40 protein-coding genes are annotated in these 47495 nt (G+C 67.7%); 22 read left to right on the forward strand and 18 right to left on the reverse strand.

All coding sequences use genetic code 11. The features are described 5' to 3' along the window. On the reverse strand, positions 1-758 hold a 758-nt coding region (locus tag D472_RS0109910), incomplete at its 3' end, for an acyl-CoA dehydrogenase family protein (RefSeq protein WP_017604326.1). Between the two features lie 297 nt (positions 759-1055). Between D472_RS0109910 and D472_RS0109915 the strand changes: the two genes are divergently transcribed. Both D472_RS0109915 and D472_RS0109920 read left to right on the forward strand, forming a co-directional pair. Beyond that, positions 1056-1703 (forward strand): TetR/AcrR family transcriptional regulator, encoded by a 648-nt coding sequence (locus D472_RS0109915; protein WP_017604327.1) that lies wholly within the window; start codon positions 1056-1058, stop codon positions 1701-1703. A 64-nt stretch (positions 1704-1767) separates the two neighbouring features. After that, positions 1768-2922 carry an alpha-hydroxy-acid oxidizing protein gene (locus D472_RS0109920; RefSeq protein ID WP_017604328.1) on the forward strand — a complete coding sequence of 385 codons (1155 nt, stop codon included), beginning with the start codon at positions 1768-1770 and terminating at the stop codon, positions 2920-2922. 70 nt (positions 2923-2992) lie between these two features. Here the strand turns inward: D472_RS0109920 and D472_RS0109925 are convergent, their stop codons facing one another. Beyond that, positions 2993-4432 carry a helix-turn-helix domain-containing protein gene (locus D472_RS0109925; RefSeq protein ID WP_026117542.1) on the reverse strand — a complete coding sequence of 480 codons (1440 nt, stop codon included), beginning with the start codon at positions 4430-4432 and terminating at the stop codon, positions 2993-2995. Positions 4433-4650: 218 nt separating this feature from the next. Here D472_RS0109925 and aceA point away from each other — a divergent pair, with 218 nt between their 5' ends. The 3 genes from aceA to D472_RS0109940 all read left to right on the forward strand — a co-directional run bounded on the left by aceA (position 4651) and on the right by D472_RS0109940 (position 7619). Continuing rightward, positions 4651-5949 carry an isocitrate lyase gene (aceA, locus tag D472_RS0109930; RefSeq protein ID WP_017604330.1) on the forward strand — a complete coding sequence of 433 codons (1299 nt, stop codon included), beginning with the start codon at positions 4651-4653 and terminating at the stop codon, positions 5947-5949. 462 nt (positions 5950-6411) lie between these two features. Beyond that, positions 6412-6615 (forward strand): hypothetical protein, encoded by a 204-nt coding sequence (locus tag D472_RS0109935; protein WP_017604331.1) that lies wholly within the window; start codon positions 6412-6414, stop codon positions 6613-6615. 161 nt (positions 6616-6776) lie between these two features. Continuing rightward, positions 6777-7619 carry a CPBP family intramembrane glutamic endopeptidase gene (locus D472_RS0109940; protein ID WP_017604332.1) on the forward strand — a complete coding sequence of 281 codons (843 nt, stop codon included), beginning with the start codon at positions 6777-6779 and terminating at the stop codon, positions 7617-7619. Between the two features lie 65 nt (positions 7620-7684). Here D472_RS0109940 and D472_RS0109945 read toward each other — a convergent pair whose 3' ends face one another. Continuing rightward, the gene (locus D472_RS0109945; RefSeq protein WP_026117543.1) at positions 7685-8950 is read right to left on the reverse strand and encodes a CynX/NimT family MFS transporter; all 1266 of its coding nucleotides are present in this window, start codon (positions 8948-8950) and stop codon (positions 7685-7687) included. Positions 8951-9118: 168 nt separating this feature from the next. Between D472_RS0109945 and D472_RS0109950 the strand changes: the two genes are divergently transcribed. Continuing rightward, positions 9119-9820, forward strand: coding sequence for a FadR/GntR family transcriptional regulator (locus D472_RS0109950; protein WP_017604334.1), 702 nt, complete (start codon positions 9119-9121; stop codon positions 9818-9820). A 118-nt stretch (positions 9821-9938) separates the two neighbouring features. Here the strand turns inward: D472_RS0109950 and D472_RS0109955 are convergent, their stop codons facing one another. The 3 genes from D472_RS0109955 to D472_RS0109965 form a co-directional block, all read right to left on the reverse strand. Next, positions 9939-10700, reverse strand: coding sequence for an RraA family protein (locus tag D472_RS0109955; protein ID WP_017604335.1), 762 nt, complete (start codon positions 10698-10700; stop codon positions 9939-9941). 218 nt (positions 10701-10918) lie between these two features. Beyond that, positions 10919-11824 (reverse strand): dihydropteroate synthase, encoded by a 906-nt coding sequence (gene folP / locus D472_RS0109960; RefSeq protein WP_193373447.1) that lies wholly within the window; start codon positions 11822-11824, stop codon positions 10919-10921. Between the two features lie 136 nt (positions 11825-11960). Next, positions 11961-12869, reverse strand: coding sequence for an Lrp/AsnC family transcriptional regulator (locus tag D472_RS0109965; protein WP_026117544.1), 909 nt, complete (start codon positions 12867-12869; stop codon positions 11961-11963). A 470-nt stretch (positions 12870-13339) separates the two neighbouring features. Between D472_RS0109965 and D472_RS0109970 the strand changes: the two genes are divergently transcribed. The 3 genes from D472_RS0109970 (at position 13340) to D472_RS0109980 (ending at position 16955) form a co-directional block, all read left to right on the forward strand. Continuing rightward, positions 13340-14884 carry an LCP family protein gene (locus tag D472_RS0109970; protein WP_026117545.1) on the forward strand — a complete coding sequence of 515 codons (1545 nt, stop codon included), beginning with the start codon at positions 13340-13342 and terminating at the stop codon, positions 14882-14884. Positions 14885-15204: 320 nt separating this feature from the next. Further along, on the forward strand, positions 15205-15936 hold the full coding sequence (locus D472_RS0109975; RefSeq protein ID WP_017604338.1) for a hypothetical protein: 732 nt from the start codon (positions 15205-15207) through the stop codon (positions 15934-15936). Positions 15937-16133: 197 nt separating this feature from the next. Beyond that, positions 16134-16955 (forward strand): hypothetical protein, encoded by an 822-nt coding sequence (locus tag D472_RS0109980; protein WP_017604339.1) that lies wholly within the window; start codon positions 16134-16136, stop codon positions 16953-16955. 167 nt (positions 16956-17122) lie between these two features. Here the strand turns inward: D472_RS0109980 and D472_RS0109985 are convergent, their stop codons facing one another. Beyond that, a complete protein-coding gene (locus D472_RS0109985; protein ID WP_017604340.1) occupies positions 17123-17332 on the reverse strand; it encodes a dodecin in 210 nt (69 codons plus the stop codon). A 562-nt stretch (positions 17333-17894) separates the two neighbouring features. Here D472_RS0109985 and D472_RS27530 point away from each other — a divergent pair. Beyond that, positions 17895-18092: a hypothetical protein gene (locus D472_RS27530; protein ID WP_086003778.1), complete on the forward strand. Its 198-nt coding sequence runs from the start codon at positions 17895-17897 to the stop codon at positions 18090-18092. A gap of 40 nt (positions 18093-18132) precedes the next feature. Here D472_RS27530 and mobA read toward each other — a convergent pair whose 3' ends face one another. The 3 genes from mobA to moaA form a co-directional block, all read right to left on the reverse strand. Further along, positions 18133-18729 (reverse strand): molybdenum cofactor guanylyltransferase, encoded by a 597-nt coding sequence (gene mobA, locus D472_RS0109995; RefSeq protein WP_017604342.1) that lies wholly within the window; start codon positions 18727-18729, stop codon positions 18133-18135. Between the two features lie 31 nt (positions 18730-18760). Further along, on the reverse strand, positions 18761-19948 hold the full coding sequence (locus tag D472_RS0110000) for an RtcB family protein (protein WP_017604343.1): 1188 nt from the start codon (positions 19946-19948) through the stop codon (positions 18761-18763). A gap of 132 nt (positions 19949-20080) precedes the next feature. After that, complete coding sequence (gene moaA, locus D472_RS0110005; RefSeq protein WP_017604344.1) at positions 20081-21088, reverse strand: GTP 3',8-cyclase MoaA; 1008 nt, start codon at positions 21086-21088, stop codon at positions 20081-20083. 360 nt (positions 21089-21448) lie between these two features. On the opposite strand from moaA, the gene D472_RS0110010 reads away from it, so the two are divergent. Next, entirely contained in the window at positions 21449-22270 is an 822-nt protein-coding gene (locus tag D472_RS0110010) for an alpha/beta hydrolase (protein ID WP_017604345.1), read from the forward strand. A 52-nt stretch (positions 22271-22322) separates the two neighbouring features. On the opposite strand, the gene yczR is transcribed toward D472_RS0110010, so the two are convergent. Beyond that, positions 22323-23783, reverse strand: a complete 1461-nt coding sequence (gene yczR, locus D472_RS0110015) for a MocR-like transcription factor YczR (protein WP_017604346.1) — start codon at positions 23781-23783, stop codon at positions 22323-22325. A gap of 138 nt (positions 23784-23921) precedes the next feature. Between yczR and yczE the strand changes: the two genes are divergently transcribed. The 6 genes from yczE (at position 23922) to D472_RS0110045 (ending at position 36326) form a co-directional block, all read left to right on the forward strand. Beyond that, positions 23922-24596, forward strand: a complete 675-nt coding sequence (gene yczE, locus D472_RS0110020) for a membrane protein YczE (protein ID WP_017604347.1) — start codon at positions 23922-23924, stop codon at positions 24594-24596. Between the two features lie 427 nt (positions 24597-25023). After that, on the forward strand, positions 25024-26814 hold the full coding sequence (locus D472_RS0110025; protein ID WP_026117547.1) for a glycoside hydrolase family 15 protein: 1791 nt from the start codon (positions 25024-25026) through the stop codon (positions 26812-26814). Between the two features lie 111 nt (positions 26815-26925). Beyond that, the gene (locus D472_RS0110030; RefSeq protein WP_026117548.1) at positions 26926-28542 is read left to right on the forward strand and encodes a serine/threonine-protein kinase; all 1617 of its coding nucleotides are present in this window, start codon (positions 26926-26928) and stop codon (positions 28540-28542) included. 243 nt (positions 28543-28785) lie between these two features. Beyond that, positions 28786-29460 carry a uracil-DNA glycosylase gene (locus D472_RS0110035; RefSeq protein WP_017604350.1) on the forward strand — a complete coding sequence of 225 codons (675 nt, stop codon included), beginning with the start codon at positions 28786-28788 and terminating at the stop codon, positions 29458-29460. A gap of 125 nt (positions 29461-29585) precedes the next feature. Next, the gene (locus D472_RS0110040) at positions 29586-32789 is read left to right on the forward strand and encodes an NACHT domain-containing protein (protein ID WP_017604351.1); all 3204 of its coding nucleotides are present in this window, start codon (positions 29586-29588) and stop codon (positions 32787-32789) included. A gap of 159 nt (positions 32790-32948) precedes the next feature. After that, positions 32949-36326 (forward strand): NACHT domain-containing protein, encoded by a 3378-nt coding sequence (locus tag D472_RS0110045; RefSeq protein ID WP_017604352.1) that lies wholly within the window; start codon positions 32949-32951, stop codon positions 36324-36326. 11 nt (positions 36327-36337) lie between these two features. Here the strand turns inward: D472_RS0110045 and D472_RS0110050 are convergent, their stop codons facing one another. Then, positions 36338-37135 (reverse strand): SIR2 family NAD-dependent protein deacylase, encoded by a 798-nt coding sequence (locus D472_RS0110050; RefSeq protein ID WP_017604353.1) that lies wholly within the window; start codon positions 37133-37135, stop codon positions 36338-36340. 164 nt (positions 37136-37299) lie between these two features. On the opposite strand from D472_RS0110050, the gene D472_RS0110055 reads away from it, so the two are divergent. Together D472_RS0110055 and D472_RS28615 are read left to right on the forward strand one after the other, a co-directional pair. Then, positions 37300-38181, forward strand: a complete 882-nt coding sequence (locus D472_RS0110055) for a sulfotransferase family protein (protein ID WP_017604354.1) — start codon at positions 37300-37302, stop codon at positions 38179-38181. Positions 38182-38236: 55 nt separating this feature from the next. Beyond that, on the forward strand, positions 38237-38392 hold the full coding sequence (locus D472_RS28615; protein ID WP_017604355.1) for a hypothetical protein: 156 nt from the start codon (positions 38237-38239) through the stop codon (positions 38390-38392). Between the two features lie 31 nt (positions 38393-38423). Here the strand turns inward: D472_RS28615 and D472_RS0110065 are convergent, their stop codons facing one another. After that, positions 38424-39251 carry an aldo/keto reductase gene (locus tag D472_RS0110065; RefSeq protein WP_017604356.1) on the reverse strand — a complete coding sequence of 276 codons (828 nt, stop codon included), beginning with the start codon at positions 39249-39251 and terminating at the stop codon, positions 38424-38426. A gap of 214 nt (positions 39252-39465) precedes the next feature. On the opposite strand from D472_RS0110065, the gene D472_RS0110070 reads away from it, so the two are divergent. Both D472_RS0110070 and D472_RS0110075 read left to right on the forward strand, forming a co-directional pair. Continuing rightward, positions 39466-40632, forward strand: a complete 1167-nt coding sequence (locus tag D472_RS0110070) for a PucR family transcriptional regulator (RefSeq protein ID WP_017604357.1) — start codon at positions 39466-39468, stop codon at positions 40630-40632. A 242-nt stretch (positions 40633-40874) separates the two neighbouring features. Beyond that, on the forward strand, positions 40875-42035 hold the full coding sequence (locus tag D472_RS0110075; protein ID WP_026117549.1) for an iron-containing alcohol dehydrogenase: 1161 nt from the start codon (positions 40875-40877) through the stop codon (positions 42033-42035). A 76-nt stretch (positions 42036-42111) separates the two neighbouring features. Here D472_RS0110075 and D472_RS0110080 read toward each other — a convergent pair whose 3' ends face one another. From D472_RS0110080 to D472_RS0110100, 5 genes are all read right to left on the reverse strand, one after another. Then, on the reverse strand, positions 42112-42984 hold the full coding sequence (locus D472_RS0110080; RefSeq protein WP_017604359.1) for an ABC transporter permease: 873 nt from the start codon (positions 42982-42984) through the stop codon (positions 42112-42114). After that, complete coding sequence (locus tag D472_RS0110085) at positions 42977-43747, reverse strand: ABC transporter ATP-binding protein (protein ID WP_017604360.1); 771 nt, start codon at positions 43745-43747, stop codon at positions 42977-42979. Before D472_RS0110085 ends, D472_RS0110080 begins: the two co-directional genes overlap by 8 nt. Positions 43748-43749: 2 nt before the next feature. Next, positions 43750-44811: an ABC transporter substrate-binding protein gene (locus tag D472_RS0110090; protein WP_017604361.1), complete on the reverse strand. Its 1062-nt coding sequence runs from the start codon at positions 44809-44811 to the stop codon at positions 43750-43752. Between the two features lie 216 nt (positions 44812-45027). Beyond that, positions 45028-45888, reverse strand: coding sequence for a MetQ/NlpA family ABC transporter substrate-binding protein (locus D472_RS0110095; protein ID WP_017604362.1), 861 nt, complete (start codon positions 45886-45888; stop codon positions 45028-45030). Positions 45889-46102: 214 nt separating this feature from the next. Beyond that, the gene (locus D472_RS0110100; RefSeq protein ID WP_017604363.1) at positions 46103-46510 is read right to left on the reverse strand and encodes a hypothetical protein; all 408 of its coding nucleotides are present in this window, start codon (positions 46508-46510) and stop codon (positions 46103-46105) included. A gap of 169 nt (positions 46511-46679) precedes the next feature. Here D472_RS0110100 and D472_RS0110105 point away from each other — a divergent pair. Then, a partial coding sequence (locus D472_RS0110105) for an FGGY family carbohydrate kinase (protein WP_017604364.1) occupies positions 46680-47495 on the forward strand: 816 nt, incomplete at its 3' end.

Here is a 47495-nt window from a genome sequence, read left to right on the forward strand (position 1 = left end):
TTGCCCTCCTTGGCGCGGGCGAGGCGTTCGTCGAGCCTGTCCTTGCCGCCCAGCAGGCAGGAGCCGGGCACGCGCACGTCGTCCAGGACGACCTCGGCGGTGTGCGAGGCGCGGATGCCGTGCTTTTGGAACTTTTGGCCCTGGGACAGGCCCGGGGTGTTCGGGGGGATGATGAAGGAGGCCTGCCCGCGCGAGCCGAGTTCGGGCTCGACCGAGGCCACGATGACGTGGACGTCGGCGATGCCGCCGTTGGTGGCCCAGGTCTTGACGCCGTTGAGGACCCACTCGTCCTTGGCCTGGTCGTAGACGGCGCGGGTCTTGATGGCCGAGACGTCGGAGCCGGCGTTGGGCTCAGAAGAACAGAAGGCACCGAGCTTGACGTCGTCGGGGGTACCGAACATCTGCGGGACCCACTCGAAGAGTTGCTCCTGGGTGCCGTTGGAGGCGACCGAGACCGCGGCCAGACCGGTGCCGGTGATGGAAAGGGCGATACCGGGGTCCCCCCAATAGAGCTCCTCGAAGGCGACGGGGATACCGAGACCGCTGGGTTCCAGCCACTGATTGGCGAAGAAGTCCAGGGAGTACAGGCCGATCTTGGCGGCCTCCTGGATGATCGGCCAGGGGGTCTCCTCGCGCTCGTCCCACTCGGCGCCGGCGGGACGGATGACGTCCTTGGCGAACCCGTGGGCCCAGTCCCGGACGTCACGGATCTCTTCGGGGAGCTCGAGGCTGAAGCCGGGTGCGGTGGCCTGACTCATCGGCGCACATCCTTCTTGGGCTCTACAAGGGAGGGGAGGGCTTGCGTGTTACCAACGGTAACAGCTTTCGGTGTGCGCGGACAAGGAGGACCGGGCGGGAAAGAAGGCATTTCCGTGAAGACGCGCTCGAGCGAACGACCCGTTCCACCGAGCACCCGAGCGGTCATCGTCCGCCCCACCCGGCCAAGGCCACCCTTGGCCTCCGGTCGGCCCTCGACGGGGGTTGGTCTCCACGGCCGACCTCGATCCACGGCGGGAAAGGGGAAGTACCATCATCGACGATCTAGCGTGGGGCCCATGAGTGAACCACGCGTCGAACTCGTGCGCCCTTGGCGGGGAATGCCTCCCCGTGAACGCCAGGAGGCTCGCCGCCGCCGACTTCTTCAGGCGGGCCTGGAGGTCTTCGGCACCGAGGGCTTTCGCGCGGCCACCGTCGGTCGCGTCTGCCGAGAAGCCGGTCTGACCAACCGCTACTTCTACGAACACTTCGCCGACCGAGAAGCCGCCCTGCGCGCGGTCTACGACGACCTCGTCGAGGACGCCTTCCACCGTCTCTCCACGGCGGTGAGCGATCCTCCCCCCGCCTCTTGTCTGGAGGATCGCGTGATGGCGGCACTCGACGCCTACCTGGACTTTTGCCTGAGCGACCCGCGCCGTCCTCGGGTGATCTCGGTGGAGAGCGTGGGCGTCAGCGCGGACATGGAAGAGCGTCGAAGGAGTGTGTGCCACCGGATCGCGGAGCTGTTCGCACGGGAGTACCGGCGCTCGGCTCGGGAGGGCACGGTGGTGGACCTGCCATTCGACAAGCAGGCCCTGGCCCTGGTGGGGGCCGCCAACGAGTTGGTCATCGACTGGGTGCTGAGCGACCGTTCCAGGACCCGGGAGGAACTTTCACGGGACATCGCCGGTGTGTTCATGCCGGTGATCGGATCACGTAGATCTTGACACACGTGTGTGTCAACTTGCAGGATGCCGGTCACACCCTTCCCCTCGCCCCGGAGGCGTCCCCATGAGTTACGGCGACTACCAGCTGGAGATCTACCTGAACGGCCTGACCGGTGTCGTTCCCTCCCACCCCATGACCTTCGCCGAACTGGAGCGCCGCGCGGAGCAGACCCTCCCCTCCTGGATCTGGTCGTACGTGGCCGGTGGCGCAGGCGACGAGCACACCCAGGACGCCAACGCCACGGCCTTCCAACGCTGGGGTCTGTACCCGCGCATGTTCGTGGGCGCGGCCGAACGCGACACCTCCGTGAACCTGTGCGGTATCGAGCTGCCCTCACCCTTGATGATGGCGCCGGTGGGCGTGGTGGGTCTGTGCTCGCAGGATCGCCACGGCGATCTGGCCACGGCGGAGGCCTCCGCCAAGACGGGTGTCCCGATGATCGTCTCCACCCTGTCCCAGGACCCCCTGGAGGACGTGGCCGCGCGCCTGGGCCAGACCCCCGGTTTCTTCCAGCTCTACACGCCCACCGACCGGGAACTAGCCGAGAGCCTGGTCAGGAGGGCCGAAGCCGCCGGCTTCAAGGGGATCGTGGTCACCCTGGACACCTGGATCACCGGCTGGCGCCCTCGCGACCTGACCACCTCGAACTTCCCGCAACTACGCGGCCACTGCCTGGCCAACTACACCTGTGACCCGGTCTTTCGGAAACGGGTCGGTGAGAACGCCGCCCCCGACGCGGTGGTCGCACACTGGGCGGGCATCTTCGGTAACCCACTGACCTGGAACGACCTGGCGTGGTTGCGTTCCTTGACGGACCTACCGTTGATCGTCAAGGGCATCTGCCACCCCGACGACGCGCGCCGCGCGGCGGACGGCGGCGTGGACGCGATCTACGTGTCCAACCACGGAGGCCGCCAGGCCAACGGCGGCCTTCCCGCGCTGGAGTGCCTGCCCGACGTGGCCTCCGCCACGGATCTGCCGATTATCTTCGACTCCGGTGTGCGCTCAGGATCGGACGTGGTCAAGGCACTGGCCTTGGGCGCGACGACGGTGGCCCTGGGGCGCCCGTACGTGTACGGGTTGGCGCTGGGCGGCGTGGACGGCCTCGTACACGTACTGCGGTCGACGTTGGCCGAGGCCGACCTGTTGATGGCCGTGAACGGCTATCCCTCCTTGGCCGACCTTACCCCGGCGGCACTCAAGGAACTTCGGATCTGACCCCATCCGGCACATGAGGGAGGGGCCGGCCGGTGTGCCGGCCCCGAGGGCGCCCTTCGGTGCCAGTGGGTCACTGCGCGCTGTGCTTTTCCAGGAAGGTGTAGACGTCGTGTTCGTCCACGCCCGGGAAGGTGCCCGAGGGCAACGCCGAGAGCACGTGCGAGTGCGCGCGGGCCGAGGGCCACACGTTGCCCTCCCATCGACCGGCGAGCTCGGCGGGCGGACGCACGCAGCACTCACCGGTGGGGCAGTTGGACTTGGTGCGGTTGGTGGTCTCACGCCCGCGGAACCAACGCGACTCCTTGTAGGGCACGCCCAGGGTGATCGCGAAGTTGCGCTCACGACTGGGGTCGACGTGCGCCACGCACCAGTGGGTGCCGTTGGGCTTGTCGGTGTACTGGTAGTAGATCGAGTACCGGTCCGGGGACTGGAAGACCTGACGTCCCGACCACTGGCGGCACATACGTTGACCCTCGATGGCGCCGGTGTCGTCGGTGGGAAAGATCAGCCCGTCGTTCTCGTAGGCCTTGTAGATGATGCCGGTCTCGTCGTTTCGGATGAAGTGGCAGACCAGGTCCAGGTGGCGATGGGCGAGGTTGGTGAATCGGTGCGCCGCCATCTCGTAGGAGACGGAGTAGACGTCGCGCAGGTCCTCCACCGAGAGGTCGCGAGCGTTCTTGGCCTCCTGGAGGTAGGTGACGGCGGTGGATTCGGGGATGAGTACGGCAGCCGCGAAGTAGTTGGCCTCCACACGCTGGCGCAGGAAGTCACCGAAGTCCTTGGGCTGTTCGTGCCCGAGGATCACGTGTCCAAGGGTCTGCAGGAGGATCGTGCGCGGGCTGTGCATACCGAGGGTGGTCTCGCGCTTGAGGTAGATGCGCCGGTTGACGTGGTCGGTGAGGGAGCGCACCGAACGCGGCAGGTCCTGCACGTACTTCAAGGAGAACCCGTGGTGGGTGGCGATCGCGAGGATCTGCCCCTGGGAGAGGGGGCCCGCGGTGTAGTTGACCGCTTCCAGGGTCTGGGCGGCGGCCCGTTCGATGTGCTCGAAGTAGTTGCCGCGCTCGCGCATCTGTCGCCGTAGGTCCGCGTTGGCTCGCCGGGCCTCCTCCGGGGTGGCGGTGGGCTTGGCGTTGCGCCGCTTGAGTTCGTCGTAGAGGCCGACGATGTGTTCGAGGACGTCGTTGGGCACCCGCTTGCCGATCTTCAGGTGCGGGAGGTTGAGGCCCTGGTACAGGGAGTCACGCTGGGCCTCCTCCAGGGAGATCTCCAGCTGTGCCCGCCGACTCGGAGGCTGCTTCGACAGAAGTTCTTCGATCGAGACCCCGAGGGCCGAGGCCAAGGACGTGAGGAGGGAGAGTTTGGGTTCACGTTTTCCGTTCTCCAGCAGAGAGAGCTGCGAGGGCGCACGGCCAACGCGTTCCCCCAGGTCAGAAAGGGTCATCCCGCGCGCGCGGCGGAGATGACGGAGCCTCTGACCAAAGGTGACGAGATCTAGGTCACCTGTCAAAGACGGTATTTCTTCAGCACCAAAGTACGCCATGGCTTCATGATACGGAAAGAATCCACGATCTTCACCAGATTTCGAGTGGAAAAGTCTTGGATCTTGCCTAAGAATCATAGTTACCGGCGGGGAACTTACCGCTCCAGGGCTCAGCCCCTGGCCCTGGAAGGACCTCTCTCGACCGGTATGAACACCTTGGGGACTACACGAAGGCGGGAACGAACATGAGCACCAGCGCTCGTCGTCAGGAAGCCAGCGCCGCGCTCCAGCGCGACTGGGAGACCAACGCCCGGTGGGCGGGCATCGAGCGGACCTACTCCGCCGACGACGTGGTCAAGCTGCGCGGCTCCGTCACCGAAGAGCACACCCTGGCCCGTCGTGGCGCCGAGCGCCTCTGGGACCTGCTCCACACCGAGGACTACGTCAACAGCCTCGGCGCCCTGACCGGCAACCAAGCCGTTCAGCAGGTCCGCGCCGGTCTGAAGGCCATCTACCTCTCCGGTTGGCAGGTCGCGGCCGACGCCAACCTCGGTGGCCACACCTACCCGGACCAGAGCCTCTACCCGGCCAACTCGGTCCCGGCCGTCGTCCGCCGCATCAACAACGCGCTCCTGCGCGCCGACCAGATCACCTGGTCCGAGGGTGACGACAGCGCCCCCGAGTGGCTCGCCCCGATCGTGGCCGACGCCGAGGCCGGCTTCGGTGGCACCCTCAACGCCTACGAGCTGATGAAGGGCATGATCGCCGCCGGCGCCGCGGGCGTCCACTGGGAGGACCAGCTGGCCTCCGAGAAGAAGTGCGGTCACCTGGGTGGCAAGGTCCTCATCCCGACCGGTCAGCACGTCAAGACCCTGAACGCCGCCCGCCTCGCCGCGGACGTCGCCGGCGTCCCGTCCCTGGTCATCGCGCGGACCGACGCCCAGGCCGCGACCCTGATCACCAGCGACATCGACGAGCGCGACCAGCCCTACATCACCGGTGAGCGCACCGCCGAGGGCTTCTACCGCTTCCGCAACGGCGTCGACGCCTGCGTCGCCCGTGGTCTGGCCTACGCGCCGCACTCCGACCTGCTCTGGATGGAGACCGCGACCCCGGACCTGGAGGTCGCCCGCGACTTCGCCGAGCGCATCAAGGCGAAGTACCCGGACCAGATGCTGGCCTACAACTGCTCGCCCTCCTTCAACTGGAAGCGTCACCTGGACGACGCGACCATCGCGAAGTTCCAGCGCGAGCTGGGCCACATGGGCTACAAGTTCCAGTTCATCACCCTGGCCGGCTTCCACTCGCTCAACTACTCGATGTTCAACCTGGCCAAGGGCTACGCCCAGAACGGGATGACCTCGTACGTCGAGCTGCAGGAGGCCGAGTTCGCGGCCGAGGCCAACGGCTACACCGCGACCCGCCACCAGCGTGAGGTCGGCACCGGCTACTTCGACGCCATCAGCACGACCATCTCTCCCGAGGCCAGCACCACGGCTCTCACCGGTTCCACCGAGGAAGACCAGTTCTCAGCGGCTCACTGACCCTGGTCTTCATTCCCTAGAGGCCGTTCCTCCCCGCTTTCGTGGCTGGGGCGGGGCGGAACGGCCTCCCCCCTAGCCGCCGGCCATGCGCGTTCCGTGTCACACGCGCATGGCCGGCGGCTTCTTCATGCTCTTTTTCGCGTCGCGACCTAGGGGCCGGCTCGGCACGAGAACTTCCTCAAAACTTCACTTCGAGGCCTTGCCCCGCACACCCCGCCCTCAGAACCACGCTTCCGTTCCCCGCTCACCGTGCTCAAACAGCTTTCGCCGGCCGGTTACGGCCGGCGACTCGACGGTTTCCCCTTGTTCTCAAGGCGAGAACACCCCTATGGTGGGCCTCGCATGGGTCACGAAAAAATAACGCCCGGCTCGCGTCATCCTTACGATCGTTGCCGACGAAGGGCCCATCGTCGCCGCGTCGGGTGGACCCGCAGCACATATCCCCGATCACTTGGAGCCATCTTGAAGCTCGAGGACATCAGCAAGGAGATGCTCACCACGACCCGCCGTGTCCTGGCCACAAGTGCGATCGCGGCCGTCGCCGTGTTCGGTGTCGCCGCCTGTGAGGACACCGGCACCCAGGACCCGGGTGTCGAACTCGAAGGCGAAGAGGGCGTCCCAGGCGACGGTCTCGACGACGGCATGGGCGAAGAGGGCGACGAGTAACCCCTGCTTCCCCAGCTCCGGGGCGGGTGGGAGGGTGCCGGGCTCGGCACCCTCCCGCCCGCCCTCCCCATGGGTCCCCCTTGAGCATCCTCCCCATCGACCGCCCGTCTCCGTCCCCTCGGGGCAGGTCAGCGGTCCGGGCCCACGGGTAGATTCGATTCGTGACCGACAGAACCCACCAGAGCCCGAGCGAGCACGCCCCCTCTTCCCCGCTCCCCGCCGCACCCACCATCGCCTCGATCCCGAACCTGCTTCCGAACCGTTCCCTGCTGCGCTGGGAGATCCTGTGCGTGCTCGCCCTGTCCCTGGGCGCCGCCGCGATCTCGGCGACCATCTCCTTCCTCGGTGTGCTCACCGCGCCCGAGTCGATGGCCGACCAGACCGCGAGCCTGATCCGTTCACGCGCCGAGAACCGGCCTTGGCTCGACCTCTCCTTCCAGCTGTACGCGGTGGTCTTCGCCTTGGCCCCGGTCGCTCTGGTGATCTACCTGCTGCACCGCACCGGGGAGTCGGCTCGCACCGTGGGTTTCGACGGGCGCAGGCCCTGGTTCGACACCGGGAGCGGATTGCTCCTGGCCGGGCTGATCGGTGCCGGCGGCCTGGTGGTGTACGTGGTGTCGTGGCAGCTGGGGCTGACCCGCACCATCGTGCCCAGCACCCTGGAGGGGCACTGGTGGGATATGACCGTCTTGGTCCTACAGGCCCTCAAGAACGGGGTGCTGGAGGAGGTGATCGTGGTCGGTTACCTGCTGCATCGGCTCGGTCAGCTGGGTTGGTCACCGTGGAAGGCGGTGCTGGCCAGTTCGGTGCTGCGGGCCTTTTACCACCTGTACCAGGGCGTGGGGATGTTCTTCGGCAACCTGGTGATGGGGCTGGTGTTCGGCTGGTTCTACCTGCGTTACGGCCGGGTGATGCCTTTGGTGGTGGCGCACACGGTGATCGACGTCGTGGCGTTCGTGGGGTCGGTGTACCTGATCGGCCGACTGGACTGGCTCCCGGTCTGACCCGCCCCTGAGTCCAGCGCTCCCCTCCCGGGAGCGACCGACGGCGAATCGACCGGTGGCACGGCTCAGGCGCGGGCGTCTTGCTCGGCGATGGCGTCCTCCAGATAGCGGGGACGTCCCACCAGTAGGCCGACGACGAGGTTGAGGGCCACGATGCCCATCACCATGGCCAAAGGTGCGTGCCAGCCACCGGTGAGTTCGTGCAGCAGCCCGAAGAGGAAGGGGCCGACCCCGCCCAGTAGGTAGCCCAGGCTCTGGCTGGACGCGGACATGGCGGCGGTGCCCTCGGCGGTGCGGGTGCGCACGGCGAAGATGGTCAGGGCAAGGACGAAACTGCCCATCCCCACACCGATGAAGGTGGTCCACACCCAGGTGCCCGCCAGCGGGGAGGACCACAGCCCGAGGAACCCGATCGTGTAGGAGAGCACGAACAGCACGACGAAGGGCCTCTGGTCGCGTACGCGGACGATGAGGGCGGGCAGTACCAGCGACATCGGGATGCCCAACGCGGTGAGGTAGGCCAGCATCACTCCGGCGGACTGGGCGTCCATACCCTGGTCGCGGAGCATCTGGGCGAACCAGCCGAACATGATGTAGGCGATGGTGGACTGGGTGCCGAAGTACAGCACTCCCTGCCATCCCAGACCGGTGGAGAGTACGCGACGCACACCCAGGGCCGGGCCCTCACCGTTGGAGGTGGGTTCGTGGCGCAGGGCCAAGAGCCAGGGCAGAACGGCGGCCAGGCCGAACAGGGCGTAGACGCCGATCGCGAGGCGCCACTGACCGGTGGCCTGTTCCATGGGGACGGTGGCGGCCGCGGCGATGGCGGTGCCCAGGGCCAGACCGGTGGTGTAGACGGTGGTCATCAGACCCACCCGGTGGGGGAAGTGCTGCTTCACCAAAGCGGGGAGGATGACATTACCGATCGCGCCACCGGACAGTGCCACAGCGCTCAAGGTAAGGAACAGCACGGGTTCGGGGGCCAGGGCACGGAGGGTCAGGCCGATGGTGAGCGCCGTCAGGGCGTAGACGAGCAGGTGGTGCGAGCCCAGCCGGCGAGCGAGGAGCGGAGTCAGACCGCCAAAGAGCGCGAAGCACAGAACGGGCAGGGTCGTGAGCACCCCGGCGCCCACCGCCGTCATACCCAGACCATGGGTGACCTCGTCGAGGACGGGGCCGACACTGGTGATGGCGGTGCGCAGGTTGAGGGCGGCCAGGGCGATGGCGACGGCCACCAGCAGAAGTGCCTTACGAGGGGTTCGGGAGGAGGTTCCGGGCCGGGTCGGGGAGGTGTTCCGCGAGGATGGATTTCGGACAGGAACGGCGCTCATGTAAGACGACTCACATAATCGTAGGATGACCCCATGTACTTCATGAGGATAACGCATTGCCCTCCACCGCCGATTCCATCGCCCAACTGGTCTAGGCTCCCTCCTTAACCGATCCCTACCTGTGCGCTGGCCCTGTCATCCGGCGACCCGCCCCTAGGAGGTAAAAGCGTGCCCCTCGCCTCGACACGCCGGACCGGTCTCGTCGACCAGGTCATCAGTCAGCTACGAGCCCAGATCGACTCAGGTGAATGGGGCGTGGGAGATCGCATCCCCACCGAGTCGGAACTATCCGAACAGCTCGAGGTCGGCCGTAACACCGTCCGCGAGGCCGTCCGAGCCCTGGCCCACGCGGGTCTGTTGGAGATCCGTCAGGGCGCGGGAACCTTCGTACGCGCCTCCAGCGAACTCGGCGGCGCCCTACGGCGGCGCTTGGAACGCTCGCGCCTTCGGGAGAACCTGGAGGTGCGCCGCGCACTGGAGGTCGAGGCCGCGCGTTTGGCCGCCCTGCGTCATAGCGAGGAGGACATGGCCGGCATCGACCGTGCCATGGCTCTTCGCGAGGAGGCCTGGCGTGCTCAGGACATGGGCGCGTTCGTGGAGGCGGACTTCAGTTTCCACCGTGCGGTCGTCAACGCCACCCACAACACCCTGCTCGTCGACCTCTACGACGACATCGCCCAGGTGGTCTACGCGAGCATCGCGCACACCGCCTACGAACAGAGCGACGAAGCGACCGATCAGCCCTCCACGAGCACCGAAGGGATCGACCACACCGGCCTGACCGAGGCCATCCGTGAGGCCGATCCGGTCCGGGCCGCCCGTGAGGCCACCTGTTACATCGACGAACTGCTCTCCCTCACCGAGGAGTAGCACGGCGTGGGAGAAGCAGCGCCCACCAAGGGATGACAGCGTTCCTGGCACGTACGCGCCAGGCCTCGGAGCGACCCCTTGGAGTGGAAGGACGCTCCGAGGCCCAGGTCATGGGTGTTCAGTCGCCGCCGTAGACATCGGTGAACGCCGAGCGCGAACCTCGGCGCGGCCGCATGGAAGGGTGTTCCCCGCTCCTGGGCTCACGGCGTGGGCCGAGTGAGCGGGGCCGGCCTCGAGGTGCGGCGATGTCGGTCGCCTCACCCTCAAAGGGCCCTTCCCAGCCGGTGACCCGGGAGGGATCCAGGCCCAACAGGTCCAAGGTGCTCGCTCCCGCGCTGACTGCGTCGATGATCTCGCGTTCTCGGGAGATACTGCTCATCGTTTCGGCGATGATCGCACTCACCTGCCCGCGTGGCAGGCAGACCACCCCGTCGTCGTCCGCGACGATCCAATCCCCGCGCCGCACCGACAACGGAGCCGGCCCGAGGGCGTTCATACCGATGGGTCGGCCCACCGAACCACCGGCGTCCTGGCCGACCTCGCGGACCGAGACACCCGCGCCGAAGACCGGGAGTTCGGAGTAGGCGATGGCGGCGACGTCGCGAACGCAGCCGTCCAGCACGATCCCGGCGATGTCCCGTGTGCGCGCGGCCACGGCGAGGATCTCGTCCACATAGCCGTACTCCGATTCCCCGGACACGTCCACGACCAGGGCCGATCCCGGAGGGGCCTGGGCGATGGCCACGTGCAGAGCGAGGTTGTCGCCCGGCGCGCAGCGGACCGGAAACGCGGTGGCGGCGAGCGTGGCCCCCGGCCAGACGGAGAAGAGGTGCGACCCGAACGGCCGGCCCCCGTTTCGGGCCAGTGCCACCGTTCCCACAGCCGTCAACGTCCTCGCAAGCGCCACGTCAGCCTCCATTACACCCGCGCCCGGTGCGGTCGATTCGGATCGACCCTTCCTATACTCACCGGTAACTTAAGCGTGACGCAAGACATGTGGGCCCGAAACACAGGAAAATGCTACCGATGGTTACACATTCATCGGGCGCGTGAACGACTTCTCACCTGACGTGATCACGCGTGGGTACACCGAACGCTTCAGCCGATCGCGGTGACCGAGTCCAGCGCCGCCCGAGCAGCGGCCACGTCGTGTACCCGAAAGACCCGGGCGCCTTCCCTGGCCGAGACCGCCAAGGTGGCCAACGTTCCCTCACCACGCTCGGTCAGCCCCACGCCCAGGGTCTCCCCCACGAAGTCCTTGTTGGAGACCGCCACCAGGACCGGCCACCCGGTGGCGGCCAACTCCCCGAGCCTGCGGGTGAGCTCCAGCGAGTGGTAGGTGTTCTTACCGAAGTCGTGCGTGGGGTCGATCATCACCGCGTCGGGACGCACCCCGAGGGAGACCGCGCGTTCGGCCAGCGCGCACACCCCCGTGATCACGTCCGCCATCACGTCGTCGTAGCGCACCCGGTGGGGGTCGGTACGCGGGGCCAGACCACCACTGTGGCTGCACACCAGGCCGGTGCCGTACTCGGCGGCCACCCGGGCCAGGTCCGGGTCCGCGCCGGCCCAGGTGTCGTTGATCATGTCCACACCCGCCTCGGCGCAGGCGCGCCCCACCCCGGCCCGCCAGGTGTCCACCGAGATCACCACGTCGGGATGGCGTACACGCAGCTCGCGCACGAACGGCAGCGTGCGCCGAATCTCCTCGTCCTCGTCCACGTGCGCGCCGTACCCGGCCTTGACCCCGCCGACGTCGATGATGTCCACGCCGGCCGCCACGGCGTGGTCGGCGGAGGTCAGCGCGGCGTCCAAGGCATAGGTGGAACCCCGGTCGTAGAAAGAGTCGGGGGTTCGGTTGATCACCCCCATCACCGCGTACCGAAGCCCCGCGTAGGTGTGGTCGCGCAGTCGCAGTACCCCCGTTTGCGGTGGCCCCGCCTGCGATCGTCCCGATCCCGACTCCGCTGTTCCCTCCGGCACCGCCGGCCCCCCTGTCACCATGGCCCCATCTTGGGGTACGCGTTCACGGGGTGCCACTCGGGAGCGCGGTGCCGCCCGCCCGAAGCGACCGGAAAGACCCCGGGGCGACTCAGGGTCGTCCTGAGCCGCCCCCGGACCACGACCACGAGGACCCGCCTCAGGCGGACAGCCGAACCTCGGAGCGTTCACCGCTTCGACGTTCCTTGCGGATTCGCAGGTGTTCCCAGGTCTCCACGTACGCGATCCCGGCGGTGCCCCTAATGGTCTCCAACGTCTCCACCAGCCGGCGGTGGTCGGGCGCGGTGAGCGTACCGACCACGTCGTAGCGGCCGAACCCACTGGCCAGGAAGGAGACCCTCGACATGTTGGCCAGGGCGGTGCCCAACGCGTCGGCGTCCCCACGACAACGCAGGCCGAACCCGAGTCGTTCGTTGGCGCCCACCACCGAGGGTTCCACCAGGGCGGTCACGTGCACCACTCCGGAGTCGAGCAGGCGTACCACCCGAGAACGGGCTGCCGCCTGGGACAGCCCTACCTGACGTGCCAGGTCGGCGTATGAAGCCCGGCCGTCCTTGAGTAGTCTGCGGACCAACCGCCAGTCCAGCGCGTCCAGCTCGACCTCGCGTAGCTCACGCACGCTGCTGTGCGCGTCCTTGTACACGGCGTTGGCCCGGAAGACCTCGGCCCCGTCCACGCCCGGCAACGAGCGTAGCCGGGCGAGCTCCTTGGTGAGCGCGGCGTCATCGGCCACGCGTACCTGCGCCATGACCGGGAAGCGCCCCGCCGTCTGCGCCGCGAAGGTCACCGCCTCGCGTTCCTCCAGTTCTTCCAAGATCGAGGTGACCGGCCCCGTGACCCGAAAGAAGACCTGCCCGAGGACCTCCATGCCCACCACGCCGGCGTGCAGCACACCGACGATCCTGATCGCCCCCGATTGCACGAGCTGACGCACTCTGGCGCGCACCGCGGTCCGGGACAGACCTACTCCGTCGGCCAATGCTTGGAAGGTCGCTCTGCCATCCCCCTGCAACGCACGCATGAGCGCGGCGTCAACCGCATCGAGCACGATGTCTGCCTTTCGTTCCCATGGCGCCGCCCTTCCCCCGGACGACGCCCCCTCCTCCGAGCCAGATCATCGCAGCTGTGACGCTCGTTCACTACTGATCGCGAAAGAAATCGGCTGATTCACCCCTTTGATTGGTTCGATGGCGCGTTCCAATGCCTCAACGGCAGCCTCTCGGCCACGTAACAGACTTGTATAGAACATCCTTCGAATGCGGCACTCAGTGCACACAACCCCCACAAAGCGCCACACTGATTTGGCGACCCCGTGCGAGGCCCCACAGGGGCAGCCGGGATCATGAAACCCCCCGCGCCTCCGACTCCGGCCTCGGTGATCGGGAACCAGTGGGCCGCTCTCGGACGTGCAACCACACAAGGGAAGATCTGCAAAAAGTGGTCGCTATCGGGATGCAGTGGGGCATACAACACAAGACGGGGCGGACCAACCGTCTCACGGTGTGAGAGGAATCGTCGGTGGCAACGCAGGACGAGCAGCGGGACGAGGCGCGAACGCGCCGGAGCAAGCGCCCGGGTACGGGTGGGGCTCTGCTGTGGACCGCACTCTCGGTACCCCTTCCCGGGGCCGCTCACCTGCGTATGGGACACCGCCTGGCGGGCACGGCCCTGCTGACCTGCTACCTGCTCGGTATCGCGGCCTTGGTCCTGTGGGCGCTGCGGATCGGCGCGCACGAATCGGGCGGTATCACGATCCTGGCCGGGATGGCCGTGCAGGACGTGTGGCTGCTGGGCGCGATGGGCGCGGTGTTCGTGGTCGCGGTGCTGTGGATGAGCGTGATCGTGCACTCCTGGGTCATCACCCGACCGGAAGGGGCGGGCCTGGGGCGGCGCGTGGTCGGCGCCCTGACCGTGTTGGTGCTGTGTCTGACCGTGGCCGTGCCCTCGGGGTGGGCCCTGCACGCCGGGTACACCGCCTACGAGACGTTGGGGGCGGTGTTCGGCTCTCCCGAACGCGAGGACCTGCCCCCGCACGACGCCACCGACCCCTGGTACGGGGCCGATCGAATCAACGTGCTGTTGATCGGCGCGGACTCGGGCGACAACCGTTATGGGGCGCGCACCGACACGATGATGGTGGCGAGCGTGGACACGCACACCGGAGACACGCTCCTGGTGGGGCTGCCGCGCAACCTGGAGAACATTCGTTTCCCCGAGAACAGCACGTTGGCGGAACGCTACCCCGAGCCCTACGGCTTCGATCTGCTGCTCAACGACCTCTATCAGACCATCGCCGAAGAGCCCGAGGAGTTGGCGTTCGATCCAGCGGCCTCCGACCCCGGCGCCGATACCCTCAAGAAGGTGCTCGGGCACAACCTCGACCTGGACATCGAGTACTACGCGATGGTCGACATGATGGGTTTTCGCGACCTCATCGACGCGGTCGGCGGAGTGCAGGTGCGCATCACCGAACCCATTCCCTACGGGGTGCACGGCGGGGTCTTGGAGCCGGGTCTACGGCGCCTGAACGGGCACGACGCACTCTGGTACGGGCGTTCCCGGGTCGGCACCGATGACTACGGACGAATGGGCCGTCAGGGGTGTCTGATCAAGTACGTGGCCGAGCAGGTCGAACCGACCACGGTGCTCACCAGCTACCGGCGCTTGGCGGGGGCGACCAAGCGGACCCTGAGCACCGACATCCCCCAATCCAAGGTGCCCGCCTTCATCGAACTGGCCGACCTGGTCACCGACGAGGGTTCCATGAGCGCCCTTCAGCTCTCACCGCCCCAGGTCAACACCGGTAACCCGGACTGGGACGAGGTCAGGACGCTGGTCGAGGAAGCCATCTCCGGTGGAAGCGAGGAGGACACGCCCGTGGAGGAGTCCTCCCCCCAAGCGGTCGACGGCACCGAGGAGGACGGTGAGGAGGGGTCCGAGGACTGGACCGAGGAAGAGCGGACCGAGTGGCAGGAGTACACCGGTCTGGACGAGCCCTCCCCGGCCGACCCGGGCCGCCAGGTCGGTTCGGAGGCCACCGACCTCGACACGATCTGCCCCTAGACAGGGTTTTTCAGCGCTTCCGCTTCTGCCGCTCCACCCACCACCGTTCTCACAGCACGGCTTGAGGGCCGCCAGAGTCCCTCGGCACGTGTTCGGGCGCCGAAAGACAAGACAGAACCTTCGGCGCCCGAACGGTGCTCCATGATTCACCGAACAGGATCCGACCCTCGAACGGTGAGGCGCCGCGCTCCCGAGGGTGACGGGAATCGACCTCTCCCCCCCCGGACCGATGGTCCAAACCCTCCAGGGCTCGATGACCGGAGACGGCCGAACCATCCCCGACCATTGCGGGGCGCCCCCCTACATGTGACGCTGGCGCCGTGACCCCCGCACAGCTTTGGACCCTCGTCGCACTCGGCGCCTTCCACGGACTCCACCCCGGCATGGGATGGTTGCTGGCCGTCGGCCGCGGCCTCCAGGAGGGCGGCCGGGCCCAGTTGCTCAAGTCGTTGCCGGTGATCGCGCTGGGGCACGCCGGCAGTGTCGCGGTGGCCGCGGTGGCGATCACGGTGACCGGATCGATCACCGCCTCGGTGCTCTTTCCCGTGCTGGCCGGCGGGGTGATCGTGCTCGTGGGGCTGGTGATGCTGTTGTCCCGTCGGCACTTCCATTGGCGCGAGGTGCGTTTGCCTCTGTGGCAGCTCGGCGCCTGGTCCTTCCTGATGGCCTCGGCGCACGGGGCGGGCCTGATGCTGATGCCGGTCCTGGCTGGCCAGGTCTCGCACGCCCACGTGGATGGCGGTGACCATGTGGAGCACGGAACGGCCGGCGCGGCCCCGGTGGATCCGGGGGTGGCGAGTGACCGGAGCGGGGCGTCGGGAGGTACTGAAGCGATCGAGGGCACCTGGGACCTGTGGGACGCCACCTTACTGGGGTTGGCGGCCACCGGGGTGCACACTCTGGCGATGTTCGCCGCCGCGGGGGTGGCGGCATTGATCGCCTACGACTTCCTCGGGGTGCACGTCCTGCGGTGGAAGGGGGTCACCATGGACCGGGTCTGGGCCCTGACCCTGGTCCTGGGCGGAGTCTTCGTCCTGTGGTCGGTGCTGTGACCGGATCCGCGGCACCCGTGTCCCGGTCTCGCGGATCGGAACACGGATCCCTTTGATCTCGGCCACAGTCGGGAATGAGTCATAAGTCCTTTATGTCTCATAAACGAAGCACCTTTGAGGGAGCCGTAAGACACGTGCGCCCGGGGAGGGACGGCGAGCGAGGCCGTCCCTCCCGGCCTGGAGGGACGGAAAAGTCCATGCACAGATCCACCGTATGGGGCCGTCGATGGCCGGCCATCCCCGGCCATCGATGGCCCACCCCCGACCCCCGCTGGTACGGGGTCATTCTGTCGACCGCGATCCTGGTGATCCTGGCCATGATCGCCATCCTGGGCACCAGGTGGGTCGTCCACCACCAAGAGGAGATCTTCCCGGTCTCGGCCCCGTGGGGCCCGGACTGTTCCGTCTGGACCGGTGAAGAACAGGTCCGCCTCGACCGGGACCAGGCCAAGCGAGCCGCCACCGCCGCGGCCGTGCTCGGCCAGGGCGATGACGCCCCCATCGACCCTCCCGAGGTGGACGACATCTCCGACGAGGTCATGCGAGCCCTCACCCAAGGCCCCGAGGACGACGCAGGTCCCTCCCTGACCTGCCGCTACTCCGGGGAGAAGGTCGAGTTCGAGCAAGAGCGGCCCTCCGGGATGACCCCGCGCACCGAGAAGCTCAAGGCCGGCATCGAGAACGACTTCGCCGAGACCAGTATCGGCGGATACGTGCCGGGCGGATACGACTCCGGGCATGGCGAGGGCTCGGCGCACTACGAGGGTCGCGCGCTGGATGTCTTCTACCGGCCGGTCAACGAGGACAACCGACGCCAGGGCTGGCTCTTGGCGCACTGGCTGATCGCCCACGCGCCGGACTACCAGATCGACGTGATCATCTTCGACGACAAGATCTGGAGCACCACCTACCCGTCGATGGGCTGGCGCCACTACGACGCCGACCCCGACAACGAGATCCTGCGCCACCTGGACCACGTCCACGTGGACGTGCTGCGCGGCTCGGACCCCGACGCCTGACACACCCCGAACGCGGGCGGGAAGGGGTCCGAACCTTTGGTGCCCTCTCAGCCGAGGCTCACCCCGTCGCGACACCAGCGGTGGTCGCAACACCCCGACTTCGGGGAGGTTGCGACCACCATGTCGTTCTCCAAGCAGGATTCGGCCCGATCATGGGAACGGGCGGCTCAGTCCTCCAGACGGAAGCCGACCTTGAGCCCCACCTGGAAGTGGGCGACCCGCCCCTCCTCGATGTGCCCACGGATTTGAGTGACCTCGAACCAGTCGAGTTCCCGAAGCGTGGACGAGGCCCGTTGAATACCGTTGCGGATCGCCTGATCGACCCCGTCCGGTGAGGTGCCGACGATCTCGGTGACGCGATAGGTGTGATCGGTCATGTGTGACCCCCTGCGTAGACGGTTGTGCGGGCCGCGCGAACGCGGCCCCCGTTCACTGCGTCCCCACGATCCCCCCGAATCACACGTGGGCCCTCAGATCGCCTGCGTATCCATTGCCTGACCCACAAAAGGCCGATCCACGACCATTGCCGACGTCTTCTGAGTACTTTGGTCCTGATTGGGGTGCGATTGACCAGCGATGCGTGAGAGAAGAGACGTGATCGCCGTGGTGATAGGGCTTCCGAGATGTCGGATTAGTCCTGAGCTGGGACTTAAGACCCTCCCCGGTGGGACTCTCCCGAGACAACGTCGTAACTGACTCTTGACGTATACCGGGGGGCTGCGGTGTACATTGGGTTTTAGCGCTTCGGTCCCCCGTCGAAGCGCGGAGCGATGTTTCGAGCCCCCGTCGGAACATCGTGTGCGACGCCGGGTGGTTTGCCCCCGTAACCACCCGGCGTCGTCTTTGCGTTCCCCGGTCGGGTCGTATGCCCGCCCATGGCCGGGGATTGACCATGACATCCACTCTTCCCGCTGGGGGCCGATCTTGGGCGAGACCACGATGGACGCGCACTGCTCACGAAGGGGCTGCCGCGCGGCCGCCGAGTGGGCTCTGGTGTGGAACAATCCCAAGCTGCACACTCCCGAGCGTCGCAAGGTCTGGGTGGCCTGCGGTGAGCACCGGGAATACCTGGCGAACTTCCTGGACATGCGCGGATTCCTCCGCGAGACCGTGCCCATGGACCGGTTCGAGGGCTGAAGTCTCCGCCGGCCTCGACGAGACTCGCCCAGCCCCTCGGTCAGCCCCCGGTCGGATCCTCCAGAGCGGCACGCGCACGGTCCAAGTCCTCGGGGGTGTCCACGTCGAAGTTCCCGGACCCGGTTCCGAGCGCTACGTGGACGGGGTCGAGTGGCCGCAGCAACTTGTGGAGTGAACGCCCCGAGTACTCGGCCAGGGCCGCGCGCACGGTGACGGTGTGCCAAAGACCGGTGAGCCACTGGGGTCGTCCGGAGGTGTCCACCGACACGGCCCCGCTCGCTTGCCTGCTCCCGTCGTTCCCAACAGCCGCTTCGAGTGCCACCAAATGGTGTGCACGCAGATAGGGCAGGTCCGCGGCGAGCAACACGAACCAGGGGGCACGCACCCGGGCCAGTCCGGTGCGCAAGGCGGGGACCGGCCCGCCGCCCGGGGGGTCTTCCCGGACGTAGTGGGCGCGGGGCCGCCTCCGTCGTGGGCCGACGACGGTGACGTGGGCGTGGGGAGCGTGGTCGCGCACGGCGGCCACGACGTGTTCCAACAGGGTACGTCCAGCGATGGTCAGACCGGGTTTGTCGGCCCCGCCCATACGGCTCGCCGCTCCCCCGGCCAGGACCACTGCCTCCAGATGTTCGCTCACACCCCCACGATGCCGCATCTTCGAGTGGGACTCAGCCCTTGACGCACACGATCTGGCGCAGGTGCGCGACCACTTGGACCAGGTCGGTCTGTGCCGCGATCACCGACTCCAGGTCCTTGTAGGCCGCGGGGATCTCGTCCACCACCCCACGGTCCTTGCGGCACTCCACGCCCCTGGTCTGTTCGGCCAGATCGGCCTCGGTGAAGGTCTTGCGTGCCTTGTTGCGGCTCATCCGGCGCCCGGCGCCGTGGGAAGCGGAGTTGAACGAGGCCGGGTTGCCCAAACCCTTGACGATGTAGGTACCCGTGGCCATGCTGCCAGGAATGATGCCGTATTCACCCGAACCGGCGCGGATGGCCCCCTTGCGGGTCACGAGTACGTCCACCCCGTCGTAGGTCTCCTCGGCCACGTAGTTGTGATGACAGGAGATCCACTGCTCGAAGGTGGCGCCAAAGACCTGATCGGCCAGGACCCGGTAGGCCAGGCCCATCATGACGTCGCGGTTGCGGCGAGCGTACTCTTGGGCCCAGAACAGGTCGCGCCGGTAGGCCTCCATCTCCGGGGTACCGGACAGGAACACCGCCAAGTCCCGGTCGGGCAGGTCCTGGTTGTGCGGCAGTGCCTGTGCCCGCGATATGTGGTGGTCGGCGAGTTCCTTACCGATGTTGCGCGACCCCGAGTGCAGGACGAGCCACACCGTCCCGTCGTCGTCCAGACACACCTCCAGGAAGTGGTTACCACCGCCCAGGGTGCCCATCTGACGACGAGCCCGCTCCTGGCGGGGGTGGACGGCCTCGGCCAGGTCGTCGAAACCGGCCCAGAAGGTGTCCCATCCAAAGCTGCGCAGCCGGGGAACGCGGGCGGGGTCCACCGGCTCGTCGTGGGCGTGGAAGCCGACCGGGATGGTCGCCTCCAAGGCCGAGCGCAGGGGCCGCAGGTCGTCGGGCAGGTGCTCGGCGTTCAGCCCGGTACGCACCGCGGTCATCCCGCAACCGATGTCGACACCGACCGCGGCGGGGCTGACGGCGTCGCGCATGGCGATCACCGAACCCACCGTGGCTCCCTTGCCATAGTGGACGTCGGGCATGACCGCCAGACCGTGGGTCCAGGGCATACGGGTGACGTTGCGCAGTTGCTCCATGGCGGCGGGCTCGACCTGGTCCGGGTCGGCCCACATACGGATCGGCACGCGCTCACCGGGGATCTCGGTGTGGGACATGGGGCCACCTCCCTTTCGTGTCGGCCCTGGGGCACCCATGCGATGCCCCCTCTCGATCAAGCCAGAACGGGAGGAAGGTGGCAACGGGTTTTGACGGTGCCGGGTCCTGGCAGGGGATGGGTTCGGACCCGCTCAGCCGCCGATCGCGGACATGGGGCGGGCCGGTTGCAGGAAACTGGGGTCGTTGATGCCGTGGCCGGGGAGCTTGCTCGCCACGGCGGCCTTCCACCGCTCGGCGAGCTCCTCATCGGTGGCACCTTCGCGCAGGGGCGTGCGCAGATCGGACTCCTCACGGGCGAAGAGGCAGTTGCGGATCTGGCCATCGGCGGTCAGGCGGACCCGATCGCAAGCACCGCAGAAGGGCCGGGTCACCGATCCGATGACGCCGACGGTGGCGGGCTCGCCGTTGGGGAACCGCGCCCCTTGGACTCGGAACAGCTCGGCGGGGGCGCTGCCGCGAGTGTCGGCGTCGGCGGGTTCGAGGTCGAAGTCGGCCTCCAGCCGCTTGAGGATCTCGTCGGCGGTGATCATGGTGTCCCGACGCCAGCCGTGCTGGGCGTCCAAGGGCATCTGTTCGATGAAGCGCAGTTCGTAGCCGTGGTCGACGCAAAAGCGCAGCAGGTCGGTGGCCTCGTGGTCGTTGACGTCGCGCATGAGGACCGCGTTGACCTTGACCGGGGTCAGGCCGGCGGACGCGGCGGCGGCCATGCCTTCGAGGACGTCGTCCAAGCGGCGTCGCCGCGCGAGCTTTTCGAACACGACGGGGTCGAGGGTGTCCAGGGAGACGTTGACGCGGTCCAGTCCCGCTTCGGCCAGGGCCGGGGCCATCCGGGCGAGTCCGATGCCGTTGGTGGTCAGGGCGGTTCGGGGTCGAGGGGTGTTCTCGGTGGCTCCGGCGACGATACCGGGCAGACCACGGCGAAGGAGCGGCTCGCCACCGGTGAAGCGGACCTCGTCGATACCGAGGCGGGTGGTTCCGATACGGATCAGGCGGAGGAGCTCGTCGTCGGTGAGCAGTTCCGGCTTGGGCAACCATTCCAGGCCCTCAGGCGGCATGCAGTAGGTGCATCTGAGGTTACAGCGGTCGGTGAGCGAGACCCTCAGGTCCGTGGCCACGCGTCCATAGGAATCGGACAGCACGGGTGTCACCCTCTCCAGTCTGAATCGCCGAGCAGGCAGTGCGCCCCTTTGCGCCCACCCGAGGGATACCCAGTAACAAGCGTAGAAGATCCTCTTTCACGATGAGTAGCCTGCATCACACCTTTTGCACTATTTCGTCGGTGACCACGAGAAACCGCACCCGTTCGTGGGCCTTCCCCCAGGAAAGGCCGAGAATCGTTGCCCGAACGTTGTGGGCCCTCCCGGCCTAGGGAGTCACACGGGGCGACTCCACCCTCCCAGGCCACACGGGATGACAATCTCCAGACCACTACATCATGCTCTAGTGGAGCGACCATTCGATCGTCGCAGACCTGTACGGCGTTGAGGAGGCGGAACACGGTGATCAGCACGCGCGAGTGGGCCCTGGCGGGTGGGCCCGACGGTTCGGAGAAGCTGGCGGCCCGCGCCTGGGCCCCCACCGAGGGCGAGCCCACGTGGATGGCCGTCCTGGTACACGGCTACGGCGAACACCTGGGCCGCTACGAGCGGGTCGCCGAGGACCTGTGCGCGGCGGGTGCCGTGGTCTATGGCGCCGACCATCGTGGCCACGGCCGTTCCTCCGGCGAACGGGTACTGATCGACGACTACGCCGGGCTGGTCCAGGACGTGCACCGTGTCCTCACCCAGGCCCGCACCGCCTACCGGACGCTGCCCCTGGTGATGATCGGTCACTCCATGGGAGGCATGATCGCCACCCGCTACGCGCAGGTGTATCCCGCTTCGGTACAGGCCCTGGTGCTGTCCGGGCCGGTTCTGGGCAAATGGACGGCGGCCGAACGGCTCGCCGCGGCCGAGGAGATCCCCGATACCCCCATCGATCCCGCCACCCTGTCCCGGGACCCCGAGGTGGGTCGGGCCTACGTGAGCGACGAACTGGTCTGGCACGGACCGTTCAAGCGCACCACGGTGAACGCGTTGCTCACCGAACTGGAGCGAGGCAACACCACCGGGAGCCTGGGGTCACTGCCATTGCTGTGGGTGCACGGTAGCGAGGACGCGCTCGTGCCCGTGGCCGACACCAAAGTGGGAATCGAGAAGGTGGCGGGTGAGGACTTCACCGCCCGGATCTTCCCCGGTGCCCGGCACGAGGTGTTCAACGAGACCAACCGTGAGGAGGTCCTGGCCGAGGTCATCCGGTTCGCCCATCGCTTCGCGGTCTGAGCCCGGCGGTCCACCGCGACCCGTACCGGCTCTCCCGGTGCCCGAGGCGAGCTCACACGTACAGCCGCCCTCGGGGCTGGGAGGGATGGGCCAACGTCTCGGCGTAGGCGGCGGCCAAGCGATCCACCGCGTCGACCAAGACCTCCGGCGGGCGGGTGTAGGCCAACCGCAGGTACCGCTCCAGGGTGCCGTCCGCGCCGAAGATCGGGCCGGCTGCGGGGTGCACGCCGTGCCGAACCGCGTTGGTGGCCAAAGAGGTCGCCATCGGTTGGGGCAGGGCCGCCCACAGCACGAGCCCTCCCCCGGGGACGCTGGAGCGCCAATCGGGCAGCCTCTCCCGTAGGGCGGACAGCAACGCGTCCCGGTTGCGCCGCAGTTGCCGACTGCGCTCGGCCCGAATACGCATCACGTCGGCGAGCAGATGGGTGGCGGTGAGCTGATCGTGCACCGAACCGGCCAGGTCGAAGCGCTGACGGACTCCCATGAGCCGAGTGACCATCGGCGCGGTGGCACGCACCCAGCCCACGCGCAGGCCACCCCAGAACAGCTTGGCCACCGACCCCACGGTCAGTACTCGCCCGTCGGTATCGTGCGCGGCCACCGGGCTGGGCAGATCTCCCGAGTCGATGGCCAGTTCCGCTCCCGATTCGTCGATGATCAGATGGGCGTTGGCGCGTCTGGCCTCTCGGACCAGGACGCGGCGCTCATCGTCGTCCATGAGCGCGCCGGTGGGGTTGTGGAAGTCGGGGATCATGTACGCCACGGCCGGTTTCCACTGGCGGAAGGCGTCCACCAGATACTCCATGTCCCAGCCCTGCGGAGTCACGCCGGTGGTGCGAAGACGGGCTCCGTTGCGACGGGCGGCGTCCAGGCCGTGCGGGTAGGTGGGTGACTCCAGCAGGACGTCGTCGCCCTGTTGGACCAGCAGTTCCATGGCCAGGGTGACACCCTGTTGGGCCCCATTGGTGACGAAGATCTGTTCGGGGGTGGTGGGCAGGCCACGTTCGACGTAACGGCGGGCGATGGCGTGGCGCAGTTCGGGCAGGCCGTAGGGGTAGTAGCCGATGCCGCCCACGTGCGCGGCGAGCTGTTCGGACGCGTGGAAGGAGGCTTCGCGCAGTCCGTCGACCGCCGGTGGCGCGGCCACACCGAGGTCGATGTGCTCGGTGGCGGGGGCGAACGGCGAGGGGTCTTGGACGGCGGAGTCGGGCAGAACGGTCCAGCTGCCCGCCCCCTGCCTGCTGTCCAAGAAGCTGTTGTCGCGTAGCCAAGCGTAGGCGGCGGTAACGGTGTTGCGGCTCATGCCGAGTGCGGCGGCCAGGTCGCGTTCGGCGGGCAAGCGGGTGTGCGTGGGCACACGGCCGTCCAGTACCAGACCACTGATGGCACGGGCGATGGACAGGTAGTAGGGGCGTTCCACGGAGGCCGCACCGATGAGGCGGGCGAGCAGGCGTCCGTTGATCCGTCGAGTGCCGCCGCCGGTGCCGGGGCGATCACTGCGCTGTTTCGCCATGGGAAGGTGCACCTCACCGGCTAGAATAAGGGCCAGTTACCCGGATTGGCTCTTCAGGTCCGGCTCTGTTTGATCCAGGATACCGATGTGGATCCCCTAATGGACTGTCATCCAATGACAGGATGTTTATTTGAAAGGATGACCGTGTTCTTCTCGATCCACGCTCTGACCGCTCGGGTCCTGATCACACCGGCTCTGCCACGCCCTCGGCTGCGCCGACTGCTACAGCTCTACGTCGGCCTGTACCTGTTCGGCCTCAGCGGCGCCCTATTGCTCCGCTCCGACCTCGGCGCGACCCCCTGGGACGTGCTGCACCAGGGTCTGTCCCTGCAGACAGGGCTGTCGATCGGCACGTGGAGCATCATCGTCGGCGCCCTGCTCATGCTGCTCTGGATCCCATTGCGGCAACGAGCCGGCATCGGCACGCTGAGCAACGTGGTCGTGGTCGGGATGTCGGTGGACGTCTCACTGTGGTTGCTTCCCACCGTCGACGCCATGGGCTGGCGCGTCCTGCTGTTGGTGCTGGGTGTCCTGGTCTGCGCGATCGCCACCGGCTGCTACATCGGCGTGGGGCTGGGTCCCGGGCCACGGGACGGACTGATGACCGGCCTGGCCGCGCGCGGGCTCTCGGTCCGCACGGCCCGCACCCTCATCGAGTCGACCGTGGCACTGTCCGGTTTCCTGCTCGGTGGCACGGTGGGAGTGGGCACCCTGGTGTTCATGTTGGCCATCGGCCCGCTGGCACAGGTGTTCCTACCACTGATGCGGATGCCGGAGCCGGCTGCGCCCGCCCCCGCCGAGACGGACGTCTGAGAAACGTCGCCGCGCCCTCCGGAATCGAGCACCACGACATGAGTTAGGCAGAGAAAAATCCCCCATTACCTCCCATACCTGCACGCAACCGCAAATGCACGTGCACACATGAGTGGCAATGGCACCTCTGAGCATGGAAGATGGGGGTCGCGGTAAGGCAAGGGCTGATTTCGGGGAGTTCTTCCGACCGCTCTTTTCGGTTGCTCGCGCCTGGGCACATAACCGGGATAGAGACACCGACGGGCGAACCGGGGGAAAGAATGGTCCGAACGGCGTCCCGCCCCGAAGGCGGGTCGGGTGGCAGGCTTGAGAGGGAAAGCGTACACGGGTGTACGTGTGACGGCCCGCGACGGTGCGGGACCTCCCGTGCGGCCCGGGGCACCCACGCCCACCGCGTGAACGTGACGACGTGTCGGGGGTGAGCCGCGTGTCCGGCTGGATTGAAGACTACGCAATGATCGGCGACATGCAGACCGCCGTGCTCGTCGGACGTGACGGCTCCATCGACTGGGCCTGCCTTCCCGACTTCGACTCGGCCGCCTGTTTCGCGGCCCTTCTGGGCGATGATCAGAACGGACGCTGGAGTCTGCACCCCACAGGCGGCCAGAACAAGGCCGACCGGCGCCGCTACCGAGGCCACACCCTGATCCTGGAACAGGAGTGGGACACCGACACCGGAACGGTCCGGATCATCGACTTCATGCCACCGCGCGGTGGCGCCCCCCACATCGTGCGGCTCGTGGAGGGCCTACGCGGCACCGTGGAGATGACCACCAGCCTGCGCATCCGCTTCGACTACGGAAACGTCGTCCCCTGGGTGCACCGGGCCGGCACCGAACTGGTCGCCATCGCCGGCCCCGACGCCGTCTGGTTGAGCGGTCCCGTCAACCTCAAAGGACACAACTTCACCCACGACGCCACCTTCACCGTCTCCGAAGGTCAACGAGTTCCGTTCGTGTTGACCTGGCACCCCTCTCAGGTCGAGGAATCCGACCACCTGGACGCCGAGAAGGCCCTCTCCCGCACCGAACGCTTCTGGGAAAGCTGGGTGGGCCAGTGCACCTACGAGGGCCCCTACCGCGAGGCGGTGGTGCGCTCCCTCATCGTGCTCAAGGCCCTCACCTATCGGCCCACCGGCGGGATCGTCGCCGCCCCGACCACCTCCCTGCCCGAGGAGATCGGTGGCGTGCGCAACTGGGACTACCGGTACTGCTGGTTGCGCGACGCCACCATCGCCCTGGAGGCCCTGATCCGCTCCGGCTACAAGGACGAGGCCCAGGCCTGGCGCGAATGGCTGGTACGGGCGGTGGCGGGCGAACCCCAACTGATGCAGATCATGTACGGCATCCGCGGCGAGCGACGCCTCACCGAGTGGGAGGCCGACTGGCTGCCCGGCTACGAGAACTCCAGCCCGGTGCGAATCGGCAACGCCGCCGTGGGCCAATACCAGCTGGACGTGTACGGCGAGGTCATGGACGTGCTTCACCTGGCCCGCCGGTCCGGCATCCGCGGTGGCGACCACGTGTGGGGGCTACAACGCTCCCTGGTCAACTACCTGGAATGGTGCTGGGACGAACCCGACGAGGGTCTGTGGGAGGTGCGCGGGCCCCGGCAGCACTTCGTGCACTCCAAGGTGATGGCGTGGGTGGCCACCGACCGTGCCGTGCGCAGCATCGAGGAATTCGGCAAGGAGGGTCCCATCGAACGGTGGAAGGCCTTGCGCGACACCATCCACACCGAGGTGTGCGAGTACGGCTACGACCCCCAGCGCAACACCTTCACCCAGTACTACGGCAGCAAGGAACTGGACGCCGCCCTGCTACTCATCCCCGAGGTCGGTTTCCTGCCCTACGACGACCCCAGGGTGATCGGCACCATCGAGGCGGTACGCAAGGATTTGATGGTGGACGGTTTCGTGCTGCGGTACCGGACCGACTCGGAGACCTCCGCCGACCAACTGCCCGGTGACGAGGGTGCCTTCCTGGCGTGCAGTTTCTGGTTGGCCAACGCCCTGTTGTCCATCGGCCGCCAGGAGGAGGCCAAGGATTTGTTCGAACGACTACTGGCGCTGCGCAACGACGTGGGCCTGCTGGCCGAGGAATGGGACTCCAAGGGAAATCGCCAGGTCGGCAACTTCCCCCAGGCGTTCAGTCACGTGCCCCTGGTGACCACCGCGCTGAACCTGAACGATCGGCAGGGTGGCTGGCGCGCCGAATGACCTCGCTCCCACGGCCGTCCCGAACACGGTGATGGCGGCGGTTGTACGCTACGGGCCGTACGAACTCGTGTCCGATGAGGGCCGAGGCGGGTCCGAGCGTTGGGGGCATGGTTGGCGGAGGAAAGAGTCCTGGGCGGCCGCTACCGCCTGTTGTCCAAGCTCGGTGTGGGCGCCATGGGCCAGGTCTGGCGGGCCGTGGACGAGTTGTTGGACCGCCCGGTCGCCGTCAAGCTGACCCGCCCCGGACAGATGGACTCGGCGGAGGTCTCGGCCCGTTTCCACCGCGAGGCCCGGGTGACCGCGCGCCTGGCCGGGCACCCCAACGTGGTGATCCTGCACGACTTCGGCCGCGACTCCGACCGGCTGGACCCCGAGGGCGTGATCTTCACCGTGATGGAGTTGGTCCCGGGCCGCCCACTCTCGGAGGTACTCAAGGACGACGGACCGCTGCCGATCACCACTGCCGCGAATCTGGCCTCCCAGACCGCTGCGGGGTTGAGCGCCGCCCACGCCCTCGGGGTCGTGCACCGCGACGTCAAGCCGGGCAACCTCATGGTCCTGGATGAGGACGGTGAACACTTCGTGAAGATCCTGGACTTCGGGATCGCCGCGGTGACCGCCGCCCACCAGAACGACCGCATCACCCGTACCGGTCAGGTACTCGGCACCCCTCTGTACATGCCCCCCGAACAAATACGCGGGGACCAGGTGGACCGAGCCGGCGACCTGTACTCCCTGGGCGCGATCCTGTACCAGATGCTGACCGGGGAACCACCGTTTCGAGGTGATCGAGCGATCAAGGTGATGCGAATGCACCTGGAGCAGGCGCCACGACCGCCCACGGAAGTGCGCCCGCAGATTCCGGTCCCCCTGGCCGAGCTGGTTCTTCGCATGTTGGCCAAGGACCCCGGGGACCGGCCCTCCGGCGCCGAGGAGGTTCGTGACCGGTTGGCCCCTTATCTTCCACAACGTCCCTCCGCTCCCCTGTTCGTACACCCCCGGCCTCAAGGGGAACGACCGAACAGCGGCGAGGGACACCCGGCCCGTCTCGCCGAATTGGTGGAGACGGCCCGGGCCCACGTGGACGCGGGCGCGTACGACACCGCGGCCGAGGAACTGCGCACCCTGATACCCCTGCTGGAAACGGTCTACGGCCCCGACCATCCGGACACCCTTCGGGCTCGCCGTCGTGAGGCGTACGCCATCGGCAAGAGCGGTGACCACACCCGGGCGATCACCGGGTTCGAGACCCTGTTGCCCGACCTGATCCGGGTGCACGGACCGCGACACCCCGAGACTCTGGCCGCGCGCTACTACCTGGCCACCAACGCCGGGCGCCTGGGCGACCACACCTTGGCCGCACGCACCCACGAGGCCCTGTTGCCCGACCTGGTCGCGGTGGAGGGCCCAGACTCCACCAAGGTGCTGACCGCCCGCCTGCACTTGGGCCTAGAGGTCGGCGAGTCCGGTGATCCGGCGCGCGCGGCCGAATTGTTGGCCGCGTTGATCCCCGACCTGACCCGGCTGCGCGGCGCGGACGCCCCCGTCACCCTGCGCGCCCGTCACCACCAGGCCGCCTATCTGGGCCACAGTGGCCGCCCTGACGAAGCCGTTCGTCTCTACGAGGAGCTACTGGCCGACCACACACGTATTCACGGCGAAGAGGCCGCGAGCACCCGGGCCATCCGCGCCGACCTGGACCACTGGCGTTCTTCCCGCGCCACCTGAGGCGGGAAGGACGAGCACAGGGTTTTTCGTTTCCCTACAGGCCATGGCGAATGGTCCCGGTCCATTCACCTTGGGAGTCCCGCCCTGGGCGTTCCAGGTGGAGGATCCACTGGCGGGCTGGGGGCGGGGCCGACGCGCCCCACCCCGCTCTATTCCGACAAGGTCGAAGACACTTCCCCGGGCCCGTGGATCGACGTCTGGAAAGGGACGTGGCCGTCCTCAGTCAGCGCTAGTGTTCTGGCCATGTCAACCAAGGACCTCAACGAGATCATGGACAGCGGCTGGGCGAAGGCCTTGGAGCCCGTCGCCCCGCAGATCGCCGCCATGGGCGACTTCCTCCGCCAGGAGGTGGCCGCCGGTCGCACCTACCTACCCGCGGGCGACAACGTTCTGCGCGCCTTCCAACGGCCCTTCGAGGACGTGCGCGTCCTCATCGTGGGGCAGGACCCCTATCCGACCCCGGGCAACGCCGTGGGGCTCAGCTTCTCCGTCGCACCTGACGTGCGTCTGCCCGGCAGCCTGCGCAACATCTACAAGGAGATGAGCGAGGACCTCGGGACGCCGATGCCCTCCAACGGCGACCTCACCCCGTGGACCGAGCAGGGAGTGCTTCTGCTCAACAGGGTGCTGACCGTGGCCCCCGGCAAACCCGGCTCACACCGTGGCAAGGGCTGGGAGGCCGTCACCGAGCAGGCCATCCGGGCCTTGGCCGAACGTGACAAGCCGCTCGTGGCCATCTTGTGGGGACGCGACGCGCGCAACCTACGGCCCCTGATGCCGGGGGTCCCTTGCGTTGAGTCAACGCATCCGAGCCCCATGTCCGCACGTAACGGTTTCTTCGGTTCCAAGCCGTTCAGCAGGACCAACGCGTTGTTGGCCGAACAAGGCGCCGAACCGGTGAACTGGCGGCTGCCTTAGGGACTCTCACCCTTCGCGAGTCCTTGAACACCATCCCCGAACACAGAAGGACCCCCAGGGTTCGGCGCCTCCCCGGTGCCGGGTCCGCCGCGTTCCACCCCTCGAACACGGAAAGGCCGCCTGCCATGGCGAAACGGCTCAGCTACGAGGACGCCCTGCGGACCCTCGGCGAAAACGACTCCGAAGTCCTGGACCTGGCGGAGAAGCTCGCCGACGGAGGGCTCGGATTGGTGGGTGTGCCGGACCTGTTCGGGGTGCGAGGCGCGTTGGTGAGCAAGGGTCGCAACGCGCTGGAGGGAATGCGCGACAAGCTCAAGGGCCAGAGCCGACAGTCACGGACGGAGAAGATCGAGGCGGCGTATCGGATCCTGACGATCACGTCGTTCTTCGAGGCGGTGGAGGAAGCCTTCGAAGAGGTCGGGACGCCCTTCGGACTGGACGAATTGGAGATCACCACCGAAGAGCAGTACATGCTGCTGAGCAAGCATGTGATCACCGGCTCCGGCCCCGGTCCCTCGTATCCGATCACCCACTCCGGTCGCCGTCGGGGGCCCTCCCTGGCGCCCTTGGAGTCGGGGCGGATGGCCCTCGCGTTCAGTAGGTTCATCTGTGGCCTGGCCGTGGCCGAACGGCACCGGGTGACCGTGGACTCCCCCGTGATGAAGAAGTTCCGAAGCTCTGTGGAGCGAAGGATGTCCGCACGGCTCCACGAAGGTGTGCTCCGGTTGGGGGCACAGATCCCCGAATTCGGCATGTGGCTGCACACGGCCGAACACGCACGGACCCGTCAGGAGATCGGCACGGGCCTGTCCGATCTGCACGAACAGCTCTCCCGGATCAGCTCTCATCGCCCGGTCTCCAGAAGACGTCAGGAGTTGTCCGCCTCCTACCAGGCGGTGCTCGACCGACCCATCCTGCGTTCGGACGACGCTCCGGCGGGCCTGGCCCTGCCCTCACTTCGTGAGGCCTACATCCCTCCCCGAGGACGGATCACCTTGGCCAGGGAGGGCATCGCCCCGGCGAGCGACGCATGGTGGCGGGACTTCCCGATCCAGGACGACCTTCAGTCCCTCGTCGCCTCCCTGATCACCCATCCCCGCACCACCGAGTCCCCCATGGTCCTCCTCGGGCATCCGGGCGCGGGAAAGTCCAAGTTCACCGAGATGCTGGCCGCCCAACTCCCCTCGGAGGACTTCCTGCCCATCCGGGTGGAACTACGCACCGTCAGCCCGAACTCCCCCCTTCACGTCCAGATCGAAGAGGGATTGCGCGCCGACCTGCACACCTCCGTGTCCTGGCGGGATCTGGCCGACGACGCCGACGGCTCCCTACCGGTGATCATCCTGGACGGCTTCGACGAACTCCTCCAGGCCACCGGGGTGGACCGCTCCGACTACCTGGAACGGGTCCAGGAGTTCCAACAGCGCCAAGAGGCGCTGGGACAGCCGGTGGTCGTCATCGTCACCAGCCGTACCCTGGTGGCCGATCGGACCCGATTCCCGTCACGGACGACGGTGATCCGTCTGGAGCCCTTCGACGACGCGCAGATCGAACAGATGCTCGGGGTGTGGAACAAGGCCAACGAAGGTGCCTTCACCACCAAGGGGTTGCTCCCCCTCGAACCCGAGGACCTGCTCCGCTACCGTGACCTGGCCGAACAGCCGCTGTTGCTGTTGATGCTGCTCATCTACGACGCCCACGACAACGCGCTGCGACGGGCCTCGCAGACCCTCTCCCACGGTGAGCTCTACGAACGTCTGCTGAGGATGTTCGCCAAGCGTGAGGTGGACAAGCACCGATCCCGCTTGGGGAACAAGGCACGTGGACAAGCCGTGGAGGACGAACTGCGCCGCCTGGAAGTGGCCGCCATGGCGATGTTCGCCCGGGGTCGGCAGAGCGTACGCGCCGACGAACTGGACCAGGACCTGGCCGTCCTGATGCCCGAGGCGGCCGAGCGTCCTCAGGAGGCCGACCTGCACGGAATGATCGCCCCCGCCCACCAGGTCTTGGGCCGCTTCTTCTTCGTGCACGAGGCCCGCGCGAAGACCACGGACGGAGACGACAGCGCCTTCGAGTTCCTGCACGCCACCTTCGGCGAGTACCTGGTGGCCCGCATGGTGGTCGCGACCCTGGAGGAGTTGGCGGAGGACCGCAGTCGGGCCACGCGCCGACGAAGCAGGGTGGTCCGGCTGGACGACGGTGAACTTCACGCCCTTTCCTCCTTCGCGGTCTACGCGGGCCGGGACAAGGTGGTCTCCTTCTTGGAGGAGCTCCTGGGGCGACGTCTGGTGGAGGACCCGGACCTACGGGGCGACCTACGGGATCTGTTGATCGAGCTGTTCCGTGAGGCGCCCTTTCCCGCACCCAACCGTTCCTTCACCGAATACGAACCCAAGCGTCTGCCCGTCGCCACCCGGGAGGCCTGCTACACGGCGAACCTGGTCACCTTGATGATCCTGATCGCCGAGGAACCGATTCCGCTTCCGGAGCTCTTCCCCGAGGCGGCGGGGACCTGGCACGCCTGGCGACGCGTGGTGTCCTTGTGGCGCGCCCTGCCCGCATCCCAATGGTTCGGCATCCTGGACACGGTACGGGTACGCCACCTGGGGTTCTGGGGGAAGGAAGGTTCCCTGACGGTTCTGGATCGGGAGTCGAGCGCCCCGATCAACGTGGGTGAATGCACGGGTTTCGAGCTGCGCGGCGACACCGACACGACCCCGGCCCTGACCAACCCCTACGAGATCGAGATCCCGGCGGGAACGGTGGCGCACCGGTTGTTGCGTTCCATGGCGATGCGGGCCAATGGAACCGCCTCCCGCCTGGCACTGATCCTCTCCCCGTACCTGAAGCACGTCTCCAGCGAACTGGGGACCTGGTACGTGGACTCGGGCGGGGACGAGGAGGTCGCCTGGGTCGTGGCCCACGACGTGCTGCGGCTGCGGTTGGAAACGCTCGATGGACTGTCCTCGAAGCAGGTCGACGAACGTCTGGCCTGCTACCGGCGGCTGCTCGGCCGTGAGCTGGACGGGGTCACACTGGTCACCTTGCGCCAAGCCTTGGAGGACCTGCGTTCGTGGCCCGAACCGAAGCACGGTGAACAACGGCAGGCCTTGGCCCGCATGACCCAGAACGCCCTTCGAGGAAATGAAACGCCCTCCGTCGAAACGGTCGAGGTCAAGGAACCACTCCGTCGCCTGCGCGGTGAGGTCTTCCAATTCTTGAACCAGGACGCGGAGGAAGACGGGTTCAACGCGCAAAAGCCTGATCGACCGACTCCCTTCCGGTATCCACCCCTTCCAGAGATCCGTGGAGGCTCCGCCGACTTCTGATCACCCACGGCGCGTCGTCCACAGGACCCGTGACCCCCTTCTGTGTCCGCTTTCGTTCACTTAGAGTGATCAGTAGTCCGCCCGTCCGTTCATCCCCGTCCATCCCCGGCTCCGCTCTGGCCCCTCATCCAGAAGAGAAGACGGAAAGGCCACCCCCTGATGGCTCAGCAGCTCACCTACGCCAACGCCCTCAAAGTCCTCGGCAAACAGGACCGGCCCTTGTTGGACGCGGCCGAGCGATTGGCCAACGGGGGCCTGGCGGCGGCCGGGGTCGGCAATCTCTTCGGTCTGCGCAGATTCCTGGTCCGGCAGGGACGCAAGGCCCTACAGAACCTGGGGGACAAGCTCCAGGGCACCGGCCGGCTCTCTCGTACCCGACGGATCGAGGCGGCCCACCAGGTGCTGCTCGTGATCTCCTTCTTCGATCCGCTGGACCTGTGTCTGTCCGACGCGGGGGTACGGCTGCGCGGCGAGGATCTGGAGGTCACCGCGGATGAGCAGTGGGCGCTGTTGGGCCGGGTGCTTCGTTCGGAGTCCGTCCACTCTCCCGACGGAGACTTCGTGTGGGACCAGGACGATCTGTTCGAACGCGCCGAGGCCGTGTTCACGGAGGCCTCGGTCCACTTGCTCCGGCTGGTGCGGGGGTTGGCGGCCACCGGGGACACCGGTACCGACACCGGCCACGGCTCCAGGCTGGCCACGGCCCTGCGCCAGGACCTACCTGGGCGGGCCTTGACGGCCTACAGCGGCCACTACGTCCGCTTGTGCGCACAGGTGCCCGAGTTCGGAATGTGGGCTCAGCTGCGTGAGCACGAACAGACCCGGCGACGGGTCAGCGACGCCTTCGCCGGGTTGCGGGAGGAGCTCACCCGGATCGCCTCGGGACGGCCCGTGGGGGCGCTGCGCCGCACCTTGTCCCTGAAGTACGGGTCCCTGTTGGACCGGCCCATCCTGCCCGTGGACGACATCCTTCCCCAGGACCTTCCACCGGGGATGGTCATACCGTCCCTACGCGACTGTTACGTGCCACCGAGCGCGCGGGTGGCGCGTGTGGGCCGTCGTGAGGACCCTTCGGCCGAAGAATGGTGGCGCGAACGGGAGACCCTGCCCGACCTCCAGCGCTTCCTGGCTTCCCGGCTCACCCACCCTGACGCGGTCAGGTATCCCACGGTGCTCTTGGGCGAACCGGGCGCGGGTAAGTCCAAGCTCACCGAAGTACTCGCCGCCCAACTGCCGGAGGAGGACTTCCTGACGGTCCGGGTGGAGCTGCGGTCGGTCAACGCCGACGCGGACGTGTACCGGCAGATCGTGGAAGGGCTGGAGCGCGAGCATCGCGACCGGATCACCTGGCCGGAACTGCTCGATGAGGCCGAGGGCGCCCTACCGGTGGTCATCCTCGACGGCTTCGACGAACTCCTCCAAGCCTCCGGTATGGACCGACACAACTACCTGGAACAGATCGAGGACTTCCAAAGACACCAGGAGGTGGTGGAGCAACCGGTGGCGGTGATCGTCACCAGTCGCACCTTGAGCGCCGGCCGGGTCCGCTTCCCGGAGAAGAGCACGGTGATCCGGCTGGAGCCGTTCGACCACGAACAGATCGGCCGGGTCCTGAACGCCTGGAACACCGCGAACTGGAGGCTGTTCGGTTCCACGGGACTCCGGGAACTACGGACGGACCGGCTGATGGAGTACCCCGAACTGAGCCGGCAGCCTTTGCTGCTGCTGTTACTGCTGGTCTACGACGCGCAGGACAACGCCCTCCAACGGACCCCGGCCTCACTCTCCCTGGGGGAGCTCTACGAGCGGTTGTTGACCACCTTCGTCCACCGCCAGATCCGCAAGCATCGGGCCGAATCGGGTGAGAGGGAGTTCAAGCGTGAGGTGCAAAGGGAGCTGCACCGGCTGGAGGTGACGGCGTTGGCGATGTTCACCCGCCAGCGGCAGAACGTGGGGGCGGAGGAGTTGTCCGCGGACCTGCGGGAGTTCCGGCTGGCCCATCACCACCCGCAGACCGAGGGAGGTCCCCGACCACGGTCCAAGACGGCGCACGAGTTGCTGGGCAGGTTCTTCTTCATGCACGTGTCACGGGCACGGGTCACGGGGGCCGAGGAGGGGCCGCAAAGCACCTACGAGTTCCTGCACGCGACCTTCGGCGAGTACCTGGTGGCCCGTATGGTCCACCGGGCGCTGCGTTCCCTGGTCAACGACCGTGTCCGCCATGAGGAGGAGGACTCCTGGGGTGAGCAGAGCCCCGGTGACGGTGTCTTGTACGCCACTTCGTCCTTCTCCTGTTACCGGGATCGGGAGAGGACGCTCGACTTCCTCAAGGAACTGGTCGGCAAGGACATCGACGGGGACGAGGAACGACGGGCGCACTACGGTGCACTGCTCATCGAACTCTTTCGGCGGGCGCCCTATCCTCCGACGAACCGGTCGCACTCCACCTACCAGCCCAGAGAACTCCCCTTCACCAGCCGGCAGGCCTACTACACCGCCAACCTGCTCACCCTGCTCCTCATCGCCCAGGACAAGGCGGTGGACATCGGTGAACTGTTCACCACCGCCACTCCCGGGGTCACCGCGCTGCAACAGTGGCGGGCCACCGCCTCCCTGTGGCGCACCCTGCCCGGCAGCGAATGGTTCACCATCTTGGACACGCTGCGGCTGCGTCACCTCGCGAACGGCCGTTCGGTACTGAGGCTGGAGGACCATTCGAGGGTCAATGTCGGAGAGAGCATGGGGTTCGAGTTGCGCGGGGACCCGGACCTGCACAGCAGTGTGCTCGATCCGTACGCGATGAGCACCGTCTCCTTCACTCCGACCGGACAGATGCTGCGGTCGATGGCTCTACGGGTCAACGGAACCGCCGCGCTCCTGACCATGGGGGTCCTTCCCCACCTGGAAGTGGATCCCTCCGGGCTGGGGGTTTGGGCCGGGCCCTGGGACACGGGGGGCGCCCCTTGGTCCCCCGGCCACGAGCTTTTGCTGCTGCGCCTGCTCCCCGACGAAACGGAGCGGACACGCAGACTCGCGGCCTATCGCCGGTTCCTCTGGTTCGACGACGGCATGGTCTTGGGGCGCACGGGTCTGCTGGTGCTACGGCAGGCGGCGGAGGACCTGAGCACCCTTGCCCCCGACAACGGACACCGGGTCGAACTCTTGGGCCTGGTCACCACCTACCTCACCAAACTCGTCGAGATGTCCGGGCCGCGTGACCGAATCGAGGGCGAAGAGGTGGCCTCGACCGCTGGAGGGGGGCCCGATTCCACCGAAGGTCGAACCGTGGGCTCCACACCCTCCCCCCGCGTCACGGTCCGCCCCGAGGAGATCGGGGCCGTCCTCGACCTGCTCACGCCCCACCTGTCACCGGCCTCGGTCGAAAGGGTCAAGCGGGCGATCAGCACGCTGCCGTTCGGCGTGGGCGCGGACACACCATCTCCCGCCGGGCTCCCCGCCCCCGCGCGCTCGAACCGAGACGAACACAGCGTGGTGGACCTCGAACCCTTTTCAGAGAGGGCCCCATCGTCGGACTGAGGATCCGGCCCCTACGCCGCCAGGACGCGCGCGACCAGAGCCGGGACCACGTCGCCGATGGGGTCGTGCAGGACCGCGCTCGCGTAATCGTCGTAGGGGGTGGGCTCGGCGTTGATGACCACCAGCGAGGCACGGGACATCATGGCCACGTCGCACAACCCTGCCACCGGGTGCACGGTCAGGGAGGTGCCGACGGTCACGAAGGCGTCACATTCGCGGGCGGCACGCGCGGCTCTCTCGATGACCTCGGGGTCCAGACGCTGGCCGAAGGCGATGGTGTCGGACTTCTGGATTCCTCCACAGGACACGCAGCGGGGGTCGGACTCCTCGTCGAGACGATTCAGCACCACCGCGCTGGGAGTACGCAGACCGCACGCCATGCACATGACCCGGAGCATCGTGCCGTGGACCTCGACGACCTCCTCCTCGGGTACCCCGGCACGCTGGTGCAGGCCGTCGATGTTCTGTGTGATGAGGGCTCGCAGGCGATCGGAGGCGGCCAGTTCGGCCAACGCCCGGTGGGCCGCGTTGGGTTCGGCTTCCCAGACCCGATCGGCTCGTCGAGACAGCCACGCCCGACGACGCACGTCGATGTCACCCATGTAGCTGTCGATGTCCGCCATCGCCTGGGCGCCGGGATCGGTGGTCCACAGGCCCTTGGGGCCACGGAAGTCGGGGATTCCGGAGTCGGTGGACACGCCCGCGCCGGTCAACACGGTGATGCTTTGGGCACCGCTGAGGAGTTCGGCGGCTCGGGCGAACCCCTCGGGGTCGGCGAAGCGTGCGGTGTCGTCGGTCGTGGAGGCCATACCCCATTGTTACAGCGCACCGGACACCCGATGGGGCGACCCACGTCCGAGCCGCGGGGTCGCCGGCCCCTGGCCCATAACCTCGAGGAACATGTGGTGTGGGGCCGCACATAGCCTGGTCGATGCACACGAGAAGGGCAAAGGGTGCCAAAATGCACACAATCATGAAGCAGTCGTTCATTCTCGTGGTCAACGGGATCAAGGTCCAGCGCCCCGTGTTCGTCCTGGGCGCTCCCCACTCCGGGGTCCCCGTGATCGCCCGTGCCCTGTCCCGTGCACCCGGTTTCCATGTGGGAGCCGGTTCCTCTGGGGTGCTCAACGCCGTGTACGCGGTGGCGCGCCGCCCCTCCTTGGCCTTGGAGAAGGTCTCGGGTACGGCGAGTCTGCTCCGCGAGGCCTACGCCGAGGCCTGGCAGCTCACCCCCCTGACCTGTCCCAAGTGCCCGGGCCCCTATGCCAGCGTGCCCGCCAACGCCGCCTCCGCACCGTGCGAACACAGCGGCGACGTACGTCGCTACGGTGACGCCAGTCCCGACCTGCTCTACTGCGCGAGTGCCCTGCACGCGGCCTTCCCCGACGCCCTGTTCGTGCAGATCATCCGGGACGGTCGTGACGTCGTCGCGGACATGATGGAGGACGAACGGTCCCTGGCCTGGCTCAAGCCCAGTTTCATGAAACTGGAGCACGAGTTCCCCAACCACTTCTTCGGCTTGGAAGAGGAGTCGGACCTGGAGCGGTTCACCGACGGCTCGACCGCGGCCAAGTGCGCGATGCGATGGCGGGGCGCGGTGCGCATGTCGGCCCGACTACGTCAGGAGATCGGCACCGACCAACTACTGACCCTGCGTTATGAGGACGTGCACGGGGGCGAGGTCGCCACGGCCGAGCGATTGCGCGAGTTCACCGGTGCACGGGTGCCGGCCGGTGAGCTGTTGACCGACGGGTCCTGGGGAGTGGGTTCCTGGAAGGAACGGCTCTCCCGTCGAGACCACGGTGACGTGCACGAGGAGGCGCGCAACGAACTGTCGCGTCTGGGTTACCTATGAGGCGTTCCCCGGGAGCCCCGGCCCGGCGGACCCGACCTAGGGCTACGATGAGCGCATGATCTCTTTGTCGCTGTCCGTCCTGGCCCTGATCGTCGTGATGGGGATCTTCTTGTCGATCCTCGTCGGTGGCGCCGTGTACGTCGCCCGGACCCGACGTCGCGGGACCGAGGCCATGCTGCTGAACGCCCGTAAGGTGCGCGAGTTGCGCTGACCTTCCGGCGGCCCCTCCAGCACCGACCGATTCAACCCGCGAAGGTCCCAGGGTCGGGACCGAAGCGGTATCCCTCGTCGAGGGCGCTGATCCGGTCCATCTCCTCCTCCGACAGTTTGAAGTCGAACACGTCGAAGTTGGAGCGGATGCGCTCGGGCGTCACCGACTTGGGGATGACCACGTTGCCCATCTGAATGTGCCATCGCAGCAGGACCTGTGCGGTGGTGCGTCCGTGCGTCCGGGCGATCTCGGTGATGAGCGGGTGATCCAGGAGCCGTCCCTGTCCCAGAGGACTCCACGCCTCGGTGACGATGTGGTGCTTGGCGTCGAAGGCCCGGACCTCTTCCTGGCTCAGCAGTGGGTGCAGTTCGACCTGGTTGAGCATGGGAACGATTCCGCCCTCCGCCAGGACCCGCTCCAACTGTCTGGGCTGGAAGTTGCACACCCCGATGGCGCGCACCCGTCCCTCGGCGTAGAGGCGCTCCAACGCCTTCCAGGTGGAGACGTAGAGGTCGCGTTCGGGTTGGGGCCAGTGTACGAGGTAGAGGTCGAGCACCTGCAGATCCAGCCGCTTCAGACTGGCGTCGAAGGCCCGTAGCGTGGAGTCGTAGCCCTGGTCGGGGTTGGCGAGCTTGGTCGTGACGAACACGTCCTCCCGGTCCAGTCCCGAGCGGCGCAACGCCTCCCCCACGCCGGCCTCGTTACCATAGGAGGCGGCGGTGTCGATGCTGCGGTACCCGACCCTCAAAGCCTCCATCACCACGTCGATCACTTCGTCCTCGGGTACCCGCCACACCCCCAACCCCAACTGCGGCATCCGGAGCCCGTTGTTCAACGTGATGTCGGGAACCATCGTCATCCTCATCCCCCGTCGAGCCCGAACGGCCCTTCGCTTCTTGTCGTGTCCTTGCCCCTGTGTTGCGGCCTGTCCGGCCTCTGTGCGCATACTGCCATGTCAGGCCGGTTCTGGGCCTGAGGCTGCGCCGCTATCGGGTGGGCTTTTACCCGGGCGACCCGCCCCGGCCGAAGGGGGACGAGACGATAGGCTGCCCGCCCGGACCCGGAGGGGACGAATGGGGTACGAGGAGCGCCTGAGGGTCAGCGCCGAGTTGGAGCGGGACCGTGTGGGACTGGTGGAGCGGATCGTCGCCGAGGTGTACGAGGAGGTCCCCGCCTATCGGGCCCTGCACACCTCGCAACTGACGGAGGTGCGGGCGATCACCGCGTGGTTGGTGACCCGCTCGATGGAGCTATGGGTGCGCGGTGCCCAACGATTGCCGCCCGAGGACGTGGAGCGGTTGCGCGGCATCGGCCGGGCCCGCGCGGCCGATGGACGTTCCATCGGTGCCGTGGTGCGCGCGCACCGGGTGGGGTCGGCCGTCGCGGTGCGCCTCATCCGAGAGCGGGCCGGTGACAGCCTCGACACGGCCGACGTGTTCGCTTTGGGTGAACTCTGGTTGACCTCACTCGACCAGATCTCCGAAAGCCTGTCCCAGGGCCACGCCGAGGCCGCCGACCGCCTGGACGCCGACCGTGAACGCGCACGTCGCACGCTGCTGGACGACCTGCTCATCGGCCGCCAGTCCTCACCGGGCGCGATCCGCGACCGCTCCCGGACCTTGGGCCTCACCCCGCCCGATCCGGCCGTACTGGTGGTGGCCGAACCGGCGGGGGACGCGGGGGAGGTGGAGGCCGTGGTGTCGGCGCTCTTGGAGCCCTTGGCCGCGAAGGCCGGTGCGGACCCCTTGGTGACCACCCGTTCGGGCCGAGTGGTGGTACTGGTCTCGGCGGAGGACGCCACACACCTCACCCGGGTCCTCATCGATCGTGGCCGTCGAGGGTGCGTGCTGGAGCCGCGCGAGCTGAGCGACATGTCGTGGGCCTACCGATTGGCCGACGGCGCCTTGGAGACCGCGCCGCCGCACGCACTGGGCGAGGACGGGCTGCTCCGTGAAGCCGACGCGTGCGTGCTCGCCCTGCTCAACGGGGGTGGGATCGCCCCGGCGACGGTGCGCCGCACGGTTTTGGGACCGCTGCTCGACCCCGCCAACCGGCACCTGCTGGAGACGCTCGGCGCCTACTTCAGGGAGGGCGCGGCCACCACCGCGGCGGAGGCGATGCACGTGCACGCCCAGACCCTGCGCTACCGCCTGCGCCGGGTCCGTGAGCTGACCGGGCACGACCCGCATCGCCCCTGGCCACGGTTCGTGCTGGAGACCGCCTGCGCCATCGCCTCCTGAGCCGTACGTCTCGCCTCTTCCGCGTCGAGTGCGGCCCTGCAGGAGGGCACCCAATGAGCCACCGACCGGTTCGGCACCGATCCGGACACAGGGGCGGAACGGATCAGATTCCGGTCCCGCAACGGATGCTCTCCTGAGCGAATCCGGCCCAGCGGCGGGGTAGGTACACCGGCGTTGGTCCGTGCCCCCTCGGCCCCGGGTGGGGCTCGATGAACGTACTCCCGACCCCCGGAGGTACCGACGTGACCGCTTCCATCGCACTTCCCCGCCTCATGCGCGTGGGCGCGGGGGCCTCGGCCGAACTGGCCGAGGTTCTGGAATCCCTCGCTCTGGCCCGTCCGCTGATCGTGACCGATCCCTTCGTCCGTGAACAACCCTTCTTCCAACGGATCCTGGCGCACCTGAACAGGGCGGGGCTCTCCCCCGGAGTGTTCGCCCGCACCACCCCCGCCCCCACCACCGAGGTGGTGGATCAAGGGCTGCACGCGCTGCGGGACGGCGATTTCGACTCATTGGTGGCGGTGGGCGGCGGCAGTCCCATCGACACCGCCAAGGCCGTGGCCTTGCTGGGCGCGCACGGTGGTCGGATGAGCGACTACAAGGCGCCGACGGTCACCGACGCCCCCGCACTGCCGGTGGTGGCGGTGCCCACCACCGCGGGCAGCGGTTCGGAGTCCACCCGCTACAGCTTCATCACCGACGTGGAGACCGATGACCGGATGCTCTGCGCGGGCTTGGCGGTGCTGCCACGGGCGGCGTTGGTGGACTTCGAGTTGACCCTGCACATGCCGCCGCGGTTGACCGCCGACACCGGGATGGCCGCTCTGGCCCACGCGATCGAGGCGTACGTGAGCTCCCGGGCCAACCCGATCTCGGACGGGTTGGCCCGGGAGGCGATGCGTGCCCTGTTCACCCATCTGCGGTCCGTGTACGCCGACCCGGGCGACCGGGTGGCCCGCGAGGCGGTGATGACGGGCGCCACCCAGGCGGGGATGGCGCTGTCCAACGCCGGCTCGGGCCTGGTGCACGCGATGAGCCGGCCGATCGGCGCGCACTTCGCCATGGCGCACGGGCCGTCCAACGCGATGCTGTTGCCGACGGTCACGGAGTTCTCGCTACCCACGGCCCCCGAGCGTTACGCCGAGTGCGCACGCGCCATGGGTATGGCCGCCCCTGGCAGCACCGATGGGGAGGCCACCGGAGCCCTGGTGTGGGAGTTGCGTCTGCTCAACGAGGAACTCCAGGTGCCCGGCCCTCGCGCCCACGGGATCGACGCCGAACGTTGGTGGGAACTGGCTCCACTGATGGCGGAGCAGGCCCTGGCCTCGGATTCTTCGGCCGATGATCCGCGAGCGCCCACCGTGGCGGAGGTGGTGGAGCTCTACCACCTCGTCTACGGCTGACCCCCGGGGCCGTGCCGAGGCCGGCTCCCGTGTCCGTCCGGTTCGGTGGACCGGGTACGGGAGCCGGTGATGCTTCCTACCGGGCGATGCCCCATTTGCGGCGTAGGGAACGGTCGGCCCAGTTGAAGAACAGGTCGATGAGGACGCCGATGGCCAGCACGATGATGACGTAGGCGAGCAGACGTTCGGCGTCGTTCAGTTGGCGGGCCTGGCTCAGTGCCCAACCGATCGAGTTCTGTTGGTTGATGATCACCAGCAGTTCGCCGGCCATGAGGGAACGCCACGCGAACGCCCACCCCTGTTTGAGACCGGTGACGAACATCGGCAGCGCCGCCGGGATGATCAGCAGGCTGTAGTGCTGTACTCCGCGCAACCCCATGGCCTTGCCCGCCCGCAGCAGCGACGGCTGTACGTAGTCGATGCCCGAGGTCAGCCCGCCCGCGATCGAGGGCGCCGCGCCCAGGACGATCACGAACATGATGGCCGACTCGCTGATGCCGTACAGCAGCATCGCGAAGGGGAACCACACGATCGAGGGCATGGTCTGCAAGCCCGTGATGAGCGAACCGATCGCCACCCGCAGCGGCCCGAATCGTGAGACCGCCAGACCGATGACCACTCCCACGGCCAAGGCCAGCGCGAAGCCGGTGAAGGCCCGACGCATGGTGACCCGCACGGCCTCCCAGAACTCGGGGGTGGTGATCTCGTGGAAGAGGGTGGGCAGCACCCGGTCCGGCCCGGGGAACACCCACTCCGATCGCCAGCCGCTCCACACCACGACCTGCCAGGCCACCAGCACCAGGGTGAGGGCGGCGAGTTTGGGCCAGGTGACCGCCCAAGCCCTGGCAAGGACCTGGCCCGGGCTCCGGTCGGTGGTACCGCGCCGAGGCTGGAGTTCGAGAGCGTCCAGACCCCGCACCGCGGTGTCCTCGTCGCGGGTCTCAGGCATGACGCGCGACCTCCGCGCGGAGTCGGTCGGTGATGCCGGCGGCCTGCTCGGCGATCAGAGCGGAATCGATGCGCCGGGGGCGCTCCCCCGCCACCTCGAACTCGGCGATGAGTCGGCCCGGGCGACTGGACAGCAGCACGACCCGGTCACCCAGGCGCACCGCCTCGCGCACGTTGTGGGTGACGAACATGATGGTCAGGGATCTCTCCCGCCAGATACGTTCGAGTTCGTCGTGGAGGATGTCGCGGGTCATGGCGTCCAGCGCGCCGAAGGGTTCGTCCATGAGGAGCACGTCGGCGTCCTGGGCCAGGGCGCGGGCCAGGGCCACCCGCTGGCGCATGCCACCGGAGAGTTCGTGCGGGCGTTTGCGGTCGAAACCGGTCAATCGCACCAGCTCCAAGAGGTCGGCCACGCGCTTGTCGCGTTCGGCCTTGGGCACCTTGTCGACCTTCATGGGTACCTCGACGTTGGCGCCCACGGTGAGCCAGGGAAAGAGCGCGGCCTCTTGGAACATCATGGCGACGCGGTGCTCGCCCACGCTCACGTTGCCGCTGGTGGGGGTCTCCAGGCCGGCGACGAGGGAGAGCAGGGTGCTCTTGCCACAGCCGGAGGCGCCCAGGATGGCCAGGAATTCGCCCTTGCGGACGTGGATGGACATGCCGTCGATGGCGGTGACGGCGCCTTGGCCGCGTCCGAACACCTTGGAGATGTCGTCGATGTCCACGGCGTTGGCGTCGGTGCGGCTCGCGGTGATGGTGGTCATGACTACCTTTGCCCTTCCAGGCCTGCGACCGGCTCGTGCCCGGTCTGGTCCAGAACGTCGTTGAGCGGATCGAGGGCGAGGATTCCGGTGAGGTCGACGGGGTCCAACAGGCCGATCGCCTCGGCCTGCTCGGCTCGGGCCAGTAGTGAGGCCGCGGCCGGGTCGACGGTGAAGGTGACGTTGTCGAAGGCCGTCGCGGTGAGCTCGGGGTCGAGTTCGCCACCGGTGAGGGCCTCGATGTGCACGCGGGAGATCTCGGCCGCCTCCTTTGGGTGGTCCTCGATCCAGTCGATGGACTCCACGTGTCCGCGCAGCAGGTCCTGGACGGCTTCGGGGTCGTGTTCCAAGACCTCGGCGTCGACGACCAGGAGGGTGGTGGCGTATTGGCCGTCGGAGCGTGCCCACAGATCCCGTTCGTCGACGAGCAGGTGGGCGTCGTCCTGGGCGAGTACGCGACTCAGGTGGGGCTCGGGCAGCCAGGCGCCGTCGATCTCGCCGAGCGCGAAGGCGTTGACCGTCTCGGGGTTGTCCTGGGGCAGGACCGACAAGGCGCCGCCACCGGCGGTGTCCACCGCCCAGCCCCGTTGCCTGGCGAACCAGCGCAGCGCCACGTCCTGGGTGCCCCCGAGCATCGGGGTGGCGATGGTGTGGCCGGGCAGGTCGTCGATGGTCTCGATGTCGTCGCGGACCACGAGTCCGGTGCCCTGGGTGGCCGCTCCGGCCACGACGTGGAAGGCCTGCCCTTGGGACCGCGACCAGCCGTTGACGGCCGGGCTGGGGCCGAGCAGGGCCGCGTCGATCTCGCCGGAGAAGAGCGCGTTGACCGCGTCGGGGCCCGCGTTGAAGGTCCGGGTGTGCAGGTCGATCTCGCCGAGCGCCTCGTCGTAGATCCCGTTGTGGACGCCGACCAGGGCGGGCGCGTGGGTGATGTTCGGGAAGTAGCCGAGGGTGAGCCCGTCGATGGCGGTGGTCGGGCCACTCCCCTCACCCGCACACGCGGTGGCGGCCAAGGCCGTTGCCAGGAGCACGGCGAGGGCTCCTGGCGGGGCCGAAGAAGCACGCATCTCAGGGATCCTTGTCGGGTGTGTCTGTGGTCGGACAGGAAAACTCTACTTAATAAGTAGGTTTAGTGGAAGCAGCCTCGCCCACATTCCGACCGAACCCGCCGAAGGGGATGGGGAGGCGGCTCGAAGGTCCGAACACGCGAAAGGCGGCGGAGCCTGAGGCTCCACCGCCCTGCGAGGGGGAGGTCGCACACGAGGGTGCGACCGAGAACACGCCTACTCGACCGGGTCACCCTCGGCGTCGACCGCCAGGACCACGCCCTGCCAGGTCTGCTGGATGTACTCCAAGACCTGCTCGTCGTGGAGCAGTTCGGCGAGCAGCCGGACGCGCTCGTCGTCGGTGTTCTCCTCCAGCGTCACCAGGCCGTTGGCGTACTTCTCGACGTAGTCCTCGCCTTCGGGCTCCCAGGCCAGGACATTGGTCTCCTCGGCCAGGGAGGCCTCGATGGCGTAGTTGCCGTTGACGACCGCGGCCTCCACGTCGGAGATCGAACGCGGGATCTGGGCGGCCTCCAGCGGCAGGATCTCCAGGTCCTGAGGGTTGTCGGTGATGTCCTGTTCGGTGGCGTTCCCACCGGCCTCGGGGTCCACGGTGATCAGACCCTCGGTCTGGAGGATGTTCAGCGCGCGGTTGAGGTTGGCCGGGTCGTTGGGGACCGCGATCTCGGCGCCCTCGGGCAGGTCGTCGATGCTCTCGAAGGTCTCGGAGTACAGGCCCAGACGTTCGATGTGCACATCGGTGAGGTAGGTGAGCTCCGCGTCGGGCCCGTTCTGGACCCATTCCTTCAGGAACTCCCGGTGCTGGAAGTAGTTGGCGTCCAGGGCACCATCGACCAACTGGGCGTTGGGCGTGTTGTAGTCGGCGATCTCCACGATGTCGAGTTCCAGTCCGGCCTCCTCGGCCAGGTTCTCGTCGATGAAGGCGAGGACGTCACCGTGCGGCACGGTGGCGACACCGACCCGGAGCGGTCCCTGGCCGTCCTCGGAGGCCTGGGAGCCCTGCTCACTGGGAGCCCCACAGGCGGCGAGGGCAAGGGTGACAACGGCCGCGCCGATAAGGGTCGGGGTGGTGCGCATGGGCACTCCTTCGTGATCGTGGAACGGCGGATCGCGGGGGGTGTCCGAGGCCGGAGCCGGTCCGACTGCGGTGTGCCCGGACCTGACGCGTGAAGCACTTCCGGGCTGATCAGAGCTTAATCAACCCTTTTAGTAGGAAACATCCCTTTCGCCACACTCGCGCAGTGTCCTTTGCCACAACCCACCCCCGATCACCCACTTCGACCAGCAAAGATCACCCGGCGAAGAGGCTGCGAATCCGGGCGCCGAGACGCCCCAGGGCGGCTCGCAGGCGTTCCAGGCGAGTGCGCGACCGCAGGGCCGGCTCGATCGACACGGGGGCGGGACCGACCAGAGGCGCACTCACCAAGAGTCGCCCCGAGGCCGAGCGCGGGGTGGGACGCCCGACCGAGGCGTCCAAGGGGATCCGGCGCAACACCGCACGGTCATCGGCCCATACCAGCACCAGAGCACGCTCCTCACGCAGGACCAGGATCCCGCGCGGATCCACCCCTGGGGCGAGCTCGACCTCGATCACGAGGTCGGCCCCGCGTCGACCACTGTCGACCCTGACCACCGGTTCGGCGACGAGCCGAGACCACAGGGTCTGGTCGAACCCCTCGAAGACATCCGCGGTGCGCATCGGACCACTTCCTTTCATTGAGTTGTGTCGACTCAAGTTTATTGATGTCTCCTTGTTCGGGCAACGGTTTTCCCGCGCCGCACCCCGACCTGTGGGAAGGGTCACCGAGGTGCGAGAATGGGCCCGCCGGCACCCGGCCAGGACCCCTCACCATCAACACGGAGCGAACATGGCACTCGTCGCCGGAATCGACAGTTCGACACAGTCCTGCAAGGTCGTGGTCTGTGACAGCACCAGCGGCAAGGTGGTCCGCGAAGGCCGCGCCTCCCACCCCGACGGCACCGAGACCGACCCACGGCACTGGTGGACCGCACTGACCGAGGCCTCCTCCGGCCTCTTGGACGACGTCTCCGCGGTGTCCGTGGCCGGGCAACAACACGGCATGGTCGTGGTCGACGAGGACGGGAACGTCCTACGCCCCGCCCTGCTGTGGAACGACAACCGCTCGGCCGGGGCCGCGCGCGACCTCGTCGCCGAACTGGACGGACCCAAGGCCTGGGCGGACGCCATCGGCAACGTCCCGGTGGCCAGCTTCACCATCAGCAAACTGCGCTGGTTCGCCGAACACGAACCCGACCTGGCCTCCCGCGCGAGCGGCGTCATGCTCCCCCATGACTGGCTCACCTGGCGCTTGAGCGGCGCAGGCCAAGCACCCACCACCGACCGGGGCGACGCCTCCGGCACCGGCTACTGGTCGCCCTCCGAGAACACCTACCGCACCGACCTCCTGGTTCGAGGGTTCGGACGGGAACTGGACGTGCCCCGCGTGGCGGCACCCGCCGAAACCGTGGGCCACACCCCCCAGGGTGCTTTGATCGCCCCCGGCACCGGTGACAACATGGGCGCCGCCCTCGGCCTGGGCCTGCGCCCCGGCGACGTGGTGGTCTCCCTGGGCACCAGCGGGACCGTGTTCGCCGCCCACGACCGACCCACCCACGACCCCACCGGGACGGTCTGCGGTTTCGCCGACGCCACCGGCGGGCCC

The sequence above is a fragment of the Nocardiopsis alkaliphila YIM 80379 genome, from assembly GCF_000341005.1.
Classification (GTDB): Bacteria; Actinomycetota; Actinomycetes; order Streptosporangiales; family Streptosporangiaceae; genus Nocardiopsis; species Nocardiopsis alkaliphila.

Excerpts from the sequence above, each read along its gene's own strand:
- D472_RS0110065 (WP_017604356.1), bottom strand. The coding sequence starts at position 39,251 with ATGACGATGGTTCCCGACATCACGTTGAACAACGGGCTCCGGATGCCG.
- D472_RS0110080 (WP_017604359.1), bottom strand. The coding sequence starts at position 42,984 with ATGCCTGAGACCCGCGACGAGGACACCGCGGTGCGGGGTCTGGACGCT.
- aceA (WP_017604330.1), top strand. The coding sequence starts at position 4,651 with ATGAGCACCAGCGCTCGTCGTCAGGAAGCCAGCGCCGCGCTCCAGCGC.
- D472_RS0110095 (WP_017604362.1), bottom strand. The coding sequence starts at position 45,888 with ATGCGCACCACCCCGACCCTTATCGGCGCGGCCGTTGTCACCCTTGCC.
- folP (WP_193373447.1), bottom strand. The coding sequence starts at position 11,824 with ATGGTGACAGGGGGGCCGGCGGTGCCGGAGGGAACAGCGGAGTCGGGA.
- D472_RS0110000 (WP_017604343.1), bottom strand. The coding sequence starts at position 19,948 with ATGTCCCACACCGAGATCCCCGGTGAGCGCGTGCCGATCCGTATGTGG.
- D472_RS0110055 (WP_017604354.1), top strand. The coding sequence starts at position 37,300 with ATGAAGCAGTCGTTCATTCTCGTGGTCAACGGGATCAAGGTCCAGCGC.
- D472_RS27530 (WP_086003778.1), top strand. The coding sequence starts at position 17,895 with ATGGACGCGCACTGCTCACGAAGGGGCTGCCGCGCGGCCGCCGAGTGG.
- D472_RS0109920 (WP_017604328.1), top strand. The coding sequence starts at position 1,768 with ATGAGTTACGGCGACTACCAGCTGGAGATCTACCTGAACGGCCTGACC.
- yczE (WP_017604347.1), top strand. The coding sequence starts at position 23,922 with ATGACCGTGTTCTTCTCGATCCACGCTCTGACCGCTCGGGTCCTGATC.
- D472_RS0110040 (WP_017604351.1), top strand. The coding sequence starts at position 29,586 with ATGGCGAAACGGCTCAGCTACGAGGACGCCCTGCGGACCCTCGGCGAA.
- D472_RS0110045 (WP_017604352.1), top strand. The coding sequence starts at position 32,949 with ATGGCTCAGCAGCTCACCTACGCCAACGCCCTCAAAGTCCTCGGCAAA.
- D472_RS0109980 (WP_017604339.1), top strand. The coding sequence starts at position 16,134 with ATGCACAGATCCACCGTATGGGGCCGTCGATGGCCGGCCATCCCCGGC.
- D472_RS0109915 (WP_017604327.1), top strand. The coding sequence starts at position 1,056 with ATGAGTGAACCACGCGTCGAACTCGTGCGCCCTTGGCGGGGAATGCCT.
- D472_RS0109945 (WP_026117543.1), bottom strand. The coding sequence starts at position 8,950 with ATGAGCGCCGTTCCTGTCCGAAATCCATCCTCGCGGAACACCTCCCCG.
- yczR (WP_017604346.1), bottom strand. The coding sequence starts at position 23,783 with ATGGCGAAACAGCGCAGTGATCGCCCCGGCACCGGCGGCGGCACTCGA.
- D472_RS0110090 (WP_017604361.1), bottom strand. The coding sequence starts at position 44,811 with ATGCGTGCTTCTTCGGCCCCGCCAGGAGCCCTCGCCGTGCTCCTGGCA.
- D472_RS0110100 (WP_017604363.1), bottom strand. The coding sequence starts at position 46,510 with ATGCGCACCGCGGATGTCTTCGAGGGGTTCGACCAGACCCTGTGGTCT.
- D472_RS28615 (WP_017604355.1), top strand. The coding sequence starts at position 38,237 with ATGATCTCTTTGTCGCTGTCCGTCCTGGCCCTGATCGTCGTGATGGGG.
- D472_RS0110085 (WP_017604360.1), bottom strand. The coding sequence starts at position 43,747 with ATGACCACCATCACCGCGAGCCGCACCGACGCCAACGCCGTGGACATC.
- D472_RS0110035 (WP_017604350.1), top strand. The coding sequence starts at position 28,786 with ATGTCAACCAAGGACCTCAACGAGATCATGGACAGCGGCTGGGCGAAG.
- D472_RS0110070 (WP_017604357.1), top strand. The coding sequence starts at position 39,466 with ATGGGGTACGAGGAGCGCCTGAGGGTCAGCGCCGAGTTGGAGCGGGAC.
- D472_RS0109985 (WP_017604340.1), bottom strand. The coding sequence starts at position 17,332 with ATGACCGATCACACCTATCGCGTCACCGAGATCGTCGGCACCTCACCG.
- D472_RS0110050 (WP_017604353.1), bottom strand. The coding sequence starts at position 37,135 with ATGGCCTCCACGACCGACGACACCGCACGCTTCGCCGACCCCGAGGGG.